The sequence below is a fragment of the Mediterranea massiliensis genome (assembly GCF_900128475.1).
Lineage (GTDB): Bacteria > Bacteroidota > Bacteroidia > Bacteroidales > Bacteroidaceae > Bacteroides > Bacteroides massiliensis_E.
The window spans coordinates 484,553-542,223 of the sequence record NZ_LT635836.1; the positions used below are offsets into that span (position 1 = coordinate 484,553).

Sequence of the window (57,671 nt, forward strand, 5' to 3'; positions counted from 1 at the left end):
GGGCATTTCGTCCATCGGAATGCCTCCCTGCTGGCCGTTGCAGCCAAGTTCATCCTTGGAATGATGGCTGCACGTACCGGAATTCTGGCAAGGAACGCCGGCCGCAACCACGGGTACAGGTTCGGCACCGATATCCTCGCAGAACTGGAAATACTCAAAGTATCCCAATCCGCGTGTCTGATGATATCCCCACAGATTGCGCAAAGGCTTGCGGGCCTCCAGCGGACCGATGGAGCCCTTCCAGTCGTAGATGTTGTCAATGCCGTCGCCATGGGCCACACAGCCGCCGGGGAAACGCACAAAACGCGGATGCAGGTCGGCCAACGTTTGGGCCAGGTCGGCACGAAGTCCGTTCTTACGTCCCTTGAACGTCTGCTGCGGGAAGAGTGAAACCATGTCGAAATGATAGGTTCCGGCCTCCTCGGGACGGAGAGCCAGTTTTGCGGCAGCCACATCGGCCTTGGCAACCAGTACCGCTTTCTGCGTTTTCCATTTCGGGGAAGTCACCTTGACGGAAGCCATCCCGACCGTCTTCCCGTTCTCATCCAACAGGCTGACTTCCACCTTGCCTCCCTTACTGCCCGCCGCAATCCGCGCAAAGCAGGAGAAGTCATACTTCTCCCCCTTCTTCAAGGTAATTCCGTCGAATCCGTCGTTCTGCAAAGCTGCTCCGGACTGCTTGATATCCAATACGGCATAATGCGGATTGTTTTCATGAATGGGAGCATCCGTAGCGACCGAGAGGCTTCCCTCTCCACCGGCTACGCCCCAGGCATAGTCACTGTTCCACTTCTGATGCGAACCGTCTTTCGGCGAATATTCAAAATCGCGGTTCTGTACCAGCTCGGCATACAGGCCACCGTCGGCCGCATAGTTGATATCCTCAAAGAAGATGCCTATCAGGTGGTCGCTGATAGCCTTCCCTTCCGAGGCATGTACCTCAATGGAGGCCGTCACCGGCTTCAATCCGGCAAAGCGTACAGGATCCTGTTCGGCCCGTTCGTCATACAACTGTTGCCGATACTTCTTGTGCTCGGCATAGCGGATCAACTGTTCCACAACCGCATAGGGCACCCGTTGCATCCAGCCGTCCGCCTGTTTACCGTCCACCGTTACCTGTACAGCCTTGGTCGGGAATGCCGAAGCCGGCTCATATTTCCGCCGGTCGGCCTCGGTAAAATAACTCTGCGCTCCCCACTTCAGCAAGTCGGGCGAAGCGGCATGTGCCAACACCTTTCCGCTGCGGGTAGCCGTCCATACACAATGCCACGACCCGTCGGACGCATTCTGCCACAGATGGGGGGCAAACATTTTCTTTTCACGTCCCCAAGGGCCAAAATCGCATTTCACGTAATCGTACCCGTCGGCCACGGAAAGCCATTGCTCCCCGTCGGGACTCCATGCAAACCGCAATCCGCTCTGTCCGTCAGCTCGGGCGTACGAGAAAAGCGATACGGAGTCGGGGACGTTCGTCACCTTGTCCGTCTCCGCCTGTAAGGGGAGCACCGCTCCCGTCATCAGGCCGAAGACGAATCCTAATCTTACAAGTCTATTCATGGTATTCTTATATATATAGAATGTTTGTGTTCGGGGCGCTCAGCCGCTCACTTCACCAACACCGCGCCACCCTGGGGCTGAAGTGTCAGCTGGAATTCTCCACCGGCCTTCACTTTCTGTTCCTTCAGCTGCGGCTGCATCTTCTTGTCGTCCGTATAGGCAGAAACCGTAGTTCCTCCCAGTTCGGGGAAAGTCAATTTCAGTTTCAGCACCTCCTTTGTGGCATTGACGGCTGCCAGGTACCAGCGGTCGCCATGCCGGCGGGCCAGCACGACATACTTGCCCGGATAGCCGTCGATGAAGCGGGTCTCGTCCCAGGTCGTAGGAACCTGCTTCATAAAGTCCAGACATACCTGCGAAGCATCGATCAAGTTATTGGGAGCCAGCGCGAAATTCTGAATCGGATTCTGGAAGAGCACAGCCGTTGCCAGCTCGAAGACATCCGACGTCACACGCTTGCTGCCGCCGTCGTTGCCGCGGTTCAGACGTTTGTTCAGGAAGGTACCTCCAAACTCCATGCATCCCACCGTGTTGCGGATGAACGGATGCAGACAGGCATTGAAGGCCTCGTTGTCACAGAAGTGCTGCTGGAAAATCAGATTTTCGGATGCCAGCACCGCTTCGCTGCCCACATAGTTGGGATACATCCGCTCCCAGCCGCGGGGCAGGGTGCAGCCGTGGAAGATGACCATCAGCCCATGGTCGTCGGCATCGCTCAGCACGTCTTCGTAGAGACGCATCGTCTCCTGCTTGTCACCACCCCAGAAATCTACCTTGATGCCCTTCACGCCCAGCTTCTGCATCCATCGCATTTCCTGCTTGCGGACGATGGCGTTATCCATCTTGTTGGTCGGGCTTTGGGTGATGTCGTTCCAATAGCCACTGGAGCTGTACCACAGGAACACGTCCACCTTCTTGCTCTGTGCATAGGCGATGAGCTGCTCCATGCGTTCGTAGCCGATATTCTTGTCCCACCATGCGTCAATCAAGACATATTCGTATCCCATCTCGGCAGCCAAGTCGATGAAACGCACCTGGTCGTCGTAGTTGATGCTGTTGTCCTGCCACAGAATCCAGCTCCAGGTGCTGCGGCCGAAGCGATAGTCGTGCTCCGTCTCGTAGCGCGGTGTCACCACGTCCCAAGGCACGGTAGTCTCCACAATGGGTTTCAGCGTAGCGCCCACCGTCAGCGTACGCCAGGGCGTGCTGCCCGGAAAGGAGAAGGCGGGCTCCACCGTCCCGTTGCCGTTGTTTTCCTCGGGCATGGGGAAGGCAATCCGATAGAGGCCGTTGTCCGCGTCGCTCAGGTGCGAACCGCAATAGCGGCTGTCCACCCCCGTCTCGCTGACCAGCACCCAGCCGTCATCGCCCACACGGAACAGGCAGGGGAACGTATATCCGTGTCCGTACTGCGAACGTTCGCTCATCGGGGCATCGGCCTTGTATTCTTCTTCGTAACTGGGCTTGGTCCGCTTCCAGCCGATCATGGCATCGCTCTGCGGACAAAGGAAGGTCGTAGTCTGCTGGGGGAAACGGAAGCCTGTAGCCTCCTCCATCACCCGCACACTGCCCGTCTCACCCTGGCGGGGCAGGGTGTAGCGGAAGGCCACGTCGTTGTTGCTCACGCGGAAGGTGACTGCCAGCCGCCCGCCGTCGGTATTGGACAGATAGCAAGTCAGTTCGTTGGCTTGATAATGGATTTGGGAAGTCTTGATACGGGTCTGCCGATAGACGGTGTCTATCCGGCAAGTGTCATATTTGACCAGAGCCAAACCCTTCGAGAAGTCACCGGCATTGGTCTGCATGCCGAGAGGAGAATTTTCGAGCATCTGCTTGCCGTCGTAGGTCACGGAGTAAGTCATTCCTGTCTCGCCGCCACCGGCAACCGACACTTGCAGCCGTCCGTCGGGACCGGCCACCTGTACTTGTTGAGCCATCGAAGCCACTGCCGCCATCAGCAGGGCCAGAGTCGTTTGAAGTTTCTTTTTCATGGTGTTTCTATTCTTAGCAGGTTATATATTTCAGGGCCTTGCGTTACAAGGCTGAGTTCCCGTCGATTTTCCTTGTAACGTTTTATTGAGTGTCAAAAATACACATTTAAATTTATACGCACAAATATATCTGCTAAAAAAAGAAAAAACAGGCCGAAATCAGGACAGCATCCTCCCTGATAACAACATTTTTAAGGAAATGTGGGAGGAAGAGCGGACAGTTTCTTACATTTGCATTATTTTAAGCAAGGAAACAGACATGGCAGGCATCTACATCCACATACCTTTCTGCAAGACGCGGTGCGTCTATTGCGACTTCTACTCCACCACGCGCAACGACCTCAGGCAACGCTACATCGGGGCCCTGTGCAAAGAGCTCACCCTGCGTCGCGACTACCTGCAGGGCGAGGCCGTCCGTACCGTCTACTTCGGAGGCGGCACGCCTTCGCAACTCGAGGAGCAAGATTTCCTTCAGGTCTTCAATACCCTGTCCGATGTCTACGGCCTCAGCTACTGCGAAGAGATTACCCTTGAGGCCAATCCCGACGACCTGACCGAGGAGTACGCAGCCATGCTCCGCCGCCTGCCCTTCAACCGCATCAGCATGGGCATCCAAACCTTCGACGACGCCACCCTCCGTCTGCTGAACCGACGCCACAACGCCCGGCAGGCCATCGAAGCCGTGGAGTGTTGCCGCCGTCACGGCTTCCACAACATCAGCATCGACCTCATCTACGGCCTGCCCGGCGAAACGGACGAACGCTGGGAGCGCGACCTCCGACAGGCCGTCGCCCTCGACGTGGAGCACATCTCGGCCTACCACCTGACCTACGAGGAAGGCACCCCACTCTATCGGATGCTGCAGGCCCATCGGGTGGACGAAGTGGACGAGGACAGCAGCGTGCGTTTCTTCACCACCTTGATGGACACCCTCTCGGCCGCCGGATACGAGCACTACGAAATTTCCAACTTCTGCAAGCCCGGCCTCCACTCACGCCACAACACGTCCTACTGGCAAGGAATTCCCTACCTGGGCTGCGGCCCGTCGGCCCATTCGTTCGACACGCGCAGCAGGGAATGGAACATCGCCTCCCTGGAGAAATATATTTCGGCAATTGGAGAAAAAAACAGGTGTTACGAGAAGGAGGAACTGAGCCCGACGACCCGCTACAACGAATGCGTCATGACCTCCCTGCGTACCCGCCAAGGCATCGACCTGCCGACACTCGAGGCCCGCTTCGGCCAATCGCTTTCCGACTATTGCAACACGATGGCCGCCCCCTATCTGCGGAGCGGCAAGCTGGAGCTGCAGAACGACTACCTGCGGCTCACCCGCGAAGGAATCTTTGTTTCCGACGGAATCATCAGCGACCTGATGTTCGTAGAAGAGTGAATGCCGGTTACAGAGAGAGCGGTTATCAGCTCCCAAAAGAAGCAATGTTTGAAGGCAAAACATTGCTTCTTTTCACGTAAAAGATTGCATGTTCTGCCCCCAAACATTGCCTGAAAGACAAAGGCCCGCGGCATGCCCTGGACAAAGCATTGCTTTGCCCAGCCTAAACCATCGCTTTACCCAGCTTAAAGCATCGCTTTGCCCAGCCTAAACCGTCACTTTACCCAGCCTGAACGGACGCTTCAAGCCGGACAAACGACCGGCTAAAGCCAACGGATCATAAAATGAAATTGAACAAATAGCCCGACAGGATGATAAAAAAGGCCACGGTACCGAAGAAGATGCCTATCAGCCGCCAGGTCATCACCTTCTTGAGCAGCGTTGCCTCCGGCAGGGAAAGCCCCACCACCGCCATCATGAAGGCAATGGCGGTACCCAAGGGAATGCCTTTGGCTACAAACACCTCGATGACTGGCACGATGCCGGCCGCATTGGCATACATCGGCACGGCAAGGATGACTGAAAGAGGCACGGCAAACCAGTTGCCCTTCGACATATATTGTTCAAAGAACCCCTCGGGCACAAAGCCGTGCATGAAGGCGCCGATGCCGATACCTATCAGAATATATACAAGCACGCCGCTGACAATCCGCCAGGCATCACGGACGATGGCCGGAAGCCGCCTGATGAAGGAAGTATGCTCCTTCTCCCATGCTTCCGCCTGAACGGACGAATGGGCCTGAATCTGTTTCACCCAGTCGCTCAGATAAGGCGCGAGGCGCATCCGGCCGAGTACAAAACCGCCGATTACTCCCAGCAGGATGCCACTGACCACGTAAATCAATGTCACCTTCAGGCCGAAGGAGCCGAGGAACATGGCAACGGCCACCTCGTTGACCAGCGGCGAAGTAATCAGAAAAGCAAAGGTCACTCCCAACGGAATGCCTCCCTTTACAAAGCCGATGAACAAGGGAATGGAAGAGCACGAGCAGAAGGGAGTGATGGCTCCGAAGACAGAGGCCAGCAGGTATTGCAAGCCATACATCTTATGAGTAGTCAGATAAGTACGCAGCCTCTCTATCGGGAAGTAGGCATTGACAATCCCCATCAGCACACTGATGAAGAACAACAGTATCAGAATCTTGATGGTATCGTAAAAGAAAAAGTTTACGGCCGCTCCCAGCGGCGTGTCGGCACTCAGGCCGAACAGACCGTAAACCAGCCAGTCTGCAAAATCTTGTATCATGTTTCTATCCTAATCAATTCGTTGAAATACGAACATTGTTTCCACAATAAAGGCGGCAGATGACATAAGGGCTGTATCTGCCGCCCCTGTATCCATCACGCTCCGTTTATCCGATGCCCAAAAGTTTCTTGACGTCACTTTCCGTAGGAACCTGTCCCTTCATCTTCACCACTTCGTCTACCACTACGGCAGGCGTAGTCATGATGTTGTAGTTCATCATTTCCATGATGTCGTCCACCTTGGTCAGCTTCACATCCAGATTGTTCTCCTTGATTACTTTCTCAATGACTTGGTAGGTTGTCTTACATTTGGCACAACCCGGGCCCAATACTTTAATTCCCATATTCGTAATATATTATTAATTATTAATGTGTTTACCAATACATCATCCAACTATAATAAATGCCTATGACGACAAACAGTACACCGACAAGCAAATTCATCCATCGCTGCACCGTGCGCATTCTGCCATAGAAGCGCCCCATCTGCTGCACGCTGAATGCCAGTATCCAGGCAACGGCAAGTACCGGCAGTGCTGTAGCCACGGCAAATACGACAGGCAACAGATAACCGGCCGGAGTGGTGGCCGACAAAGGAATCAGCATACCGAAATAGAACATGCCGCTCGTGGGGCAGAAAGCCAGCGCAAAGAGTATCCCTATCAGCAGGGCTCCCCAGCCTCCTTTCCTTGCAAGGCCCTCAGCATTCCCCTTGAATCCGAATTGGGGCAGATTCAGCCTGTCACCCCAAAGCATAAAAAGCCCAATGACAAGCAGCAACGGCCCCAACAGCCATTCGCCCCACGTACCGATGGCCTTCTGGATGCCGAACATACTGGAACCTTCCCTCAGCACCAGAATCAACACTACGCCGAGTAGGGTATACGACAGGATACGGCCCAAGGTGTAGAGCAGGCCGTTTCGGAACACGCGCTTTCTGTCCTCCATATCCTTGCCGATAAATCCGATAGCCGCAATGTTGGTAGCCAGTGGGCAAGGCGAAAGAGCCGTCAGCAGTCCGAGAAGGAAGGCTGTCAGTACGGGTGTGGAACTATTGTCCAGCAAAGTCTGCAATCCATCCATGACATTGTTTTTATTTCAACATTTCACGGACCACCTTCACCACTCCGGCCTTGAACGCATCCGGCGACTTGCGGGCGTTGGCAAAAGCAAACTCCGTCAAGTTTTCTGCCGTATCCGTTCCCCCTTTGTGCTTCACCACAAACAAGGACGACCACGTCACTTCATATTTCTCCGCTATGGCTTCATTCTCTTCGAGGCTGATGTCTACCACCCGAAACTTCACTTCACCCTTCCCGACGGCATCAGCCAATTCGTTTTCCATCACTTCCCGAGTTCCCTGTTCGATGGCCATACATGTGGCACAGCGCTGCTTGCCATGGAAATAGAGTACCTCCACTCCATCCTGTACAGCCACTTCCTTCCGGGTATCATCCGCAGAAACTGAATGCTTGGCGTTTCCTCCACAAGCGACCAACGCCAAACCCAACATACACAAAATCCCGAATTTCTTCATTGTTTTCATTATCTTATTTGTATTTCGTCAAACTACGAACATTAAACGCAAAAAAAAGAGCTTACCGACAGCAGCTCCCTTCCTTGCACACGGCCTGTCCGAAGAAGTCGGCAAACATTCTCCGGGCCAGTTCCCAGTTCTCCTTGTTGATGCAATATCTCACTTTCGGGGCTTCAATCTCCCCTTGAATCAGCCCGGCATCCTTCAGTTCCTTCAGATGCTGGGAGACCGTAGCCTTGGCTATAGGCAGCTCCTCGTGGATATCTCCAAAATAGCAAGACTCCTGGGCAAGCAGAAACTGAAGGATGGCCATACGGGCCGGATGTCCCATGGCCTTGGCAAAGCGGGCCATCTTTTCCTGTTCTTCTGAATACTTCTTGCTAACCATGATTTCTGTCCTTCTTATTTGTTGTTCGCAAAACTACAAACATTATACGAATAACCCGTTATCACACCACACATTTTTCATATCTATTAAACGATTCGGGCACGAATTGCCATGAATTTCACAGATGTTCACCGTTCCATTCACGCAATCCGTGCCCGAAAAGTCCATCAGACACCTTCTTTTCCAAAGTGACAATCAATCACAAACGATTCGGAAGCCTACCGCCGTCTTCAGGCCGGCAGCCTCCGGATAAACGATATGCAATCCTTCGGCATCCTGCTTCCAATCAACCTTCTGGTCGGTTCCCATCAGTTCTACCGACCGAATGGTTTTGTCCAGCAATCCCTTGGCTGTCCCCAACGATGCAATCGTCAACCGGTCGCCCGCCTCGGGCACCTTCATGCACCAGGCATAGAGTGCCCCGTCCTTGCCTGCCGTAAAGCGGAAATCGGTATTATAGAATACATGGTCGGCCTGCCATTGCCCGATGCGTCCTCCAGGCAGCGTATTCAGCTTGCCGCCTGCGCCCTCGCCCAGCACTTTCCAGGCCGAACTTCCGTAAATGCCTTCGCCATTGCTACGCATCCACTCGCCGATTTCCTTCAGCATCTTCCCACAGGCCTCGTCCAACGAACCATCGGGACGCAAAGGAATACTCAAGCCGAACGAACCGTCACGGGCCACAATCTCAAGGAGGTAACGGATGACGGCATCCGAACTGTACACAAAGTCCGGTCCGTAGAACCAGTCGCCGACAGGTGTTTCGGCAATCCAGGCCTGGTCGTTCTTGATTCCTTCAGGAATACCCGTCTCGCACGTATTGACCGTACCGTTGGTTGTCTTCCGGAACTTGACGATGCTAAACACATCCACCTTTCCTCTGTCGGCCAGCGTACGGTTGTAGAAATCGGCGATTACACGCTGCATGGCATCACACTTGTATCCGGTACCCGTCCCCGAACCGCTGAACGGTTGCTGGTCGGTACCGTCCGTGTAAATGAAGTCCGGCCGATACTTGTCTACCGCATCCATCATGCGCAAGGCCCACCACTTGGCGTACCATTTGGCAAACTCCAGATGGCCGCTGAAGATACCCGGTTTGGGGGGAGACCACAGGGAATTGGCAGCCTCGGCTACCGACTCATACTCCCTCAGATTGACGCCATACAGATAACGCGGATCCAGTCCTTCCCACCATTGGCCCTTTCCGTCCTCCAACGTCAGGTTGCCATCGTAGGGAACGCCGGCCTTATCACCCTTCGTATCGCTCTGAAAAGCTGTCTGCCACCACCACCAGGAATATTCATGATGGAAAGTGATGCCGAAACGGATGCCGGCTTCCCGGGATGCCTTCTCCCATTCGCCCATGAAATCGCGTTTGGGCCCCAACCGGGTCGAATTCCAAGGCTGATACTTGGAGTTCCACATGTCGAACTGATCGTGATGTACCCCCTGTATAATTAAGAACCGAGCTCCGGCATCCTTGTAGATATCTACCAAAGCCTTGGGACTGAACTTGGCGGGATTCCAGTCGCGCAACACTTCCTTATAACCCACTTCCGAGGGGTGCCCGTATTCCTTCAAGTGGTTCTCATAAGCGAGGGTACCCTCCACATACAGTTTCCGGGCATACCAGTCGCCACTCTCTCCGGCCGATTGCGGACCAAAATGTACCCATATACCGAACTTTGCATCGCGCAGCCAGTCCGGAGTCCCCGGATAGTTGGCTTCTATCGAATTCCAAGTCGGTTCGTATGGCCCCGCGGCAACGGGCAAATCCAACTTCACTTCTGCAAAAGTATCCACATCGCCCATCGGCACCGAGTTCTCGGGCAAAGGCTTGTGGACAGACGGCATCGGTTCCAGCTCATAATCGACCCCGGAGATGCCCTGAGGTTTCTGAGTGCAGGAGCAGATGCACGCTCCCAGCACAATACTGCTTACAATTATTGTTCTTTTCATATCCAATCCATTAATCTGTTATAGCAGAAACAGGCTTCACCCTTACTACAAATCCTCCACGCGCATTACACTGACAGGCAGTAGGAAGATGCCCGTTCTCGACTTCATCCACACTGATATTCCAAGGCTGCCCGGCAGAAACACCGTCTGCAAACGTTGTTACCTGATAGGTACCTTCCGGCAGGAAAGACCAATCCATCACCAAGGCATTGGAATGGTCGGTTCCATTCAGCCCTCCGACATACCACACATCGCCCTTCCGACGCGCCATGACCACCGATTCACCCGGATAGCCGGAAAGCAGACGGGTATCATCCCAGGCAGTCGGCAGTTCACCCATAAACTGACGAACGGCTTCGGGCTGGGCCAAATAACTTTCCGGACGGTCGGCCCAATGTTGCAATGCCGACTCGAACACCACCGACAAGGCCAGCTCATGGGCATGGGTCGTGATATGCGGATGCTGGGAGTCGGAGAAGGTACAGGGAGTATAATCCATCGGCCCTACCACATTGCGGGTAAAAGGCAACGTGGCATTGTGGGCGGCGGCTTTGTCGGTCAGCACAGGCTTGTTGTTATACCACTCGGCTCCATACACCCCTTCGGCCGACATGAAGTTGGGATATGTGCGCTGCCAGCCACGGGGGATGGTGGCTCCGTGGAAGTTGACCAGCAAATGATATTTGGCCGCATCTTCCAGCAAATCGATGCAATAGTTCATCGTCTCCTGCGTATCTCCGGCAAAGAAATCTATCTTGACACCGGCCACCCCTTTCTTGTTCAACATGGCATATTCCCTGTCGCGGTCTTCCGCCTTGTTCAGACGGAACAACGGCCCAGCCTCGGGCGAGGCCCAAGCCGTGGAAGAGTTGTACCACAACAGCACACGGACTCCCTTGCTCCCAGCATAGCGCAAAGCATCGTCTATCGTTCCGCCGTTCTCCATGACATCCCATTCCCAGTCAATCAGGACATAAGGCAAATGAAGCTCGGCTGCCATGTCGATATACTTCTTGACAATCTGATAATCCTTCGACCCATGGTTGTAGGCCCAGTAAATCCACGACACACTTCCCGGCCGAATCCAATCGGTATCCGTGAGGCGGCAAGGCTCGCTGACATCTGTCACCAGCGTCGACTCGACAATATCTGCCAGGCTCCCGACAATCAATACCCGCCACGGCGAATGCCAGTCACCGGAGACAGGCCGATGGTTTTCAGCCGGAACGACCTGATAGTCTGTCGACACTTTGCCATTCGCCAAGGAAGAAGCACTGTGATACCGCTCGATTCCCGCTTCGGTAATCAAGGTCCAGACTTCTTCATCGGCCTGCACAAGTGCAGGATAGGCCCAATGACGGTTTTCCTGTTGGCCGGTAGTCGACATCGGATAGAAGTCCTCGTAAGAAATGTCATACTTCTGCATCCAGCGCCTGGTCCCTTCGGGGATACGATACGTTGTCCGCTCGTTTTGGATAGAATCGCGTTCCAAGCCTGCCAGCTCATAGCGGAAAGCTACTCCGGCGTTGTACAAACGGAACCTGACTCCAAGCTCACGGCCCAACGAGTCGGTAAAGGTATAAAGATACTCGGAAGCCTCGTTGCTGCAATTCCGTTTTTTGCCCGTCAGCATCGTATAGGATTCGGAAATCCGCTGTGGACCGGCTACAGATTTCAGCCGCAGGCCGTTCCCCTTCAGGGCATTGCAGTCTACTCCCACCTGCGAAATGTCGATGACCCGATGTTCACGTCCGGCCGTATCCAGACAGGTGACCATAAAAGAGGGCTGGCCCGACGGAGATTCTGCATATTCCAAACCGATCTTGCCATTGGGAGAATGGCAAGAACTATTATCTGTACATGCCACCCAGCATACAGCCAGCAGGCATATCATAAAACATTTGTTCAATACCTTGAAATTCATAAGCCGCTATATGTTTCCCTTTTAAAATTTCACCAGAATGCGGAAGACCTTACCCGGTTCGGCAGCCCAACGCTCCATCGCCTCGGAAGCTTCTTCGGGCGGCACGACGGCCGATACGAATTTCTCTATCGGGCAGCGGCCCTCCTTCATGTAATGGATAACAGCCCGGAAGTCGGCAGGCAGTGCATTGCGCGAACCGCGGATATCCAGTTCCTTCTGCACGAAGAGTTTCGTCTGGAAGGCCACTTCGCTCTTGGCGTAGCCAATGCAAATGACACGACCCGTGAAGCCGACCACGTCGACAGCCATCACATAGGTAGCGGGACTGCCCACAGCCTCAATCACGACGTCGGCTCCCAGTCCGCCGGTAAGCTGGCAGATGCGCTCGGCAACCTTCTCCGTACACGAATTGATGACATACGAAGCACCGAAAGTCTTGGCCAAAGCCAGCTTCTCATCATCCAAGTCAATGGCTATAACCGTTGCCCCGCGCAAGGAAGCACGGATGACGGCACCCATGCCTACCATGCCGCAACCGATGACGACCACCCACTCGTTGTCCACCACCTGTGCCCTCGACACGGCATGGAAACCTACGCTCATCGGCTCTATCAGGGCACAGTCGCGCGGGGAGAGGCCCTCGGCCGGGATAATCTTGGTCCACGGCAAGACGGCATACTCACACATCACGCCGTTGCGCTGGACTCCCAGCGTTTCGTTGTGCTCGCAGGCGTTGAAGCGACCGTTGCGGCATGAGGCACACTTGCCACAGTTGGTATAAGGATTCAGCGTCACACTCATTCCCTTGACCAAACCGGCAGGCACCTCAGGACCGATGTCCTCAATCACCGCCCCGACTTCATGGCCGGGGATGACGGGCAACTTCACCATCGGATTACGTCCGAGATACGTGTTCAGGTCCGAACCACAAAAACCTACATATGCTATCTTTACCAGCACTTCACCGGCATGCAACACCGGCCGTTCCACCTCTACCACCTTCATGTCCGAAGGGGCTGCTATCTGAACTGCTTTCATCTTTTTCTCCATTCTTTTTTTATTCTGACATATTCTTGATATAGGGTAACTCGGGCAACGTGCCGAAGCCATAGAAGCGGCGGGCATTCTCCCCCAGGAAAAGGGCCTTCTCTTCTTCCGTCAGTTCGGACGACTTGAGCACGAAGTCATAAGACATGCGGTAGGTGATGGCCGTGATGGTGCGCGGATAGTCCGATCCCCACATCAGCTTGTCCATACCTACCCGGTCGGCCGCCTCGCGGATGGCCCGCACCGCCCCGCGGAACGGATAGAACTCGTCGTTGAAGAGCCACGTGATGCCGCCCGACTCGATGCGTACGTTCGGATGGCGGGCCAGCTTCACCTGCTCGGTCCAGCCGGGACGGGTCACCATGCCGAAATGGCCGATGGCCACCTTCAGCCGCGGACATTCCTGAATGACTTCTTCCATCTCACCCACCTGCGTATCGCCGTCGGCCAGGTCGATGGAGAGCAACACGCCGTTCTGCTCCATCAGCTTGAACATCTGCATCATCTCTTCACTGTTCAGCATCACGCGCCCTTCCTTCAGCAACAGGCGCTGGGCAGGAATCTTGATGCCGCGGAAGCCACGGGTCATCAATTGGCGTACCTGCTCCAAGTAGCCGGGCTTGCGGAACTCACACATGCCGCACACGAAGAAGCGGTCGGGATAGCGCGAAGCCACATCGGCCAGATAATCGTTCTGAAAGCCGTCGATGAACTCCTGCGTGACGACAGCCGCCGCCACTTGTACATAGTCCATATTAGACAGGAATACCTCGGCGCTGTTCACCCCGTCCACCATAAACGGCGGGAGCATCTGCCGCACTTCGCCCATGAAGAGCGAACGGCCGTTTTCCAACGTACGAATGGGCAGGCCGTCGACCACCGTGTCCTGCTTCAGCCACAGGTGGGAATGGGCATCAATAAGGGTATAGTTCATCATCGTTCCTCCTCTCCCTTATGAATTGGCCCAGCTCACGCGGAACTGGTCGCCGATGATTTCACGGACTTCACGCAGCAAGGTTTCGTCCATCGGTTCCTCGATAAAGGCCACGTTCTTGCGGACGTTCTGCGGATTGGCCGTGCTGAACAGGGTCGTGGCAATGCGCGGATTGCTCACGGCATACTGCATGGCCAGCTTCTCGATGGGATAGTTGCGGGCCTCGCAATGCTCCATGGCCTTGCGGCAGGCCTCGACCAGCGGACGGGGAGCCGGATGCCAGGCGGGAACACCGCGCTCGGTGAGCAGCCCCATGGACAAGGGAGAAGCACTGATGACCCCGATGCCACGGGATTCGAAATAATCCAGAAAATCCACCAGCTTGTCGTCGCACAGGCAGTAGTGGCAGAAGTTGAGCACAGACTCCACCGTACCGGCGGGCGAATGGTCGACGACCCACTTCAGGTTCTCCAGTTGCAGGTCGGTGATGCCCACATGGCCCACCACGCCTTTCCTGCGCAACTCGACCAAGGCAGGCAAGGTCTCGTCCACCACCTGATGAAGGTCGGCAAACTCGATGTCGTGCACATTGATGAGGTCGATGTAGTCGATGTTCAGCCGCTCCATACTCTCGTAGACGCTTTCAGTGGCACGCTTGGCAGAGTAGTCCCACGTGTTGACCCCGTCCTTGCCGTAACGGCCCACCTTGGTGGAGAGGTAATACTTGTCGCGCGGAATGTCCTTCAGCGCCTTACCCAGCACGGTTTCGGCCTTGTAATGGCCATAGTAGGGAGACACGTCGATGAAATTCATGCCCAGCTCAATAGCGGTGAACACGGCTTCAATGCCTTCTTTCTCCTTGATATCATGGAAAACGCCTCCCAGCGAGGAAGCTCCGAAACTGAGGGAAGAAACCTTCATCCCAGTCTTCCCGATTTCATGGTATTGCATAATCCTTCTGTTTAAAATGTTTACGCCAACAAAGGTAAAAGAAGAAGCGAAAGGTCTGTCCGAACGGAAAGCGGAAAAAGCACGTAAAGGTTTACGTAACAAATTTTACGTGCCCATCCATGCATGTTTGCCTGAAAAATGTTTTCTTTGCAGAAGAATCGCATGACGGACAAACCATGGAACACTCCAAACATACCTCCCTGAAAGACCTGGCCCGGGTGCTGGGCGTATCCATCCCCACCGTGTCGAGAGCGCTGAAGGACAGCCCCGACATCAGCCGCGACCTGTGCGAACGGGCCAAGCGGCTGGCGCAGGAAATGAACTACCGCCCCAATCCCTTCGCCATGAGCCTGCGGAAGAACACGCCGCGCATCATTGGCGTCATCGTGCCCGACATCGTGACCCACTTCTTCGCCTCCATCGTGAGCGGCATCGAGGACACGGCCGTGGCCAACGGCTACTTCGTCATCATCACCACCTCGCACGAATCCTACGAGCACGAGAAGCGTAACATCGAAAATCTGGTGAACATGCGCGTGGAGGGCATCATCGCCTGCCTCTCGCAGGAGACGACGGACTACAGCCACTGGGCCGCCCTGGCAGACATCAACATGCCCCTCATCCTCTTCGACCGCGTCTGCCTGACCGACCGTTTCTCCTCCGTCGTGGCCGACGGCGAGCAGTCGGCCCGTGCCGCCACCCAGCACCTGCTGGACACGGGCAGCCGCCGCGTGGCCTTCATCGGCGGGGCCAACCACCTGGACATCGTCAAGCGGCGCAAGCACGGCTACCTGGAAGCCCTGCGCGACAACCGCATCCCCATCGAAAAGGAGCTGGTGGTGTGCCGTAAGATAGATTACGAAGAAGGCAAGGCGGCCACCGAATCGCTCCTCGCCCTGCCCCAGCCGCCCGACGCCATCCTGGCCATGAACGACACGCTGGCCTTCGCCGCCATGGAGGTCATCAAGAGCCACGGCCTGCGCATTCCCCAAGACGTAGCCCTCATCGGATATACCGACGAACAGCATGCCAACTACGTGGAACCCAAGCTGTCGGCCGTATGCCACCAGACCTATCAGATGGGCCAAACCGCCTGCCGCCTGCTGATAGACCGGCTGAAGGGCGACAAGACGGTGCGGCAGGTCGTGGTACCCACCTCCCTGCAAATCAGGGAAAGCAGCGTTAAAGAAGGTTGAAAAAGACGGGGAAATTGTCCGTTTCGCCTCCAAAGTCTATCTTTGCAGCCGCATTTACATGAAAAGAAGCAGCATCCATGACCGAACAGGAAGTCCGAAAATACTTGCGACAGATGAAGGAAGAAAGCTCCGAAAGGGCTTTCAAGGGATTCTTTGACCTGACCTACGACCGCCTGTTCCGCATCGCCTACTACTACCTGAAGCACGAGGAGTGGGCGCAGGAAGTGGTGCTCGACGTGTTCCTCGCCCTGTGGAAGCAGCGCGACACTCTGGCCTCCGTGCAGAACATCGAGGACTATTGCTTCGTCCTCACCCGCAACGCCTCGCTCAACTACCTGGAAAAGGAAGTGCGCCGAAGCGATTCCCTCTCCGCCGAACTGACCGAAAACGACGCTTCCGACCCTTCGCCCGAGGAGTGCCTCATCAGCGAAGAGCTCTTTGCCCGCTACGTCAAGGCGCTGGACCGCCTGCCCGAACGCTGCCGCGAAGTCTTCATCCGCATCCGCGAAGAGAAGCAGAGCTATGCCCAGGTGGCCGAAGAGCTGGGCATCAGCGTCAAGACCGTAGACGCCCAGCTGCAGAAAGCCGTCTCCCGCCTGCGGGATATGCTGAAGTAAATCCTGTCTTCCGAGGTCAATCACCGTTCGTGAAATCTGTTCCCTTATAGGGAAACGCTCGTTCCCTCCGTAGGAAACGCCCGTTTCCATGCACGGGGAACGCCCGTTTCCTACACGGGGAACAGCCGTTTCCAACCGTGAGGAACAATCGTTTCCTGTACGGGGAACGGACCTCAACTGCTAGGACATGTCCTGCATCGTCCGTTTTTATGGGCAGGACAACAATTGGAACTTTATGCAAAAAGTGCCGCCCGCAGAAAAAAAGTCGTTTTCCGCGTAGGGAGTTTTCCACTTTCCGCTGTCTTTAAGGTAAAACAACTCCATAAAAAACGTACTGACATGAAAAAAGCTATCCTTATCACCACCGACCTCGTGCTGGCCCTGCTGGGCCTGGCAGGCCTGACGGCCTGTGACGGCCACAACGACAAGTACCCCAAAGATTATCTGGGATTTGAAAGATTTCTGGAAAATTACACCTTCGAACGAGGAGTGGAAAGTCGGGAAATAACATTGAAAGTGGTTGCGGCCGAAAAGGCCGACACCGAACGCAAAGCTACAATCAGCATCCGAAATCTGCCGGGGCGACAACCTGCCTACACGTTGCTGGACAAAGAAGTGACCATCGCTCCCAAGAAAAAGTCCGCCCACGTACGCATACGGATTTACCCCGCCAAAATAAAGAAAGCGGACGAAATCAGACTGACCTGCACACCCAAGGACAAAAAGGTGAAAGCTACGACCGTCACACTGAAAATCGCAATCAAATAAGAAAACGCTTATATGACAGAGAAAGACCCTTTTGAAACCCTGCTCGACCGCCTGGCGGCCTCGACACGCTCGCCCCGCGGACGGTTCAGCGCAGCCCGTTCCTGGCCCCTGCTCCAGACGCGCCTGAAGAGACGCACGCTGAAGCGCACCCTCTGGATGCGGGTGGCCGGAGCGGCAGCCGTCGTGCTGCTTTGCGTGGCCGGATGGCAGGCCTACGAACAGCTCCACCCCGTGGAAATGATGACGGTGACGGCACAGGCGGAGACGTGTACCGTCGTCCTGCCCGACCGCACGGAAGTCGTCCTGAACCGCCACTCCACGCTGACTTACCCGAAAGACTTCCGGCGGGAGGCGCGGCGTGAAGTGACCCTGCAGGGAGGCGCCTACTTCGAGGTGACCAAAGACCCGTCGCACCCCTTTGTGGTGGAAACGGGCGAGGTACAGGTGCAGGTACTGGGCACGCACTTCAACGTCGAAGCCTACCCGCGCGACCGCGAGGTACGCACCACGCTGCTCGAAGGCTCCGTAGCCGTCAGCCTTCCCGGCCGGTCGCAACGGCTGGTGCTGGCTCCCAACGAACGGGCCGTCTACGACAAGACCAGTGGCCGCCTGTCGCAAGAATCCCTGGCCGATGCTGCCAATGACATCAGCTGGAGCCACGGATGCCTGAACTTCCGGAGCCAGCCCCTGCGCGAAATCGTCCGCCAGCTGGCCAACACTTACCAGGCAGACATCCACATCACCGACCCGACGCTGGCCGGATACCGCCTCACGGCCACCTTCGACATCAGGGAAGGCCTGACGCATATCCTCGACCTACTGCAGGCGGCAGCCGGATTTACTTACCAGAAAGAAAACGATACCATTATTCTACAAACTAAACTTAACCATCCATGAACTGTTCCGAACCAAGCTGTTTCCACCGCCCCTTCAGGCTCCTGCTCCTGATGGGTGCGGTGCTGCTTGGAGTCTGCCTCCAAGCCCAGAATCCGCAGGCCCCCATCACGATGGACATCCGCAACGCCACCCTCCGCGTGCTGATCTCCCGGCTGGAGAACGCCACAGGCTATACTTTCGTCTATGGCGACGACGTCAAGCTCACCCGCCGCATCGACCTGAATGTGCAGAAGCTCACCATCGACCAGGTGCTGGAAGAGGCTTTCCGCGACCAGCCGGTGGAGTTCAAAATCTCGGGCAAACACATCGTGCTGCGCAAGCGCGAAATGCCCCGCAAGCGCGAACGCCGCCGCTTCACCGTGAGCGGCTACGTCACCGACGCCGCCTCGGCCGAAACACTGATAGGCGCCAATATCCTGGACAGCCGCTACGCCGTGGGGACAGCCTCGAACGCCTACGGCTTCTACACCCTGACCCTGCCCGAAGGCGAAGTGAGCCTCTCGTCCTCCTACCTGGGCTACACCACACGGACCGACCGCTTCCGCCTGAGGGCAGACACCACACTGAACATTGCCCTCAACACCCATAACGAGCTGCAGGAAGTGGTCGTCACGTCGGAAAAACGGGAAGCGGGCATCAACGCCACCAACATGGGTGCCCACGACATCCCTATGACACAGATACGCCACACGCCCTCCATCCTGGGCGAAGCCGACGTGCTGAAGACCATCCAACTGATGCCGGGCGTACAGGCCGGCATGGAGGGCTTTGCGGGCATGTATGTCCGCGGCGGAACGCCCGACCAGAACCTGGTGATGCTGGACGGCATCCCCGTCTACAACGCCGACCACCTGCTGGGCATCTTCTCGGTGTTCACACCCGAAGCGGTGAAGAATGTCACCCTCTTCAAGAGCAGCTTTCCCGCCCGCTACGGAGGCCGCCTGTCGTCTGTAGTCGATGTGCGCACCAACGACGGCGACATGCACCGTTACCACGGCGCCCTCAGCATCGGCATGCTCACCGACAAATTCCACATCGAAGGCCCCCTTCGGAAGGAGCGCACATCGTTCTCGCTCAGCATGCGCGTCACGCCCAGCATCCTGCTGCCCAAAGGCATCAAAACGACCGAAGAATGGGGAAACGGCCTGGAAACCGAACGCTACAACTATTACTTCTACGACATCAACGCCAAGGTGAACCACAAGTTCGGCGACCGCGACCGCCTGTTCCTGGGCTTCTACCGGGGCAAAGACCACTTCCGGTACGACGACGAATACGAACGCCAACCTGCCTCCGACATCACCACCTATTCCAAATACACCAGTCAGCTCCGTCTGAACTGGGGAAACCTCATCGGTTACGCCCGCTGGAATCATGTATTCAACAGCCGCCTGTTCGGCAACTTCACCGCCTCCTACAACCAGTACCGCATGAGCCTGAACGAAACGTCGGAAGACCGTACCGACTATCGGGAGCAGCTGCACGACTACCATCGCTACCGGTCGGAATTCCGTTCGGGCATCCGCGACTGGAGCCTGCGTGCCGACTTCGACTTCACCCCTTCCACCCGTCACCGTATCCGCTTCGGCAGCGAATTCATCCACCACCTGTTCACGCCGGGCGTATCGACCGCGCACATCGGCAATGTGGACGACGGTTCCGCCCGGCAGGACACCACCTATGCCAACAACAGCAACCTTCCGCAACGGGGCATGGAATTGTCGCTCTACGCCGAAGACAGCTGGGAAGCTACCGACCGACTCAGCCTGAACCTCGGGGCGCGCGCCTCACTGTTCCGCACGCAAGGCAAAAGCTATCTCTCCGCCCAACCACGCGTATCTGTCCGATACGACTGGAGCAAAGGTTTCGCAACCAAAGCCTCCTATTCGTGCATGGCCCAGTACGTCCACCTGCTTTCGTCCACCCCCTTCTCCATGCCCACCGACCTGTGGGTACCCATCACCCGGAACATACGCCCCATGTATGCCAACCAATACTCCGCCGGAGCCTACTACACCGGTCTGCCCGGCTGGGAATTCTCGCTGGAAGGTTACTACAAGCAGATGCGGCACATCCTGGAATATCAGGACGGAGTCTCCTTCTTCGGTACCTCCACCCATTGGGAAGAGAAGGTCGAGATGGGCCAGGGACGCAGCTACGGACTGGAACTGATGGCCCAACGTACTGTGGGGAATACGACAGGATGGATTTCGTACACACTGGCCAGGAGCGAACGACGCTTTCCGGACGGCAGCATCAACCACGGTCGGTGGTTTCCCCACAAATACGACCGGCGTCACAGCATCAACCTCTGCGTGAACCACCGCTTCAGCGACCGCATCGACGTAGGTGCCTCGTGGATTTTCTACACAGGAGGCTGCCTCACCATTCCCGAGCGGCGGACGGTCATCGTCAAGCCCGACGGCAGCACCGAAGAGACCGACTACATATCGGGGCGCAACAACTACCGCCTGCCCGCCACCCACCGCCTGAACATCGGCGTGAACTTCAACAAGAAGACCAAGCACGGCATGCGCACCTGGAACATCAGCCTCTACAACGCCTACAATGCCATGAACCCCAATCTGGTATACACCAAGAGAGTGGACGAGGTATCGGAAATCTCTGTAGACGAAAACGGACATATTACCCAAATAGTCCGCGAACCTTCCAAAACCGTCATCAAGAAGCGGACGATCCTGCCCTGCATTCCCTCTGTGACCTATACATACCGATTCTAAGAACTCTGTATCCTGCAACAAATATGAAACGCATCCACTTACACCTTATTATATATATAGCAATTCTCCTCGGACTGCCTTCGTGCGAACACGAGATACCCTACAACCCCGAAATGAAGCAACCCTGCCTCGTCATGAACGCTTTGCTCGAGGCGGGAGACGGCAAGAAGAACGAGGTGTCCCTCTACTTGAGTACCGGCGACAATCTGGGCAAACTGAACGATGACGCTACCCTGTCTCTCTACATCAACGGACACCTTGCCGCAGCACCCCAGGAAGCCGATCCGAAGAAACTTTCTCCTCCCTCCGGAGTATCTACAGGAAACTTCAGCTACAAGAAATACTATTTCGACACGCCCCTCCGTCCCGGCGACCTCGTCCGTCTGGAAGCAACGGCCCAAGGCGGTACTCTTCGGGCCACGGCAGAAGTACAGGTTCCCCAGCCTCCCCTGGATTTCCGCGTGGATACCTGTACCGTCCCGCTCAACATGGGCAGCGGCATCGTCACTCCCCACCGTCGCTACCTTGTGACAGTGAATGACATCGCCAACGAAAGTAACCACTACCGCCTGGATATCCGTAACCAGTTTCAGGTACGCTACCACATCTACGAATACGTCAAGGACGAACAGGGGCACTTCATCGAAGACGAAAGCCATAATCTGATATACACCGAACGCGACAGCCTGGCCTACCAACAATACAGCGACCTCGTCAATCGCGAAGATGTCATCCTGACCGACGGCAACGTGAGCCATTCGCAGGAAGACGAAGACAATCTGCTGTTCCCCCGCATCGAGAACAAGTACAACATCTTCAGCGACGACCGTTTCCACAACAGTTCGGCCACACTCAAAGTCTATACCCGCCTCTACGACGACTTTACAGCCAGTCCACTCTATGGCATTACCTACGGCAACACATATTGTACCCAGTCCATCCACATCCGCCTGCTCAACTTGACGGCCGACTATTATCGCTATCTGAAAGCCCTGAACTGTTTCGACGACGATGACTACGATGCTGTTCTGATGGAACCCGTTTCCCTACCCAGCAACATCAGCGGCGGCATTGGCTTCGTGGGCGTCGCCACGCCACGCGAAGTCGTCATCGCCTTTCCCGAACGACCGTGCAAAACTACAGGATATTGGAATCCCTGAAAATGACCCAACCTCTCTTCTCATACAGGAAGCTGACGGACTAAAAGCGAAAAAGAGGCTGTCTCAAAATAGAAATTCAAAAGTAATAATCTTACAGATTGAAACTTAGTAATAAAAAGCCTCCTGCTTTAGCCCTTATTTATTGCAATTATAGGACTAAAAGCAGGAGGTTTTTATGTTGTAGCTTATAAATTGTAAGTAAACTTATCTCTGTTTTTAATTTTGAGACAGCCTCTTTTACAATATTTATATTTCAAGAAAAATGGTTCAATGCTGCATGTCATCCCATGCTTTCCGATATTCGGCCAATAGTTCATCCATCACTTCTGATACCGTCTGAATGCCCTTGCCACGAAGCAAGGAAGCGACTTGGCCGATTTCGAGCTCGCCTTCCTCAAGATCGCCTTCAAAGATGCCCAATTTGGCACGACCACGGCCCAACAGGGCACGCAACTCATCGGTTGTAGCGCCGGCGGCTTCGGCCTCGGCAACGGCATCGCTGAAACGTCCACGCACCAACCTCGTCGGCGAAAGTTTCTTGAGCAACAGGCGGGTGTCGCCCTCCTGAAGGTCGAGACACAGGTTCTTGAAAGCCTCACTGGCCGAACTCTCGGCCGTCAGGGCAAAGCGGGTACCTATCTGCACTCCTTCGGCACCCAACGCACGAACGGCCAAAATGGCTTCGCCCGTCGCAATGCCTCCCGCGGCTATCAGAGGAAGAGAAGTTGCCTTTCGGATGGCTGGTATCAGACAAAGCGTGGTCGTTTCTTCACGGCCGTTATGTCCTCCGGCCTCAAATCCTTCCGCCACCACGGCATCGACACCTGCCTCCTCGGCCTTGCGGGCAAAAAGGGAAGAAGAGACCACATGCACCACCGTGATGCCACGCTCGTGCAACCAGTCCGTCCACTTTTTGGGACTGCCAGCCGAGGTAAATACAATCTTCACGCCCTCATCGGCCACCAGTTGCATGATTTCGTCTATCTGAGGATACATCAAGGGGATATTGACGCCAAAAGGCTTCGTAGTGGCCGCCTTGCACTTGACAATATGCTCGCGCAAGGTCTCTGGATGCATGGATCCTGCTCCGAGCAGACCTAGTCCGCCGGCATTGCTTACGGCCGACGCCAGGCGCCAACCGCTACACCACACCATTCCCCCTTGTACAATGGGGTATTCGATACCAAAAAGTCGGGTAATTCTGTTTTCCATCTTATCTGTATGTTTTCAAAGTGAATATGCAATGCTTTATCAAGAGAAACAGACTGGTAACCTAAAATGTTCGTACCTCTTTCCTTATTTCCTCATACTACTCACATTGGGCTATCGTTTTCCTCTGGATTTTCCTCTTTCAGTTTCCGTGCCTTCGGCTCGATGCGGGTAGAATCGGCATACGTGCGCAAGACCTCCAACGTGCGGGCGCGCCGTTTACGTGCCCTCACCCTCCAGGCCCCCTTTTCCGGCATCAGGCTATACCCTGACGGCCGTTTGACGGCCTGCCATCCCATGACAGACTGATTGGCAACCCTCCCCAAAACCTGATAGCGCAAGCCAGTTGCCTCAATCTGTTCGAGCGACTCACGTGGACCGGCATCAATGGGCGACTTGGCCCAGTTGCTATACACGGTCATGGTCTTCAGTTCGTAAAAAGGGTCGTTGCGCCACGTATTCTTGTCGACGTTTATCTTACATTGGCGCACGGGGTCCCAATTATAGGGTGTATTGGCCGTATAGGGAAAGAGGGTAAGCTTTACCTTCCGCGGATGGATGCCCTGCACGGCAGGCAAGGTTTCGTCTACCTCCAACCAGGGTTTGGACTCCATCGCCTTGGGAGTTCCCCAAGGAGATTCCGCCTCCTTCAGAAGGTCCAGGTTCAATTGAATTTCACCATCGGTCTGCAACAACTGCTCCAGCCGGAGAGAGTCGGCCTTCGTCCAGTTTTGCGCACAAAGAGGGAAGACTGCCATCAAAAGCAGCCCGCAAAGAGAGCCATATCGTTTCACGATCAAAATGCGATAAGGAATGCAACAATCATCATACAGCAACACGCCGACGGCCTACCACCACATGTAGCGGCTGCCACACAGAGGTTCGTCATAGCAGGGGTCGATGGTCCATACCGTCCGCGGATATTGGCGGCTTTCCCACCAGCGGCGATATCGGGCCACGGCATCGAGCACTTCTTCATCACTCAGGAAATAAACACCCTCGTAGTTGTCGGCATCCGTGTGCACCATCTTGCATCCCATGGAGGCATTGTGCCCCAGGCGGATGGTCTCCACCGTCCAAAGGATGCATTCACCCAGACGGAGTTTTCCGCCAGGTGAATAGGAAACGGTAGCCAGCGGGAAGGAAGGGATGAGCGTCAGGTCGTCGGCATACTCCAGCAACTTGCCGATGTCTTCGGTAGTAAACTTGGGCACAATGCCCAGACCTTCGGAGTTCAATGAAGCATATTTGCCACTACGCAGTTGCTCGACGAACAAATCGACATCGGGGTCGTTGCAATCGAACGTTTCATTGTGGCAGGAAACCATTGCCAGGGAGCTCAGCAAGAAGCAGCCGACAATCAAAAAGCTGTATAATATAGATTTCAAGGTAGTCATATCTGTCTAAGGATTTTTTCGATTAATAAGCCATGCGTACGCCGCACAGAAGATTCAAGTTGGTAGGCCGTTCCGAACGAAGTGAAGCCGAGGGCGAGTCGGTGGCAAAGTGATGGGAAACCATCGGCTCGGCAAAGAGGGCAAAGCGATTGTTGAGCTTGTAGCGCACCCCTACACCTGCCGCTACGGCCAGCTGTACAGGTTCGGCCTTGAAGCCGTTGTCGGCCGCGCCGCCCACACACTTCTCCACGCTTCCGCCGACGGTGGCATAGAAATCGACCTTGTCGTTTCCAGCCAGCTGCACATTCATCCTCACAGGTATGGCCAGTGTGTGATAGGTATGGTTTCCGCCAGGCAGAGCCGTGTCGTGCAGGCGGTTGTATTGCAATCCGGCCTCCAGCGAAAGGCGTTTGCCCAGGTTACGCTCCACGCTGACTCCCGCCGTGAGGGGCATCTTGAAATCGCCCTTGGGCAACGAACTGCCCACATAAGCCTTCAAGGCCCAGTTGCGCGACTTCAAGACCGACTTGGCGTCCGCCGCCTCTTCCACTTCCGCAGGAGTCGAATTCTCCTTTCCTTCGAAGTTACGGCCCTCGCCCGACGAGGCGGCATAATAGCCCGAACCTCCCCTGCCGGCACGATAACCGCCCGACGTCTGACGACCGCCGCCATACACCTGCTGGGTGACGCGGATGGACACATGTACCGACATCGTCTGCTCCCCGTCTTCTTCTTCCTGTTGGGATGTGAGCGATGCCTGCACAGGCTTCGCGGAGGGACTGGCAGGAGCCACTTCCTTCACACGAGGCAAAGCTTCCTCCAGGCGGTCGCCGTCCAGGCTGGCACCCGGCGCCAGCGCAGCCACCTGCGTAAAGGCTTCCTCCATCTCCTCCTTGGGCGAGAAGTACCAGAAGGCGGCCGATGCCATGCCCAGCACCAAGACGACCGATGCGGCCGCCGCTATCCGATAGAAGGAGGGGAACCCGATCCGACGCTTGCCTTCCGAGAGGCCTGAAGCGGGCAAATCGCGCTCCAATTCTTCCCAAAAGCCATCGTTGACGGGCAGTTCGGCCTTGTCCAGCTTCCGACGGAACAATCCGGCTATTTCTTCATTTTCTTTCATGGGCAGTATATTCTTTAATTCTTTTTGCTAACAGACACTTGGCTCTGAACAACTGCGAGGTGGAGGAGTGTTCCTTGATGTGAAGCAGGCGGGCTATCTCCTTGTGCGACTTCTCCTCGAACACATACAGGTTGAACACCGTACGGCATCCGTCGGGCAGTTCGGCCACAAACTTCATCAGCACCTCCTCGGACAAGCCGCTTCCGCTTTCAGCCACCGAAGCCTCGTCTATCACGTCGGGCAGCTGCTCCTCGCTGACCACCAGCTGGGTGAAGCGCTGCTTCCGCCTCAGGTAGTCGATGGCCTGGGTCATCATCACCCGTGTCATCCACGTGGCCAACGAACATTCGCCCCGAAAGGTGAAGTTGGAGAAAATCTTGACGAAGCCGTCATGCAACACGTCATGCGCTTCGTCCATATCGCCCGTATAGCGGTAGCACACGGCCAGCATCTGGCGCGAATAGAGGGTATACAGCTCTTTCCGAGCAGCATTGTCGCCTGCCCGACATCCTTCAACCAACTCTATTTCACAATCTTGTGTCAAAACCTGTCTACGGACGCTTCCTCGCGTCGTTTGTCTGTTAGACGCAGCACTCCACAAAATGCTGCAAGCTAAAAATTAAAAAGATGTTAAAGAGAAAGGAAGACACTTCCTGTCTGTCTCCACGAGCTGAAAAAGAAAAAAGCCTTCCATAAATTGACCTGCTCCCAGACAATCTATGAAAGGCAAATCCGTTTGTCTCCGATATCCTTACAAAGCAATCAGCATGCCTTGAAGCTCATGTCCAGTCCCTTGACCGAATGGGTCAGTGCACCGACCGAGATGAAGTCCACGCCACACTCGGCATAGTCGCGCAGGGTGTCGAAGGTAATGCCGCCCGACGACTCCGTCTCGTAGCGTCCGCCCACCATCTCGACGGCCTTGCGGGTCATCTCAGGCGTAAAGTTGTCGAACATGATGCGGTCTACGCCACCCAAGTCGAGCACCTGCTGGAGTTCGTCGAAGTTGCGCACTTCGATTTCTATCTTCAGGTCCTTGCCTTTAGCCTTGCAATATTCCTTGGCGCGCGTGATGGCCTTGTCGATGCCACCTGCAAAGTCCACGTGGTTGTCCTTGAGCAGAATCATGTCGAAGAGGCCGATGCGGTGGTTCACACCTCCACCTATCTTGACGGCCATCTTCTCGAGGATGCGCATGCCGGGAGTGGTCTTGCGGGTATCGAGCACGCGGGTGTGCGTACCCTTGAGGCGTTCCTGATACTTGTGGGTCATGGTGGCGATGCCGCTCATGCGCTGCATGATGTTCAGCATCAGGCGTTCCGTCTGGAGGAGCGACTGCACCTTGCCTTCCACAATCATGGCCACGTCGCCAGGCTTCACCTCGGCGCCGTCGTTGATGTAAACCGTCACTTTCATCGTAGGGTCGAAGCGGCGGAACACTTCCTTGGCCACCTCGATGCCGGCCAGGATGCCTGCTTCCTTGATCAAAAGCTTCGACTTGCCCATCGCCGTCTCGGGGATGCACGAGAGGGTGGTATGGTCGCCGTCGCCTATATCTTCTGCAAAAGCCAGGTCGATGAGCCTGTCTATCAGTTCTTGTTCCTTATTCATTGGTCTTGTCAATTCTTATTTGATGTATAAAATATCTGTTATGTTCTCTACGGAAGAAACAATTCACACGGAAGTTTCCGTTGGCCGTCTGCAGGGTACCGACGATGAAGCTCGACTCATCGCGCTTGCCCTGATGCTTGACGTCGAACCTGCTTACCTTGTTGTTGGTAAAGAAGTCCGAAATAGCTCCTTCGGCACCCACCTTATCCAGCTGGGCAGGCTTGCTCAGGATGACCAAGTCCACCTTCTCGCCCAGATAGCGGTTCAGTTCCTGCGAGCTGCCTTTCTTGAAGGCTACCACTACGCCTACAGGAACATCCTGCGCCAGCAGGGAGGCAAGGCCCACCCACAAACTGAGCAGTAAAAAGATTACCCGTTTTTTCATATTACAAGCATTTACCTATGCAAAGATACAGATTTATTGCAATATACCACAAAAATGTTGTAATTTTGTTCGCTAATCCAATCAAAAAACAGCATGAAAACCATTCTACTCGTCGTAGGGAAAACCGTTGAGCCCCATTTCATTACCGCCATCGGCGACTACGTGCAACGCACAAAACGCTACCTGTCGTTCGACCTGGAAGTGATTCCCGAACTGAAGAGCACCAAGAGCCTCTCCGAGGAGGTGCAGAAGGAGAAGGAAGGCGACCTCATCCTGAAAGCTCTCCAGCCGGGCGACGTCGTGGTGCTGCTCGACGAAGGGGGGAAAGAAATGCGCTCCCTGGAGTTTGCCGACTACATGAAGCGCAAGATGAATACGGTGAACAAGCGGCTGGTCTTCGTCATCGGAGGGCCTTATGGCTTCGCGCCGAAGGTCTATGCCGCGGCCCACGAGAAGATGTCGCTCTCGCGCATGACCTTCTCCCACCAGATGGTGAGGCTCATCTTCGTGGAGCAGCTCTATCGGGCCATGTCCATCCTGAACGGAAGCCCTTACCATCATGAATAATTGAAAATGGAGAATGGAAAATTGAAAATGACCCGATTGGGAAATAATTCTCCATTCTCAATTTTCCATTTTCAATTAAATTACGATCTCGACACCTGGAACCCCTTGTCCGACAGGGACATCCCGACGAAGCGGGCACGCGGATTGGGCGCCTCGCGGGTCAGCGTCTCGCGGATGCGCAGGGCGGCCTGTGGGTCTTTGGCCACCATGTAGAGGTAACCTCCCCCACCCGCACCAGGCAACTTGTAGCCCAGCGTATAATCCTTTATCTTATTGATAATCTCTTCCACGGCGGGCGGATTGGTACCGCTGTCCAGGGCCTTGTTCTGCGTCCACGTCTTGCCCACCAGCTTGCCGAATGCCTCGAAGTCATTGCGCTGGATGGCTTCGGCCATGTCGAGCGCATGGGCTTTCATCTCGCCCAGCAGAGAGAGGTGCGGCCCCGAATTGAGGAACATGGAGCGCACGATTTCCGCCAGAATGCCTTTGGCCGTGCGGGTGATGCCTGTGTAGTAGAGCAGGTGGCACGCGCGATATTCGGGCTGGACAAACAAGTGGTCGGGCAACCAACGCACGAGGGGCTGCTGGACGAAGCCTGGCTCCGTCTGCAAGAGCTTGATGCCTTGAAGCACGCCGCCGTATTGGTCTTGCCAGCCACCTCCCGTGGTGAGCAGCTGCTCGAGGGCAAGAGTACGGCGACACACCTCATTCTTGTCCCACGACAGGCCGCAGAAATCGCTCAGCGACCCCAAGACGGTGGACGCCAGGATGGAGCTGGTACCCAACCCTGACCCCGCAGGGATGGCCGAGAGCAGGGTGATTTCAATACCCGTCCCAAAAGCCTGAAGCTGTTCGGCCAGCGTGGCGTAAGCCACTTCGGAGAACTTGGGCGAGAAGCCTGCCAGCACCAACGCCGCCTTGGGAATGGAGAAGGGCGAACCTATCTTGCAATAGTCATGCAATTCCTCGTACGTGCGAATGACCTCCATGGCGCCCATGTCGATGGAGCGGAGGATGATGTGGAAGTCCTGGCAGGGCTTGACATACACCTGCAGGGGCGGCTGGCCATTGAGCTCGACGGCGATGTTCACCACATGCCCGCCCGCAAAGAGCGAATAGGGAGGCGTGTCGGTCCATCCGCCCGCCATGTCGATGCGCACAGGGCTTCGTCCCCACACAATCTGGTCGCTATAGACGTTGAGCATGGGGTGGCTCTTATGTTCGTAGAGGTCGGCCAGCAGGCCTTCGCGGAGCAGGCCGAAGGCAGCCTGTTCGTCGGCCTTGTAGTCGGCGCCCCCCAGCTTGTCCACCTGCGCACGAAGCATGCGGTTGTGGATGCGTTGCATCAGCGGGGCATCGTCGGGCAGCGGAGCTGGCTTCGGCAGGTCGAGGCGATGGTATTCGCGCGCGGCGTCGGCCAGGTCGAGCTGGTAGAAGACGCTTTTCTCATAGTTCAAGGCCAGCAGTTCCCAGTTCTTCTTGGCGAAGGCTTCGCGTTGGGCATAGAGGCGGCGCAGGTCGGCACGGGCGGAAATCTCGTCGGCCGAGAGGCGTTCAGACGCCAGCCACTTCTGACGAACCTCCCACGAGGTAGGGTTAGTGGTCATCCAGGCAACCATCTGCCCCATCGTCTCCACATCGTACACTACAGGGAAGAGGGCAGCGGCCTGAAGGTCGTCGCGACGGCCGGACAGGTCGTCCAAGGTCAAGCCGCGCTCGTTCAGCCAGCAGAAGAAAGGAGTATTCAGATAGCAGGTGTCCATGGCGTCCAATGCCCCCTTGAAGGCATCGTCGAAGCCATAGGGGCGGACGGCCCATCCCCCACCCTGCAGGGGCACGATGTCGATGCAGGTACCGTCCGTCAGGGCCAGCGTCCAGTCGTTGTGGGGCACACCCGTGATAATCTGTCGGGCGCCCAACACCCACGTGGAGGGCACGCAGCTGTTTTCTATCCACACATCGTCGTTGCCCTCGATAAACTTGACGCCCACCTCGGCGTTCTGGGTGAAGATGGAGGCGCTGGGCTTCACCTTGCGGTGCATGATGCGCCGCTGGTCGGCCACCTTGCCTTGCAGGGCGACGGTGCTCGAAAGCAGCTCGCGGCTGGTGCCGTAGTGGTAGAACTCGCCGCCCGGCAGGGGCAGGATGGCTACCGACAGGGCGTTCAGCTCGTCGTCGGCAATGCGGGGATTGGCACCCAGCGCCCGACCGAAGTCGGAGTAGAGGTCGTAGTAGCGCAGGTCGGACCAGAGAACGGCAGGATCTGTCGGCCCTTCGGCCTTGAGCGAACGCTTCTTGAGCAGCTCGACGGCACGGTCGCTCAGGAGCCAGATGCCGATGTCCATCAGGAAGAGATGGGTTTGCGACAGGTCTTCGAGCTGGGCCAGCGAGGGCTTCTGAAGCATGTAGTCGAGCACCTCGGGCGTCTGGCGGCTGGAGACGAACACGCCGTGATGGGTGGCCAGCACGGGGTCTACCCACAGGCCGTAGCACACGACGTCGGCCTCGGGGATGTCCTGCAAGGGCTTCTCGGCGCGGATGTAGACGTCGCCGCTGGCAATGAGGGTACGGAGCGACTCGGGGGCACGCTCCATGATCTTTTCATAAAGGGGGAGTTGCAGGGAGAGCAGGTTCTGTCCCAGCTGCTGGCCGCGTGCCCAGCGGAACACTGGCAGGGGCGTCAGTATCTTGCCCGAGGGGGCGTAGGAAGGCAGGCGTCGGCTCTGTCCGCCGGCATGGAAAAGGATGCGCTTCTCGGCACGTGCCTCGGCCGGGCGGTGCTGTTCCCACTGGCGCAGGAGCCAGGTGGTGCCGCCACCCGAGCCCAGCTTCATGCCGACGGGGTCGGACGTATAAAACCATTCATCCGTATTCACGTGCTCCAGTTCGGAGAAGGCCTCCACCAGGTTGGGGGGCAATGACAAGAGTTTCTGCATATCTTCGCTTTTTGTAGTTTCTATAATTGGCTACAAAAATAACGATTTTTGCCGTATCAAGATGAAAGTTTGTTGTCTAAAAAAACGACCCTCGTCTTGATGCCGCCTCAGCACCCCTCGCCCACGGCCTCGGCCAGCAACGGAGGCAGGTCGAAGTGCGCCGCCTTAATGCGCCCGATCAGCTCCTTGCCCGCAGGGGTCGGCACGAAGTACATCTGACGCTTGTCCTCGCGCCCCACCTGGCGCACAATCAGTTCCTTGCTCTCGACGGAGCGGATGACTTTCGACGCGTTGGAGGCCGAAAGCCCCAAAGCCTCGGCCACCTCGCTGGAGCTCAGCTTGCCCCGCGACAGGAGCGTACAGAGCAGCATGCCTTCGTTGAGCGACAGGCCATAGGCCTGCTCAAACTGGGCCTCGAACTCGGCGATGGCCCGATAGATGTCGCGTATTTTACACAAAACTTCCATAATTGAGAATTGAGAATTGAAAATTGAGAATGGAGAATGGCGTTTCCGTTTTTTCCATTTTCCATTCTCCATTTTCAATTATCCATTAAATAAACAGGTTCACATTCGCCTGGTCGGCACGATCCATGTAGGTGGCCACGCCGCCCACGGTCACTTCGTCCAGCAGCTCCTCGCGGGCGATGCCCATCATGTCCATCGACATCTGGCAGGCGATGAACTCCACGCCCTGTGCCAGCGCCTGCGCACGGAGGCTCTCCAGCGAATCCACGCTCTTGCGCTTCATCAAGTAGCGCATCATGCGGCTGCCCATGCCCAGCATGTTCATCTGCGAGAGCTTCAGCTTCAGCGAGCTGGAGGGCAACATCCAGCCGAACATGCGGCCGAAGATGTCTTTCTGCACGGCGGGCTTATTCACTTTTTTCAACACGTTCAATCCCCAGAAGGTAAAGAATATGGACACCTTCTGACCCGTGGCGGCTGCTCCGTTGGCCAGGACGAAGGTGGCAAGCGCCTTGTCCAGGTCGTCACTGAAGAGGATCAGCGTCTTTCCGCGACCGCCATTTCCGCCATTTTCGGCCTCACAAACGCCGTTTCCTTTCTCCAAAAGCACGGTATAGCGTCCTTTCGACTCCGATTTTTCAATCAGTCGGTTGCCCGTCGTGTGGCACCAGGCCGAGGCGTCGCGGGCAAAACCGGCATCGGTAGCCACCACTTCCACGCGCTGGCCGGGCACGGCGGCGTCCATCGCCTCCTTGACCTTCATGATGGGGCCGGGGCATTGCAGGCCGCAGGCGTTGATGCGCACCACGGGGCGGTCGCACACGCACGACGCATTTTCAGCCTCTCTGTGCGACGCAGACGGCTCGCGGGTACAGGAACATGCCTCGGTGGGCAAAACGGGCGCTACGGCCGCGGAATAGGTCTTGTAGCCGCCAATCAGGTTGCGCACGTTGGTGTAGCCGCGCCCCATCAGGATGCGTTGCGCCAGATAGCCGCGCAAACCCACGGCGCAGAACACCACGACGGGACGGTCCGTAGGCACTTCGGCCAGGCGCTGGCGCAGGTTGTCGAGGGGAATATTCACGGCGCCAGGAATGGTGCCGAAGGTAAATTCCTCGGGCGTGCGGGTGTCGATGAGCACAAGGTCGTCTTTCTGCGCTGCCAGCTCGCGCCAGGTGATGGCGGGCATGGCTCCGCTCAGCAGATTGGAGGCCACATAGCCGGCGATGGCGATGGGGTCCTTGGCCGACGAGAAGGGCGGCGCGTAGGCGTGTTCGGTCTCCACGAGGTCGTACACCGTTCCGCCGTGCTTGATGAGCTGGGCTATCTGGTCGATGCGCTTGTCCACGCCCTCGTAGCCCACGCACTGGGCGCCATAGAGGCGGCCCGTCTTGGGGTCGAAGGTCAGCTTCAGCGTCAGGGGCAGGGCGTCGGGATAGTAGCCGGCATGCGAGCCGGAGTGGGTCACGGAGCTCAGGTAGTCCATGCCCAGCTGTTTCAGGCGCTTGGCGGCCAGGCCGGTGGAGGCCACGGTGAGGTCGAACACCTTGGCGATGGAGGTGCCGATGGCGCCCTCGTAGGCGGTGACGTTGCCCAGGGCCATGTTGTCGGCCACAATGCGTCCCTGTCGGTTGGCAGGGCCGGCCAGGTAGTTCAGCCAGGGCTTGCCCGTCAACGGGTGCGGGAACTCGATGGCGTCGCCCACGGCATAGATGTCGGGGGCAGAGGTCTGCAGGTACTCGTCCACCCAGATGCCGCCCGTCTCGCCCAGCTTCAGGCCCGCCTCCTTGGCCAAGGCCGTGGCGGGACGCACGCCGATGGAGAGCAGCACAAGGTCGGCCTGCAGGGTCTTGCCGCTCTTCAGGAAGACGGTGAGGCCCTCGTCGGTGCGGCGGAAGCTGGTGACACCCTCCTCCAGGTAGAGGCCCACGCCCTTCTCCACGAGGTGCTGGTGCACGGGGGCGGCCATGGAGTAGTCGATGGGGGCCATCACCTGGTTGCCCATCTCGACCACCGAGACGGCCACGCCGGCGTGGTGCAGGTTTTCGGCCATCTCCAGCCCGATGAAGCCCGCGCCCACCACGACGGCACGACGCACGCGCTTCTCCGTGAGATAGGCTTTGATGCGGTCGGTGTCGTCCACATTGCGCAGGGTGAAGATGCCCTCCTCGCCGATGCCCTCGAGGGGCGGACGCACGGGCGTGGCGCCGGGCGAGAGGAGCAGCTTGTCGTAGGTCTCCTCGTAGGTGGTGCCGTCGGCACGGCGCACGGTTACGGCCTTGCGGGCGGGGTCGATGGCCACAGCCTCGTTCTCCACGCGCACGTCGATGCGGAAGCGCTGCCCGAACGACTGGGGCGTCTGCACCAGCAGCTTGGCACGGTCTTCGATGACGCCGCCGATGTAGTACGGCAGGCCGCAGTTGGCGTACGAGATGTATTTTCCCTTCTCCAGCAGGATGATGTCTGCCGCTTCGTCCACTCTTCTCAGTCGGGCGGCGGCGGTTGCTCCGCCTGCCACGCCCCCAATAATCAGGTATTTCATAACGTTGTCTTGTTGTTGGATTTTCGTTGTTGTTTTCAGTTTCACGTCGCAAAGTAACGCATAATTTCCGAGAAAAAATAATTTCCAATGGAAAATTTATCGCAAAAGATATTATTTTCTTGAGGAAAGCATCGTTTTGCGGGGAGGAAAGCACCGTTTTGCGGAGGAGAGAAACACCATTTTGCGGGGGAGGAAACGCCTCCCCTGTTCCAACAAACTTTTTTCTGCCCAAAAAACTCAGAAAACACGAAGCGTTATAAGGTTTTTAACATTCAACAGTCAACAGTCAACAGTTCAACAGTTAGTCAAAATGAACTTCGACCTGAAAAGAAGAAAGTGTTAAATATTTTAATACTATATATAATATATAATATATATTATATATAGTATTAATTTTTGTCGCACGTTTTCTGATTTCTGATTTTACTTACTGTTGAACTGTTGACTGTTGAATGTTGAATGTAAAAGCGTTTTGCAAATGTCAAGCAAGAAAAGAGCAAAATAAACAGAAATAATTTTACACAAAAGTACAACTATTGCACATAAATCATTACAAGAACAGTACACATCCGTTACCACCCCAGCTTCTCCAGCCCTGCATCCTGATACCACTTCAGGGAGCGGTAGGCCGCATCGCGCTGAGTGCTGCTGCCGGGGATGTAATGAGTGATGCCGTTGGCACCCTCCATGGAGAACATGCCGACAAACTGGGAATAGTTCTTGGGCGTGGTGCTCCAGTAGGCAATGGCGGCGTCGAAGGCCTGCGTCCACGTGGCATACGAGGCATCGTCGAGCAGCTGCTCCATGAGTTGCTTCAGGTCGAAGTAGCCCACGTAGTCGCGGCTCCAGCCGTCGTGGTCGTAGTCGAATACAGCGGCTTTGAGTGCAGCGATATTCACCACCTCGTCAGGCAGGAGCTGGGCGGTGAGCGCAGCCAGCTGCTCGAGGGCATCGGTGCGCATCACGCAGATAGAAACACCACCTGTCCAATTCGTATTAGTAGGGGAAGTACCATCATAGATTTCCTCGTAGGCGGCAAAATAGGCCTTGGACATCTCGACCTCCGCCTGGTCGGCGGCCATCAGGGGCACCAGGCGTTCGTAGGGGGCGCCGGGGCCGGGGTTCTCGGTAGGCGAACCGATGTAGTAGTCGGTAAAGCTGCGCAGCTCGTAGGCCACCTCGACGGACGACATGAAGCAGGCGTCGAACATCAGGAAATCGAGATGCGGGGCCGACTGGAGGACGGTCACCAGCTCGGAGAGGTTCATGCGATGGTCGCCGTCGGTCTTGTCCTGCCCCACCCAGCGGGTCGAGACCTCTCCGTAGGGCACCCATCCGTCGGCGTGCGACCAGTAGATCAGGCCGTAGCTCTCGGCCAAGAAGTCGGGGTTGGCGAAGACGGCGTCGAACACTTCAAGCGTCTCGTCCACACCCACGGAGTTACGGTCGGCGTAGGTGCGCACCACGTCCTCCACCACCTGCCCGTTCTGCTTCTTCAGCTCCACGAGGCGGGGCGAGCTGCCTGTATCGATGTAGACAAGCAGGTGCAGGGTGCCGTCGGGCACCTGCGCCATGCCTTCCTCCATTTCGGCCAGGTCTTGCAGGGCAAAGGAAGAGAGGTTGTTGTCGGCCGCCAGATAGACCAGCACTGTCCGCTTGAAGGGCGAAGGTTCGGGAGCCTCCTCCTTGTCGCACGAGGCCAAAGCCAGCAGCGACAACAGCATCACCACGAGAACGTTGCGTCTGAACATAGGGCCACCGGTTTAGTCTTGCGGTTTCTCGAACTTGAACTCGTCGGGCTCGATAGCCTGAAGCGTCTGCTTGCTTTTCTGATAGCCGGACTTCACCTTGGCAGCTTCCTTCTCGAGCTTGCCCTTGTTTTCCGAGAAGTAGATGACGCACGTATAGTTGGGCTTGTTCATCTGATACTCCAGGTGGTTCTTCAGCTGGTAGGAATACATGTCGCGCTGGGGCAGGAAGCCGTTCTTGTCCAGCACCACGCTGTCCAGCAGCTGGACGGGGGTGTAATAGACCACCGTATCGCTGAACGAAGCCGCCACCCCGAACACATACACGGGTTTCTCCTTTTCCTTATCCTTGTCTTTCTTCATCGTAAAGGCCGAGCAGAGCACAAAGGCCAGGGCCAGGGCCATAATCACACGCAGGTATTTCATATCCGTTCTTGTTCTTCAAAAATCCGACAATACATTTATAGCGGCAAAGGTAACAAAAAAAACCGGCAGGACTGCATGTCGCTGCCGGTTTTTGAAATCTTTCGTTTGTCGGAAACCGATATTCCTACTTATCCCAAATAAGATTTGAGCAATTTGCTACGATTACTTTGTCTCAGTCTTCTGATTGCTTTTTCCTTGATCTGGCGCACACGCTCACGGGTCAGCCCGAATTTGTCGCCGATTTCCTCCAGGGTCATTTCCTGTTGTCCGATGCCAAAGAACATCTGTATGATTTCCTTTTCGCGCTCGGTCAGCGTAGAAAGTGCTCTATCAATTTCCCTCGCAAGAGACTCGTTCACCAACGAGCGGTCAGCCATAGGCGAATCGTCGTTCACCAGAACATCCAGCAGGCTGTTGTCTTCTCCTTCGACGAAAGGCGCGTCGACCGATATGTGGCGGCCGGACACCTTCAGTGTGTCGGAGATTTTGTCGACAGGGATTTCCAGCTCATCGGCCAGCTCTTCGGGCGACGGACGGCGTTCGTTCTCCTGCTCGAACTTGGAGAAGGCTTTGCTGATCTTGTTCAGCGAGCCCACCTGGTTGAGCGGCAGACGCACGATACGCGACTGTTCGGCCAGGGCTTGCAGAATGGACTGGCGTATCCACCACACCGCGTAGCTGATGAACTTGAAACCACGTGTCTCATCGAACTTTTCGGCTGCTTTGATCAGACCCAGGTTGCCTTCATTGATCAAGTCGGGCAAACTCAAGCCTTGGTTCTGATACTGTTTTGCGACAGATACGACGAAACGCAGATTGGCACGTGTCAGTTTCTCCAGTGCGACACGGTCACCCTTACGGATGCGCTGAGCGAGCTCCACTTCTTCTTCGACGGTAATGAGGTCCTCACGCCCGATTTCCTGCAAATACTTGTCCAGAGAAGCGCTCTCTCGGTTAGTGATACTTTTGGTAATTTTTAGTTGTCTCATTCTTCTATACACATATTGGGTTGACAAAGTTACGACAAAAAATCGGAATACTGCCAATCTTTTGCCTTCTTTTTTCAATCCGGTTCAACAAAAAGTTCGGAAAGCCCTTTCCTCGCTCCCCCATCCTACTACAAAAAGAGTGCCGACAAGCAACTTGCCGGCACTTTCTACAAGATAAATTAAACAAACTTCAACCTTCTTACCTTATCAAAAGAGTCTAACTTATCTTATGATTAATGTAAACCAAATATATGCTGTCTGGCGCTTATTCCTGGCTCAGGTCGACCGCATAGCTGGCGCGCTTGCCCGAGGGGAACATACCGGTGATGAAGAGCACCTGCTCGGGGGTCTGCGTGGCAGCCTTGAGCACGTCTTCCAGGTCTTCGACCGTCTTCATCGGCTGGCCGTTGGCCTTCAGGATGATGAAGCCCTTGCGGATGCCCGCGTCGGCCATCTTGCCGTCGCTGACGCCTGTCACTTCGAGTCCGTAGCCCAGGTTGAGCTGGCGGCGCAGGTCGGCGTCAACCGGCTTGAAGGCAGCACCCAGGATTTCCATACCGGCATTCTTGACAACCTTTGTGTTGCCCTGGGCGTTCTTCAGCGTGATGGTCACTTCCTTTTCCTTCTTGTCGCGGACAATGGTGAGCTGCACCTTGTCGCCCGGACGATGCTTGGAGAGGGCTTCCTGCAGGTCGGTGAACTTGTGGAGCTTCTTGCCGTCCAGCTTCGTGATGACGTCGTTTTCCTTCAGGATACCTGCAGCTGAACCACCTTCTATGACTTGAGCCACCAGGATACCATCCTTTACGCCCAGCTCTTCCATGCGCTTCTCCATCTCCTTCACCACTTCGTCGTCCATCTGCAGGTCGGTCGTGAAGTCACCGCCCTTGATGCCCAGCAGGGCACGCTGTACGGTACCATATACCTTGAGGTCGGAAACGACCTTCGTCATCAGGTTGGTAGGGATGGCAAAGCCATAGCCCGAATAGGCGCCCGTAGGCGAGTAAAGCATGGCGTTGATGCCCACCAGTTCGCCGGCGGCGTTCACCAGGGCACCACCACTGTTACCCGAGTTGATGGCGGCATCCGTCTGGATGAACGACTGGATGCTGGCAGCCTGTCCGTTGGCGGCCGTCGTGCCGATGGAACGTGCCTTGGCACTCACGATACCTGCCGTGACGGTAGAGTTCAGGTTGAAGGGGTTGCCCACGGCCAATACCCACTCGCCCACCTTCAGGGCATCGGAGTCGCCCACAGGGATGGTGGGGAAGTCGTCGCCCTCAATCTTCAGCAGGGCCAGGTCGGTGTCGGGGTCGGTACCGATGACACGTCCCTTCAGTTCACGTTCGTCGTTGAGCTTGACGGTGATTTCGTCAGCACCCTCGACCACGTGGTTGTTCGTCACGATGTATCCGTCCTTCGAGATGATGACGCCCGAGCCGAAGCCCACACGCGGCTGCGTCTGAATCTGGCGTTGCTGGCCGCGGCCGTCGCCGAAGAACCAGTCGAAGAAGTCGGGTTGCGTCTGGATGGTGCGCGTCTTGCTCAGCTCCGTAGCGCGGATGTGAACCACGGCGTGTACCGAACTTTCGGCGGCCTTCGTCAGGTCGACCGGCTGGGCATTGGCGGCACCCAGACCTGCCAATCTTATATTATTGGGGTTCTGCTGGAAAAGCTCGCTGAAAGCGGCATTCTCCATCTGTTGTCTGGCCATCAGCTTGTAGGCCGTAAACCCACCTATCGCGGAACTCAGGAGTACGCCTGCTGCCACTCCCATTACCATTTTCGTTGTCCGTTTCATAATCTTATCTCTTTAAAGTGTTAATATTCGAGTTCGTTTTAACTTTATGACGTTAAAATAACGACAAAAACCGTTCAGTTATTCACCCTGTCATACTTTTTTGTTCTCTTTTAACAGAGCCTATTTTGAGCTTAACAGCGATTAACGGCCCAAGCTGCCAAATTAGCATTTCTGCACGTTTCCTGCCACGTTAACACTTTGAGCGTTAGAGGCTAAAAAAAATGTTTCCACCTCTAAAGAGATGCTTCACGCCCTGCGGAGAGGAGTCAATAGTTCAGGTACTCGATGTCCATGTGATAGCTCCAGCGGTCGAAGTACAGGTTGCCGCCGGCCCACTCCACCTCGCCGCGCTGGAAGTCCACCGTCTCGCTTCGCGGATATTTCTTTTCGGGCACCAGCGGCATGCCATAGTCCTGGTTCACCACCATGCGCCACGAGTCGATGCCGCCCAGGTAGAAATGGGGCTTGCCCACTTCCTCGGCATAGGTTGCCAGGCCGAACGACTGGTCGACAGGCACCCATCCGATGCCTTCGAAGTAAACCTCGCCCCAGTCGTGCAGGTTCCACGCGCCGGGTTGCATCATGAAGCCGCTCTGGAAGTGGGCAGGGATGCCCGACAGACGGCACAGGGTGACAAAGAGCAGGGTCACCTGCCCGCAATCGCCATGACCGTTCTCCAGCACATAGAGGGGGATGTTGTCGATGGTCGAGTACTCGCGCGCCGAAGCCCAGGGGAAGTGGTAGTGCACCCAGCGGAAGATGCGGCAGGCCTTCAGATAGGGATTGTCCTCGCCTTCTGTCAATTTGTCAGCCAACTGACGCAGGCGGGTCGTGAAGACGATGTGGCGGTCGCGTTCGGACGTATAGTATTTGTAGAGTTCCGACGAGGTGTCGTAGGGTTGCACGTCGGAGGGACGGATGTCGTGCCACTCGCCGTAGGAGGTGTATTCGAACGTTTCCGAGAAGACCGTGGGCTGTCCGCTCACCGCCCGCTTCTCCATGTAGAGGGTGCTGTGGGCCGTGCCTTCCGTGGTGAGCGTGTACGAAGGTTCGCTGGCCGCGATGAGCTTCACGTCCTGCTGGCGGGGTATGTCCGTGCGGGGAAAGGGAAGCCAGCAGCGCACCACCTCGCCCGCAGGTACGGCGTTGGTGTCGACGGTCAGCGTATAGGTGACGCGCATGCGCTTGGGAGCCGCCAGGCAGGAGTCGCCACGTCCGTCGGTGGCGGCCAGAATTTCGGGCAGGTTCTCGGCATTCACACGGTCGCTGGTACTCGCCTGCTCACCCTCCATCGCCAGCTTCCGTTCGCGGCACAGGGAGTCGATGCGGAAAAGGTTGGGACCCGCATTGCGGAAGTAGCGCTTCTCGCCATCGAGCATCATGCACTCCAACGCGCCCGACTCTTCCCATTGGCGCATCTGCTCGTCGGTCACGTCGGGCAGGTAGCGGCGGATGTAATCTTTCACTTGCGCCTCCGTCAGGCAGAAATCAGTCAGGAGGCGTTGGTGCAGGTCGGCCTCCCACGAGTAGGAAGCGTCGGACGCCTTGCGATTGCAAGCCGAAAAGGCCAGCAGAAACAGGACAAGATAAAGCAGATTCTTCATACATTTAATGGAAAATGGAGAATTGAAAATGGAAAATGAACACACGCACACGGCTATTCTTCATTTTCAATTCTCAATTATCAATTATCAATTATTAATTATTAATCACTACCCCAATGCCAGGCAGGTCGGGCAAGGTAATCTTTCCCTTGACCACCTCCATGCCTCGGAAGCGGTCGTTGGCTATGAGCAGGTTGCCGTCGAGGTCGGCAAAATCGACCGCGGGCGAGAGTTGGGCAGCTGCCGAACAAGCACACGAAGTCTCCGTCATGCAACCTACCATCACCTTCATGTCCAACGCACGCGCCAGGTTGAGCATCTTCCACGCCTCGCGCATGCCTGTACACTTCATCAGTTTGATGTTGATGCCCGTATAGGCTCCCTTCAGCGCAGGTACATCCTTCAGGCGCTGGACGCCCTCGTCGGCAAAGATGGGCAGAGGACTCTGCTGGGTAATCCAGGCGATGTCGTCTATCTGCGCCTTGGGCATGGGCTGCTCCACCATGACGATGCCCTGCTCCTTGAGCCAGTGTATCTCGTCGAGGGCATGCTGGCGGTCGGTCCACCCCTGGTTGGCGTCGACGGCAATGGGCAGGGACGTGACCGAACGGATGGTCTCGATCATCTCCTTGTCGTTGTTGCCTCCGAGCTTCACCTTGAGGATGTTGAAACGGTCGGCACACTCCTTTGTCTTTTCGCGCACCACGTCGGGCGTATCGATGCCGATGGTGAAGGTGGTCGACGGGGCCTTATCCTTGTCCAGCCCCCATATTTTGTACCAGGGTGCCTGCAAGAGTTTGCCCACAAGGTCGTGCAGGGCGATGTCTACGGCCGCCTTGGCCGCCGCGTCGCCCTCCGACAGGCCGTCGACGTAGGTCAGGATGTCTTCTATCTGGAAGGGGTCCGTAAACTGGCCGAGGCCGTCCTGCACTTTCTTCAGGAAAGCCATCACGCTGTCCACCGAGCCCAATTCCTTTTGCAGATAAGGTGGCATGGAGGCTTCGCCATAGCCGATGATGCCGTCATACTCCAGCTCCACCTGCACGTCGGGCGTGGTGCTGCGCGAGTAGGTAGCTACCGTGAAGACGTGGCGTAACTTCAGTTCGTATGGGAAGAAACGCAGCTTCATGGTAGCGGTCGTGCTGCTCTTGTTGATATTGAACCAAGGGGTATGCTTCCGCTCGCCTGCCAGCGCTTCGTTGATGACCATACCCGAACCCAATGCGGCAAAGGCCGCCGTCTTCAAAAAATCTCTTCTGTTCTGCATCGTTTTATTTCGTTTTAAGAGTTAGACTTTCCTTCTGTATGCTACCATTGATAATAGGGATTGCGGTCCGTAGTGTTCAGGCCCTTCTCCTGATTGATGGAGGGCAGGACGCGCACGGCAAAGAGCAGACGCCCCAGGTTGTAGGCATCGAACAGCTCGTCCTGCGGGTCGAAGCTGCTGACGTGTACGTCGCCCTGCGAATGGATGAACCGCTTGCCGCCCACGTACAGGGCCACGTGCACCACCCGCTCCTTGCGCTCGGCCGTAGCCTTGCGTCCGAAGAAGATCAGGTCGCCGGGCTCGAGGTTCGAGAAGTCGGGCGCGATGTCGATGTGCTGCCCCACGTAGGCCTGTTGCGAGGCATCGCGGGGGATGATGATGTCGTGCAGGTAGAGCACCGTGCGCACAAAGCCGCTACAATCCACTCCCTTCGACGAGGTGCCCGCCCACAGGTAGGGCACACCCATCAGCGTGTAGGCCGTGCGGATGATGCTGGCGGCATCCTGCTTCAGGTCCTTGCGCCACTCACGCTCGGGCAGGGCGGCCGACTGCTCCACATAGCCCCGACGGCCGTCGGGATAGGACACCCGATAGAAGTCGCCCTTCGTGCCTTCCAGCTTCAGGCGGTCGCCAGCCACGATGTCCGACACCGTCTGCGAGCGGCGGTCGGGCTCCGAGTAGACAAAGCCGTAGTGCGCGGTGATGACCAGCTTCTTCGCGCGGTTCCATGCCGTCAGTTCTTCGCGGGTGACGGGCAGGACGCTGACGCGATGCGTCCAGGCGATGTAGTCGTCGGGGGTCTGGACGCGATACCAACCGTCGCGTTCGAGCAGGCGCACGGGCATGCCCAGCAGGGCTTGCGTCATCATCTCCGACGAGTAGTCGGGCTGGATGCGCAGGCTGGCTACGGACAGGTTGATGATGCCGTAGGTCTTACCGTCCAGCGCCTTCTCGTCGGGCAACAGGCGCAGGCTGTCCACCACTTCATATCCACGTTCCTTCAGGGAAGAGAGCAATTCGTCTTTGGCTTCGTCCGAGGTCGTCACGCCGCGGAGCAACAATTTCTTTTCTCCCGCCAGGGAGTAGTCCACATCGAAGAGGGCCACCCGCTTGTCGGGGGCAAAGCGTGCCTTCAGGTCCTGTCCGATACCAAGCACTTCGGCGGGCACAGTCTCTTCCTGCGCCAGTGTCGGAGTCATAAAATAAGAGGAAAACGTCAAAAATGCCGCAACGGCAATGAGCTTGTTCATGTCAATGTTTTGTTTGGAAGTTCTATTTTGATAGCAAATCTACGAAATATTTCGGTAAATCCTATATTTTTGCCACGAAAATCGTACCTTTGTCCCCCATAAAGCAGTTGGCCGGTCTGTCGCTTGCACCCTGCGTGCATGAGGAAAGTCCGGGCAACACAGAGCATCCTACTTCCTAACAGAAAGCTGTCCGCGAGGGTAGAGTAACGCAGAAGAAAACAACCGCCCCCTTCCTTCGGGGAGTCGGGCAAGGGTGAGAAGGCGGGGTAAGAGCCCACCAGCCTCGTGGCGACACGAGGGCTGTGCGTCTTAGGAGTTGTAAGGTCATGTAAACCGACGCCAAGAGAGTTGCTCGCTCCATGTCGGAGGGTAGACCGCTAAAGCCGCTATGGTGACATACGGCGCAGATAAATGACAGGCACCTGGTCCGCTTGCGGACGAGGCACAGAACCCGGCTTACAGGCCAACTGCTTTTCTTTATATATATAATGTATAGACCTGCCTCCGCCATGAACCAACGAATCGCAAGACTTTGGAAATTCCTCACCGATGACATCTGGCGCATCACCGAAGACGAGGTGAACAAAACCACCTTCTCCGTCTACACCGTCATCAAGACCATCTACCTCTGCATCAACCGCTTCACCAAGGACCGACTGGCCAACAAGGCCGCCGCCCTGACCTACAGCACCCTGTTTGCCCTCATCCCCATCCTGGCCGTGGTTTTTGCCATCGCCCGCGGGTTCGGCTTCGACAACGTGATAGAACACGAGATAGCCACCGGCTTCGGTGGCCTGAACGAGACGAGCAGCGCCATCGTGAACATCGTCAACACCTACCTGTCGCAGACGAAGAACGGCATCTTCATCGGCGTGGGCCTCATCATGTTGCTCTGGTCGGTGCTCAACCTGATCAACAACATGGAGGTGACCTTCAACCGCATCTGGCAGGTGAAGAAGGCGCGGAGCGTCTACCGGCGCATCACCGACTACTTCTCCATGCTGCTGCTCATCCCCATCCTGCTGGTGCTCTCGGGCGGTCTTTCCATCTTCATGAGCACCATGCTGAAGAATGTGGAAGACTTTACCCTGCTCGCCCCGCTGGGCAAGTTCCTGGTGCGGCTCATCCCCTTCGTGCTCACGTGGTGCATGTTCACGGGCCTCTACATCTTCATGCCCAACACCAAGGTACACTTCAGGCACGCCCTCATCTCGGGCATCCTGGCGGGTACCGCCTATCAGGCCTTCCAATTCCTCTACATCAGCGGCCAGTTGTGGGTGTCGCGCTACAACGCCATCTACGGTAGTTTTGCCGCCCTCCCCCTGCTGTTGCTCTGGCTGCAGATATCGTGGACCATCTGCCTCTTCGGCGCCGAGCTGACCTATGCGGGGCAGAACATCAACAACTTCAGCTTCGACAAGGACACGCGCAACATCAGCCGCCGCTACCACGACTTCGTGGCCGTGCTGATGATGTCGCTCATAGCCAAGCGCTTCGACCGCGGCGAGGAGCCCTATACGGCCGAAGAGATTTCGGAGGAATGCCAGATACCCATCCGCCTCACCCGACGCCTCTTCGAGGAGCTGCAGGAAGTGAAGCTGGTGCACGAGGTGGCCACCGACGCGAAGAGCGAGTCCATCGCCTACCAGCCGTCGGTCGACGTCGGCCGGCTGAACGTGGCCCTGCTGCTCGAACGCCTGGACTCACACGGCTCCGAGGACTTCAAGATAGACAAGGAACATGCCTACAACGAACAATGGACAGCGCTGATGAAGGCGCGCGAAGAATATTACCGGCATGCGCAACAGGTATTGCTGAAAGACTTGTAGCCATCCCCCTCCGCCGAGAGGTACGGACATAAAAAAAGGGCTCCGCTGAGCCCAACCTTTGTTAACCTTAAATCTAATACTATGAAAAACACATTGCAAAGATACGGCCTTTCGGCCAACTTGCAAACTTTCCAACTAAAAAAGCGTGTTATATAACATGTTTTAGCAGATTTAGATATTTATTAGTGAAAATACGCTGAGCTTACCAACAGGAAAAGCCATTTTCTGCCACAATTCTGATTAATTCCGTATCTTTGCCCTGAAATTTGCGACTGGCACTAAACATATGAAACGGTTTTGTTTATCTTTTATTCTATTTCTCGGAGTCACTATAAGTTGGGCAGACAATAGTGACAATCGTCAGAAGATAATCCTGGACACCGACATGGTGGAACTTTTCGACGACGGCATAGCCATGATGATGCTGGCCAAAGCGCCCAATATAGACTTGTTAGGCGTTACCGTAGTGGCAGGCAACACGTGGGTTTCAGAGGGAACCGCTTATGCCATCCGCCAACTGGAAGCGATTGGCATCACAGACATACCAGTATTGCAAGGCGTTCGTTTGTCATTTGCCCCCAATCGGGTTGAAAACATGAGAGAAGAAATCCAGCTGTTTGGTTTCGGCGAAGGGTATTCAGGCTCATTTGCTTATGAAGAACCTACCTTCTGGAAGGATGTTTACACCTCCCGTTACAAGCAAGAGCCCACCTTCGGGCCAACCGACATGCATGCTGTCAATTTTATTATCGAACAAGTAAAACGATATCCTCACGAAGTAACAATCCTGGCCATTGGCCCTTGCTGTAATTTGGCAATGGCCGTCAGAATGGCCCCCGAAATCATTCCGCTTATCAAACGGGTGGTTTATATGGGTGGGGCTTTTACAGTGCCGGGCAACACAACGCCTGCCGCCGAATTTAATTGGTGGTATGACCCAGAAGCTGCGCGAATAGCCCTACGGTCTCCTTTTAAAGAACAGATTGTAGTGGGATTGGATGTCTGCAATCAGATAGAGTTACGAAAAGACCGCTATGAGCGAATTGTCGGACTATTGACCAAAGAAAAATTCCAAGCCATGTTGCATGACAATTTTCTGCAAACGACCTTTGAGGAACGTCCAGAAACGGTATGGCACATTTGGGATATTGTAGCTGCCGCTTTATGCGTGGAACCTTCCATCCTGAAACGTGAGATGACGCGTCACATAGACATCAATACCCAGCAAGGACTTTCCTATGGGCAGTCGTTGGCTTTTGCACATAATTCGCCCACTGGCACACAACCTGTACGGATCGTGATAGCAGTGGACGAAAAAAGATTGTGGCAATTGATCGAAGAATCTTGCCGTTCGTTCTGATTGGATGCCCGACGGCATTCAGCCTTCTTCGCCTGCGCAAGTCAATAGTGATTATACGATACCACCTTATCCAGGTCCTTGCGCGACTTCTTGCGCTTGGGCTTGGCCGCATAGCCCACGACGACATCGAGCAACAGGCGTTTCCCCGCAGGAATGCCCACCAGCCGCTTCATCTCTTTCTCGTCGAACCACCCCACGATGCACGAGCCGAGGCCCTCACTCTCGGCAGCAAGCGTGATGTGGGCGGCGGCGATACCAATATCTATCAGGGGAAAATACTTGTCCTTGATCTTCGCGCCGAGGAAAGAAGTGAGGTTCATCGACTCCTCAACAATGAGAATATGTACGGGCGCCTCCTTAGCAAATTGGTTCATACCCAACCCCGCGGCGGCCTTCCCCACCCTTCGTGCGAGTTCAGGGTCGTCCACCACCACAAACTTCCAAGGCTGGGCATTGCAAGCCGAAGGAGCCAGACAAGCTGCCTGAAGGATGCGATCCAACTTTTCGCGCTCCACAGGTCGGTGCTCGTAGGCACGATCACTCTGGCGGCTGGCCGCCAATTGCAGAAAATCCATCGTTATCTCTCCATCTGTAATTTATGACTGGTACTGGATCATACGGCTGATGTACTTGCCGATGATGTCAAACTCTAAGTTCACTACCGAACCCACCTGAATGGCGTGGAAGTTGGTATGTTCAAAGGTATAGGGAATGATGGCCACCTGGAAGGTGTCGTCCGTCGGATTACACACCGTCAAACTGACGCCGTTGACCGTCACCGAACCTTTGTCCACCGTGATGTAGCCCCTTCGGGCCATCTCCTTGTCGAACGCATAGCGGAAGGTGTAGTAATAACTTCCCTCGGCGTCTTGCACACCAATACATGTAGCGGTCTGGTCCACATGCCCCTGCACGATATGCCCGTCCAAACGGCCGTTCATCAGCATGCTTCGCTCTACATTCACCTCGTCGCCCACCTGTAGCATCCCCAGGTTGGAACGATCGAGCGTCTCTTTCATGGCGGTGACGGTGTACGTATCATTCGTCAAGGCCACCACGGTAAGACACACGCCGTTATGGGAGACACTTTGGTCAATCTTCAATTCGTCCACAAACGAACACTTAAATGTAAAATGAACATTTTCCTGCTCTTTTACCATTGCCACCAGCGTGGCGCATTCTTCGACTATTCCAGAAAACATAAACTATCTAAATTTAGAATATTACGATATCCATTCTTGTGTGGACAAAGATACAATAACATTTCGGTATGGACATAAAAAAAACGGAGCTTTTCACAAAGTCCCGTTTCCAGTTTTCAATAGGTATTAGTTTTTTTTAAGGTAAAAAGATTGTTTTCAGGATAACGCTGCAAAGATAGACCCTTTTCACATCACTGGCCAAATAAAAAAGCATGTCCTATAACATGTTTTCTCATATTTTTTTGGTTTTATTAGGATTTTACCCCTCCCGGCCGTATCCTTCTTCCGCCGTATCGTGATGTTTCAGCACTTTGGCGTCGATAAAGAAAACAATCTCTTCGGCAATGTTCGTAATATGGTCGCCCGCACGCTCCAGTTTGCGGAAAACGCTGGCTAGGTCGATGCAGGACAAAGCTGCCTCGGGATGTTTCTGGATGTATTCAGCCAACAGAACAGAAGCGTTGGCATTGATTTCGTCCAGCAAATGGTCTTTCGCAAAAACGGATGTAGCCAGCTCCTGGTTCTCCTCCTGAAGGGCGCGTTTGGCCAGTTCAAGCATGGAGAGCACCTGGCTGATCATCTCCTGCAGGCGCACTTGCCTGATGAGGTCGGCATCGAGCGTCAATTCCTTTTCACTCAACGCAAAACGGGCCACGCCTTCGGCAAAGTCGCCCAGACGCTCCAGGTTCGTATTGATTTTCAGCATGGCCAGCACAAAACGCAGGTCGATAGCCACAGGCGTATAAAGGGCGATGATATCCTCCACATCGCTGTCTATCTTCAGCTCAAAGGCATTGACCCGACGTTCATGCACAAGCACCTGCTGAGCCAACTCCTTGTCCAGCGTAAGTACCGATTCGCCGGCACGATCCAGTTGGTTGTAAACCAACGTCCACATTTCGTCTATCTCTTTCTTCAACAAAACCAGTTCACTTTCGATGAATTTTACCATAATACTATTCTGTTTTAGTTACTAATTCGTTTTTAAAATTGCCTCAAAGTTAAGCAAAATCCCCATTAACCGAAACGTCCTGTGATATAATTCTGCGTCTGCTCTTTTTTCGGGTTGATAAAGATGGTCTTCGTGTCGCCATACTCCACCATCTGCCCCATGTAGAAGAAAGCCGTCTTATCGCTTACACGGGCGGCCTGCTGCATGTTATGAGTCACGATAACAATGGTGTAGTCGTGCTTCAGCTCGTGTATCAACTCCTCTACCTTGGTTGTCGAGATGGGGTCGAGCGCCGAAGCCGGTTCGTCCATAAGAAGCACCGAGGGGGATACTGCCATGGCCCGAGCTATGCACAAACGCTGCTGCTGACCACCCGAAAGAGCATACGCCGACTCTTTCAACTTGTCTTTCACCTCATCCCACAAGGCGGCACCACGCAAGCTTTCCTCCACACGCTGACGAATGAATTGGGTATCGGTCACCCCATTCACGCGCAGGCCATAGGCTACATTCTCGAATATACTCTTGGGAAACGGGTTGGGACGCTGAAAAACCATGCCAACGTCCTTACGCAACTCATCCACATTCACCCCTTTGCCGTAGATGTCTTGCCCGTTGATTTGAACGCTTCCGGTCAGACGCGTATCGGGTATCAGGTCATTCATCCGGTTCAACAGACGAAGGAAGGTAGACTTGCCACATCCCGACGGGCCGATGAAAGCCACCACGGATTTTTCCTCTATATCCATGCTGATATTTTTCAACGCATGAAAATCGCCATACCAGAAGTTCACGTCACGGGTTTCAATGATATTCTTCATATATTTGGATATTTGATTATCGATAAATTTCCATTTTCTAATTTGATTTTACTTTCTTCTCAAAATACTTGCGCAGAGCATTGGCCAACAGGTTGACAAACAAGATGATGACAATGAGCACCAAGGCCGTGCCATAGGCAATGGGCAGCTGGGCATCGATGTCCGTACCACTGGTCGAAATCACATACAGGTGATAGGGCAATGCCATACACTGGTCAAAAATGCTTTGTGGCAACCGAGGCAGGAAGTAAGCGGCACAAGTAAACAGAATAGGCGCCGTCTCGCCCGACACACGCCCCAAAGCCAGAATAAGGCCGGTAATGATGTTAGGCATACCCATCGGCAAGATGACATGCCAGATGGTCTGCAACTTCGTGGCGCCCAAGGCCCGGCTTCCCTCACGCATGCTGTCGGGTATCGCCTTCAAAGCTTCCTCAGTAGTACGGATAACCAACGGTAAGCTGAGCAGGCCCAACGTGAGCGAACCGGCCAGGATGCTGTCACCAAAATCGAGCCAGTTGACAAACAAGGCCATACCGAACAAGCCAAACACAATGGACGGGATGCCGCTCAGGTTATTGGTCATCATCCGGATGAAGCGAACCACCCACCCCCGTTTGGGAGCATACTCATTCATATAAATGCCGCTCATCACTCCTACAGGGAAAGCGAACAGCGCACTACCCACCATGAGATAAAACGTACCTACAATGGCCGGCCAGATACCGCCTGCCGTCATACCGTCGGCCGGAGCCGTCGTCAAGAAGTCCCAACTAATGACCCCTATACCTTTATATATAATAAAGAACAGAATAGCAAAGAGCACCAACACGACACTCAGACTCAGCAAACGGAACAAACCGAAAGCTATACCTTGCGAAACACGTTTTCGATTGACTGACATAATCTTATTTCTATATTTAAATCCTTACTTTCTCTTCGACACCGCCTCCACCGTAAAGTTAATCAGCAGACTAATGAAAAACAGCACCACGCCCAAGAGGAACAACGACGCGTAATGTGCCCCCCCCGCGGGAGCCTCACCCAGTTCGGCAGCAATCGTAGCGGGAATGGTGCGAAGCGGTTCAAGGATGGAAGACGGTATCACGGCCGCATTGCCTGTCACCATCAACACGGCCATCGTCTCGCCCACAGCGCGTCCGATGCCCAACACGACACCCGACGTAATACCCGATATGGAGTAAGGTATCACCACTCTATAAATAGTCTGCCATTGCGATGCGCCCAGCGCCAGACTGGCCTCGCGCATAGCCCGGGGACAGTTACGCATGGCATCTTCCGTCACGGTGATTATCGTAGGCAAGGCCATGATGGCCAGCACGATACTTCCCGCCAAGCCACTTTCACCCACAGGTAGGTTGAACACTTGTTGAAGCAAAGGCACGATGACTATCAGGCCGAAGAAGCCATAAACTACAGATGGAATACCGCTCAACAGCTCGATGACCGGCTTCAAGACGTTACGGATTTTAGGATGGGCCACTTCAGACATATAGATGGCCACGGACAGTCCGAAGGGTAAAGCTATCAGAATGGCAAATAGGCTGACCCAAAGCGTACCCGTTATCAAGGGCAAGAAACCGAACAAGGGTGCGGGCGTAGCAGTCGGAAACCATTCCGCACCGGCAAACACGTCCTTCGCCGAGATGGTGTTATCTTTCATCAAATACACTGAGTCATTGTGCTCCACAAACTGTTCGGGAACAAAAGCCACCATACCAGGCGTACGGGCTACCAACCCTGTGATACATGCGCCCGCATTCTCGTAAGACGCTCCCAACTGCTCTTCCGTGAAATACCGCTCAGCGTCCTCCAGACGAAACAGGCGGATGGGGACATCCTCTCCCCCTACATCCTTCCAATTGGTAATCTCGCCGTCAAACACATCCTTAATCTCCTCGGGAGTCAGCTCGTCCACTCCGGTACCTTGATGAACCGCCAGCACGTAACCTTCTTCTATGACCTTGTCACCAAACAGCCCCGCCGCTTCCGAAAAGAGGAAGAGCACAATCAAAACAATTGTGATGCTTGTCACAAAACCGCTACAGGCCAGCAGTCCTTCTACAATTTTTTCAAATATCCGCTTCATTGCATAATAAATTTCTGTACCTATAATTTTCCGCCGCAAAGAAACAGCGGAAATGCTAAGAAAACGTGTCTTTCTCTTGAAAAAACTGTTTCATATGTATTACATTTTCGTTACAAATCCCGAGGACACCCGTTTTGTAACGTCCATGAAACATCTGTTTCCGTTATTTGTGCCCATAAAAACAATAATTAAAATGAAGACTATACAGATTTTTCTTGTTCTGGCCGCATGGTTTCTTTCCTTCGGCAACCTCTACGCCCAACGCATCAAGGGCAGCGACACAGTATTGCCCATCGCCCAACAGACAGCCGAAGAATTCATGAAAATCCACCCCGAAGCCCGCGTCACCGTCACCGGCGGAGGTAGCGGCGTAGGAATTTCCGCATTGCTGGACGGCACGGCCGATTTGGCCATGGCTTCGCGCTCCATCAAGTTCAGCGAAAAGATGAGAGCTAAGGCGGCAGGCAAAGACATCCGCGAAACCATCATCGCTGGAGACGCCCTTGCCGTGGTGGTCCATCCTGACAATCCGGTCGACCGGCTGACCCGCCAGCAACTGGAAGATATTTTCCGCGGAAAGATTACCAACTGGAAAGAAGTGGGAGGAGAAGACCGCAAGATTGTCGTTTATTCGCGCGAGACGTCCTCCGGCACGTATGAATTCTTCAAAGAGAGCGTGCTGAAAAATAAGAACTACATGGCTGGCAGCCTTTCCATGCCCGCCACGGGCGCCGTCATCCAGTCGGTCAGCCAGACCCGTGGTGCCATCGGCTACGTGGGACTGGCCTACGTCTCCCACCGAGTGAAGCCGCTTGCCGTGGCCTACGAAGGAGGCGAGTATGCACAACCCACCCCGCAAAACGCCACCAACGGCACTTACCCCATCGTCCGCCCACTCTACTACTATTACGAACAGAAGAATGCCGACCGCGTTGCCCCGCTACTGGATTATATTCTTTCGTCCAACGGGCAGGCCATCATCAAAGGCGGCGAATATATTCCCGTCAAGCCATAAACGCTATCCGGTTTCTGTCATCCCGCACTCGATGCGGGATCCATATCATCATCGCCTGTGTGTTCCTGGATCCCGGCTCAAGGCCGGGATGACGGTTAAAATGATACATGAACATAAAGAGCATTTTGAAACTTGCAGGAGTAAACAGTACATTTTCAATAAATTGGGTAAATGCAGCAAGAGGCTGTATAAACATTCTAAGATAGGCAACCTTTAAGGCAGGGCATTTATTTATTTTTTCACGCATAATGTTTACCAAACGCTTGTCACACATCTACCTTCATGGGCCATTATCAGGCATTTAAGTAGATGAGTAGGTTTCCGGGCCACCGGAAAGAGGCTCAGACAACGTCTATAAGACCCGAATACTTCAAACATAAGAGCTTCAATGTTCCGGCTATTTTAGCAAGACAAACGTGCGGACGGACTTCTCCTAAAAAATAAAAGAATATGTTTCCCCACGTCATGTAAAAGTCGTACTTTTGCCACATGTTTTATCATATCCCTACGGGAAATTACACCATATTATATATTATAACACTATGGCAGAACTGAAAAACGAAGAAACAGGCGAAAAGAAAAGCCTGAACTTCATTGAACAAATAGTAGAAAATGACTTGAGCAACGGTAAGAATGGAGGCAAAGTGCAAACACGCTTTCCGCCGGAGCCTAATGGATACCTGCACATCGGACATGCCAAGGCCATCTGCCTTGACTTCGGCATCGCTGCCGCCCACGGAGGCGTCTGCAACCTGCGTTTCGACGATACTAACCCCACCAAAGAAGACGTGGAATATGTAGAAGCCATCAAGGAGGACATCCAGTGGCTGGGCTACCAGTGGGGACACGAATACTATGCTTCGGACTACTTCCAGCAGCTGTGGGACTTCGCCATCCGCCTCATCAAGGAAGGCAAGGCCTACATCGACGAACAGACTTCCGAACAGATAGCCGAACAGAAAGGTACCCCCACCCAGCCGGGTGTGGAGAGCCCCTACCGCAACCGCCCCATCGAAGAAAACCTGGAGCTGTTCCAGAAGATGAACAACGGCGAAATAGAGGAAGGAGCCATGGTGCTCCGTGCCAAGATAGACATGGCCAACCCCAACATGCACTTCCGCGACCCCATCATCTACCGCGTGGTGAAGCATCCGCACCACCGCACGGGCACGAAGTGGAAAGCCTACCCCATGTATGACTTCGCCCACGGCCAGAGCGACTTCTTCGAAGGCGTCACACACTCGCTCTGCACGCTGGAGTTCGTGGTACACCGCCCGCTCTACGACCTCTTCGTCGACTGGCTGAAGGAAGGCAAGGACCTGGACGACAACCGCCCGCGCCAGTACGAATTCAACAAGCTGAACCTGAGCTACACCCTGATGAGCAAGCGCAACCTGCTCATCCTGGTCAAGGAGAAGCTGGTGAACGGATGGGACGATCCCCGCATGCCGACCCTCTGCGGCTTCCGCCGCCGCGGCTATTCGCCCGAGTCCATCCACAAGTTCATCGACAAGATAGGCTACACCACCTACGACGCCCTCAACGAGTTTGCCCTGCTGGAAAGCGCCGTCCGTGAAGACCTGAACGAACGTGCCACCCGCATCTCGGCCGTGCTGAACCCCGTGAAGCTGGTCATCACCAACTATCCCGAAGGACAGGTGGAAGAGCTGGAAGCCGTCAACAACCCCGAACGCCCCGAAGAAGGCAGCCACACCATCGAATTCAGCCGCGAGCTGTGGATGGAACGCGAAGACTTCATGGAAGACGCGCCGAAGAAATATTTCCGCATGACCCCCGGACAGGAGGTACGCCTGAAGAACGCCTACATCGTGAAGTGCACGGGCTGCAAGAAGAACGAAGCCGGCGAAGTGGTGGAGGTGTACTGCGAATACGACCCCGAATCGAAGAGCGGAATGCCCGGCGCCAACCGCAAGGTGAAGGGAACCCTCCACTGGGTGAGCTGCGCCCACTGCCTCGAGGCCGAAGTACGCCTGTACGACCGCCTGTGGAAGGTGGAGAATCCGCGCGACGAGATGGCCGCCATCCGCGAAGCCAAGAATTGCGACGCCCTGACGGCCATGAAGGAAATCATCAACCCCGACTCGCTGAAGGTATTGCCCTGCTGCTACATCGAGAAGTTTGCCGCCGGCATGAAGCCGCTCACCTACCTGCAGTTCCAGCGCATCGGCTACTTCAACGTAGACCCCGACTCGACAGCCGAGAAGATGGTCTTCAACCGCACAGTCGGCCTGAAGGACACTTGGGGCAAGATAAACAAATAAATTTATAACAAGGGAACTCAAACAATGATAAACAAGAACCTGCTGCCGGAGAAGGACCGCGAACTGATAGAACTGGCCAAGCGCTTCGAGGCGGCCCGGTCCGAGCAGAGATCCATCTACATGGATTCCGAAGACCTGGCCGACCTGGCCGAATGGTACAACCGCCGGAACCGTTTCAAGCATGCCGCAGACGTCATCGAGTGCGGACTGAAGCTGCACCCCGACAATACGTCGCTGCTGGTCGAGAAAGTATACCTCTACTTGGACCAGTTCAAGCTGGCCGAAGCCAAGAAGACCGCCCGGCTGATTACCGAGGAGCGGCCCGACGTCACCATCCTGCGGGCCAGGCTGCTGGCTGAGGACGGCCGTCTGGACGAAGCCGAACTGATGCTGGACACGCTGGAAGACAAATACTGCAAGGAAAACATCATCGACGTAGCCTACATGTACCTCGAAACGGGGCAACGCCAACGTGCCCTCGACTGGCTGAAACATTGGCGGTGGGATACGGACAACCAGGAATATTGCGCCATCATGGCCGACAACCTGCTGGACCAGCAGGAGTATCGGGAGGCTCTGACCTACTACAACAAGCTGGTTGACCAGAACCCCTACCATCCGCCCTATTGGATCGGCGTGGCCCGTTGCCATCTGGGCCTGGGCGAATACGCAAAGGCCATCGATGCCTGCGACTATGCCCTGCTGGCCGACGAAGACCTGGGAGACGCCTACCTCATCAAGGGCTACTCCTTCATCGAGTTGCGAAACGGCGAAAAGGCCCTCGAAGCCTACGAAGGAGCCATCCGCTGCCACGTCATCACCCAAGCCTACGTCCACTTGCTGATGGGACAGCTCTACGTCGACACGAAGAAGTGGCCGGAAGCCTTCAAGCTGCTCCAACAGGCCAAGCGGGAAGAGAAAGAGCTCAAGGAACCCATCTCGCGCTCCACCCTCTATTCTGCCCTGGCCCTCTGCCTGAAGCATGCCGACAAGGAGGGAAACAAGCAGCTCATCATGAAGTATTGCCTCAAGGCCATCGACCTCGACTACTACAACGTGACCGCCCAGCTGTTAGCGGGACTGATATTCATTGAAGAAGGCGAAATGCAGACAGGGCTGAGCATGTGGAAAGAAATATCCGAACTGGTACCTGAAGCCAGCACCTGGTGGGAACTATCGAGCTACAGCCTCGAGGCGTCCCTCTTCGACCAAGCCATCGAGGCGTTGAAGAAGGTGGAAGCCTTGGAACCCGACTATCCCAACCTGTACAAACGGCTCGCCATCACATGCATCCTGGCCGGAAAGCCCGAAGAAGGTTACCGATACAACCGTAAGGACCCCTCGCCCATCGACCAGAGAGACCTGGAGGACATCAACCAACTGGTGGCTCGCACCCAAAAAGACAAACTCAACGCGATGCTGAACGACTATCTGAAGAATACAGACTCGCAAAAGGATCAATAAACAAGCAAGAAAGCATATATGGAAAGAAAACTGAAAGACTACGCATTCATCGCCCTGAAAGGCATGGGCATGGGTGCGGCCGACGTGGTGCCGGGCGTTTCGGGCGGAACCATCGCCTTCATCGTAGGCATCTACGACGAACTGATAGAAACCATCAAGAGCATCAACGCCGAAAGCATCCGCCTCTTCTTCACCGGCCATTGGGCGCGTTTCTGGGAGAAAATCAACGGAAACTTCCTGTTCTCGCTCCTGCTGGGCATCGGCATCAGCGTATTCTCGCTGGCCAAGGTCATCACCTGGCTGCTCCTCAACCATCCCATCCTGGTGTGGTCGTTCTTCTTCGGCCTGGTACTGGCCTCGACGTGGTTCGTGGGCAAGGACATCAAGGGCTGGAACTGGAAGACCGTCACCGGCTTCATCGTCGGAGCGATTGTGGCCTACTACATCACCGTTGCCACGCCGGCCGAAACTTCCACCCATCCGCTGTTCATCTTCCTGTGCGGTGCCATCGCCATCTGCGCCATGATTCTGCCGGGCATTTCGGGCAGCTTCATCCTGGTGCTGCTGGGCAAATACTTCTACATCATGGAGGCGGTGAAGACACTGGACATCAAGACGCTGGTCATCTTCGGCGTCGGTGCCTTCCTGGGCATCACGACCTTCTCCCGCCTGCTCTCGTTTGCCTTGAAGCATTTCCGCAACATCACGCTGGCCGTACTGACGGGCTTCATGCTGGGTTCCCTCAACAAGGTATGGCCGTGGAAGGAAATCGTGGACAACACGCACGGCATGCCCATCGAAGCCAACATTCTGCCCAACGCCTACATCGGCGAAGCGGTGGTCTTGATGCTGGTAGGCTTCCTGCTGGTCTATTTCCTGGAGAAGCTGTCGGCCAAGACGGCCCGTTAAGGCAAATACCTTATTATATAGGAAAAGGGTGCGTTCCCTGCAAGAAAACATTGGTTTCTTGATGGGAATACACCCTTTTTCTTTCGGCAACGGCCCA

The 57,671-nt window shown here is 55.3% G+C and carries 50 protein-coding genes and 1 other RNA gene (1 of these 51 cut by a window edge); 15 read left to right on the forward strand and 36 right to left on the reverse strand.

What is annotated here, in order from left to right; translation table 11 throughout:
- Window positions 1-1,518 carry the 5' portion of an alpha-L-arabinofuranosidase C-terminal domain-containing protein gene (locus BQ7483_RS06720; RefSeq protein WP_235847322.1) on the reverse strand. Its footprint begins 963 nt before the window's first position, so only the first 1,518 of its 2,481 coding nucleotides appear in the window; it begins with the start codon at window positions 1,516-1,518; its stop codon lies beyond the left edge, outside the window.
- An 86-nt stretch (window positions 1,519-1,604) separates the two neighbouring features.
- Window positions 1,605-3,548, reverse strand: a complete 1,944-nt coding sequence (locus BQ7483_RS06725; RefSeq protein WP_022020402.1) for a glycoside hydrolase family 97 protein — start codon at window positions 3,546-3,548, stop codon at window positions 1,605-1,607.
- A 259-nt stretch (window positions 3,549-3,807) separates the two neighbouring features.
- Between BQ7483_RS06725 and hemW the strand changes: the two genes are divergently transcribed.
- Entirely contained in the window at window positions 3,808-4,941 is a 1,134-nt protein-coding gene (gene hemW, locus BQ7483_RS06730) for a radical SAM family heme chaperone HemW (protein ID WP_072545315.1), read from the forward strand.
- A 277-nt stretch (window positions 4,942-5,218) separates the two neighbouring features.
- On the opposite strand, the gene BQ7483_RS06735 is transcribed toward hemW, so the two are convergent.
- From BQ7483_RS06735 to BQ7483_RS06780, 10 genes are all read right to left on the reverse strand, one after another.
- A complete protein-coding gene (locus BQ7483_RS06735) occupies window positions 5,219-6,187 on the reverse strand; it encodes a permease (protein ID WP_022020400.1) in 969 nt (322 codons plus the stop codon).
- A 106-nt stretch (window positions 6,188-6,293) separates the two neighbouring features.
- Window positions 6,294-6,530, reverse strand: coding sequence for a thioredoxin family protein (locus tag BQ7483_RS06740; RefSeq protein ID WP_022020399.1), 237 nt, complete (start codon window positions 6,528-6,530; stop codon window positions 6,294-6,296).
- Between the two features lie 31 nt (window positions 6,531-6,561).
- Complete coding sequence (locus BQ7483_RS06745) at window positions 6,562-7,269, reverse strand: aromatic aminobenezylarsenical efflux permease ArsG family transporter (protein WP_022020398.1); 708 nt, start codon at window positions 7,267-7,269, stop codon at window positions 6,562-6,564.
- Window positions 7,270-7,279: 10 nt separating this feature from the next.
- Window positions 7,280-7,723, reverse strand: a complete 444-nt coding sequence (locus BQ7483_RS06750; RefSeq protein ID WP_072545316.1) for a nitrophenyl compound nitroreductase subunit ArsF family protein — start codon at window positions 7,721-7,723, stop codon at window positions 7,280-7,282.
- A gap of 61 nt (window positions 7,724-7,784) precedes the next feature.
- Window positions 7,785-8,111, reverse strand: a complete 327-nt coding sequence (locus BQ7483_RS06755) for an ArsR/SmtB family transcription factor (protein ID WP_072545317.1) — start codon at window positions 8,109-8,111, stop codon at window positions 7,785-7,787.
- A gap of 195 nt (window positions 8,112-8,306) precedes the next feature.
- Window positions 8,307-10,073 (reverse strand): alpha-L-fucosidase, encoded by a 1,767-nt coding sequence (locus tag BQ7483_RS06760; RefSeq protein ID WP_072545318.1) that lies wholly within the window; start codon window positions 10,071-10,073, stop codon window positions 8,307-8,309.
- 10 nt (window positions 10,074-10,083) lie between these two features.
- On the reverse strand, window positions 10,084-11,967 hold the full coding sequence (locus BQ7483_RS06765; protein WP_139247556.1) for a glycoside hydrolase family 97 protein: 1,884 nt from the start codon (window positions 11,965-11,967) through the stop codon (window positions 10,084-10,086).
- A 51-nt stretch (window positions 11,968-12,018) separates the two neighbouring features.
- Window positions 12,019-13,035: a zinc-binding alcohol dehydrogenase family protein gene (locus BQ7483_RS06770; RefSeq protein ID WP_072545465.1), complete on the reverse strand. Its 1,017-nt coding sequence runs from the start codon at window positions 13,033-13,035 to the stop codon at window positions 12,019-12,021.
- Window positions 13,036-13,054: 19 nt separating this feature from the next.
- Entirely contained in the window at window positions 13,055-13,978 is a 924-nt protein-coding gene (locus BQ7483_RS06775) for an amidohydrolase family protein (RefSeq protein ID WP_072545320.1), read from the reverse strand.
- Window positions 13,979-13,996: 18 nt separating this feature from the next.
- Entirely contained in the window at window positions 13,997-14,929 is a 933-nt protein-coding gene (locus BQ7483_RS06780; RefSeq protein WP_072545321.1) for an aldo/keto reductase, read from the reverse strand.
- Window positions 14,930-15,105: 176 nt separating this feature from the next.
- Here BQ7483_RS06780 and BQ7483_RS06785 point away from each other — a divergent pair, with 176 nt between their 5' ends.
- The 6 genes from BQ7483_RS06785 to BQ7483_RS06810 all read left to right on the forward strand — a co-directional run bounded on the left by BQ7483_RS06785 (window position 15,106) and on the right by BQ7483_RS06810 (window position 22,308).
- Window positions 15,106-16,125, forward strand: coding sequence for a LacI family DNA-binding transcriptional regulator (locus tag BQ7483_RS06785; protein WP_072545466.1), 1,020 nt, complete (start codon window positions 15,106-15,108; stop codon window positions 16,123-16,125).
- A gap of 77 nt (window positions 16,126-16,202) precedes the next feature.
- Window positions 16,203-16,742, forward strand: coding sequence for an RNA polymerase sigma-70 factor (locus tag BQ7483_RS06790; RefSeq protein WP_072545322.1), 540 nt, complete (start codon window positions 16,203-16,205; stop codon window positions 16,740-16,742).
- Between the two features lie 339 nt (window positions 16,743-17,081).
- Window positions 17,082-17,510 (forward strand): hypothetical protein, encoded by a 429-nt coding sequence (locus tag BQ7483_RS06795; RefSeq protein WP_072545323.1) that lies wholly within the window; start codon window positions 17,082-17,084, stop codon window positions 17,508-17,510.
- A 12-nt stretch (window positions 17,511-17,522) separates the two neighbouring features.
- Window positions 17,523-18,407, forward strand: a complete 885-nt coding sequence (locus tag BQ7483_RS06800; RefSeq protein WP_022020387.1) for a FecR family protein — start codon at window positions 17,523-17,525, stop codon at window positions 18,405-18,407.
- Complete coding sequence (locus BQ7483_RS06805; RefSeq protein ID WP_407657205.1) at window positions 18,404-21,148, forward strand: TonB-dependent receptor domain-containing protein; 2,745 nt, start codon at window positions 18,404-18,406, stop codon at window positions 21,146-21,148. The genes BQ7483_RS06800 and BQ7483_RS06805 overlap by 4 nt, the downstream gene beginning before the upstream one ends.
- Before the next feature lie 23 nt (window positions 21,149-21,171).
- Window positions 21,172-22,308 carry a DUF4249 domain-containing protein gene (locus BQ7483_RS06810; protein WP_072545324.1) on the forward strand — a complete coding sequence of 379 codons (1,137 nt, stop codon included), beginning with the start codon at window positions 21,172-21,174 and terminating at the stop codon, window positions 22,306-22,308.
- 267 nt (window positions 22,309-22,575) lie between these two features.
- Here BQ7483_RS06810 and BQ7483_RS06815 read toward each other — a convergent pair whose 3' ends face one another.
- From BQ7483_RS06815 to BQ7483_RS06845, 7 genes are all read right to left on the reverse strand, one after another.
- Window positions 22,576-23,520 (reverse strand): NAD(P)H-dependent flavin oxidoreductase, encoded by a 945-nt coding sequence (locus tag BQ7483_RS06815; RefSeq protein ID WP_072545325.1) that lies wholly within the window; start codon window positions 23,518-23,520, stop codon window positions 22,576-22,578.
- Between the two features lie 101 nt (window positions 23,521-23,621).
- Window positions 23,622-24,275 (reverse strand): DUF4858 domain-containing protein, encoded by a 654-nt coding sequence (locus BQ7483_RS06820; RefSeq protein WP_083535669.1) that lies wholly within the window; start codon window positions 24,273-24,275, stop codon window positions 23,622-23,624.
- Between the two features lie 90 nt (window positions 24,276-24,365).
- Window positions 24,366-24,845 carry a DUF4943 family protein gene (locus BQ7483_RS06825; protein ID WP_407657209.1) on the reverse strand — a complete coding sequence of 160 codons (480 nt, stop codon included), beginning with the start codon at window positions 24,843-24,845 and terminating at the stop codon, window positions 24,366-24,368.
- Window positions 24,846-24,936: 91 nt separating this feature from the next.
- Window positions 24,937-26,037: an outer membrane beta-barrel protein gene (locus tag BQ7483_RS06830; protein WP_072545326.1), complete on the reverse strand. Its 1,101-nt coding sequence runs from the start codon at window positions 26,035-26,037 to the stop codon at window positions 24,937-24,939.
- Window positions 26,024-26,581 carry an RNA polymerase sigma factor gene (locus BQ7483_RS06835; protein WP_072545327.1) on the reverse strand — a complete coding sequence of 186 codons (558 nt, stop codon included), beginning with the start codon at window positions 26,579-26,581 and terminating at the stop codon, window positions 26,024-26,026. The genes BQ7483_RS06830 and BQ7483_RS06835 overlap by 14 nt, the downstream gene beginning before the upstream one ends.
- Window positions 26,582-26,799: 218 nt before the next feature.
- Complete coding sequence (gene nadC / locus BQ7483_RS06840) at window positions 26,800-27,648, reverse strand: carboxylating nicotinate-nucleotide diphosphorylase (protein WP_021847917.1); 849 nt, start codon at window positions 27,646-27,648, stop codon at window positions 26,800-26,802.
- Window positions 27,641-28,033 carry a DUF4783 domain-containing protein gene (locus tag BQ7483_RS06845; RefSeq protein ID WP_072545328.1) on the reverse strand — a complete coding sequence of 131 codons (393 nt, stop codon included), beginning with the start codon at window positions 28,031-28,033 and terminating at the stop codon, window positions 27,641-27,643. The genes nadC and BQ7483_RS06845 overlap by 8 nt, the downstream gene beginning before the upstream one ends.
- A 93-nt stretch (window positions 28,034-28,126) precedes the next feature.
- Here BQ7483_RS06845 and rlmH point away from each other — a divergent pair, with 93 nt between their 5' ends.
- Window positions 28,127-28,600: a 23S rRNA (pseudouridine(1915)-N(3))-methyltransferase RlmH gene (gene rlmH / locus BQ7483_RS06850; protein ID WP_072545329.1), complete on the forward strand. Its 474-nt coding sequence runs from the start codon at window positions 28,127-28,129 to the stop codon at window positions 28,598-28,600.
- A gap of 80 nt (window positions 28,601-28,680) precedes the next feature.
- Here rlmH and BQ7483_RS06855 read toward each other — a convergent pair whose 3' ends face one another.
- From BQ7483_RS06855 to BQ7483_RS06900, 10 genes are all read right to left on the reverse strand, one after another.
- On the reverse strand, window positions 28,681-31,536 hold the full coding sequence (locus tag BQ7483_RS06855) for a bifunctional fucokinase/fucose-1-phosphate guanylyltransferase (RefSeq protein WP_072545330.1): 2,856 nt from the start codon (window positions 31,534-31,536) through the stop codon (window positions 28,681-28,683).
- A gap of 107 nt (window positions 31,537-31,643) precedes the next feature.
- A complete protein-coding gene (locus BQ7483_RS06860) occupies window positions 31,644-32,003 on the reverse strand; it encodes a MarR family winged helix-turn-helix transcriptional regulator (protein WP_072545331.1) in 360 nt (119 codons plus the stop codon).
- Between the two features lie 85 nt (window positions 32,004-32,088).
- Window positions 32,089-34,545 (reverse strand): FAD-dependent oxidoreductase, encoded by a 2,457-nt coding sequence (locus BQ7483_RS06865; protein WP_072545332.1) that lies wholly within the window; start codon window positions 34,543-34,545, stop codon window positions 32,089-32,091.
- A 572-nt stretch (window positions 34,546-35,117) separates the two neighbouring features.
- Window positions 35,118-36,296: a clostripain-related cysteine peptidase gene (locus BQ7483_RS06870; protein ID WP_072545333.1), complete on the reverse strand. Its 1,179-nt coding sequence runs from the start codon at window positions 36,294-36,296 to the stop codon at window positions 35,118-35,120.
- A gap of 12 nt (window positions 36,297-36,308) precedes the next feature.
- Window positions 36,309-36,719: a hypothetical protein gene (locus tag BQ7483_RS06875; protein ID WP_072545334.1), complete on the reverse strand. Its 411-nt coding sequence runs from the start codon at window positions 36,717-36,719 to the stop codon at window positions 36,309-36,311.
- Window positions 36,720-36,847: 128 nt separating this feature from the next.
- Window positions 36,848-37,708, reverse strand: coding sequence for a sigma-70 family RNA polymerase sigma factor (locus tag BQ7483_RS06880; RefSeq protein WP_008766632.1), 861 nt, complete (start codon window positions 37,706-37,708; stop codon window positions 36,848-36,850).
- A gap of 265 nt (window positions 37,709-37,973) precedes the next feature.
- Window positions 37,974-39,509 (reverse strand): Do family serine endopeptidase, encoded by a 1,536-nt coding sequence (locus tag BQ7483_RS06885; RefSeq protein ID WP_022019974.1) that lies wholly within the window; start codon window positions 39,507-39,509, stop codon window positions 37,974-37,976.
- 266 nt (window positions 39,510-39,775) lie between these two features.
- Entirely contained in the window at window positions 39,776-41,113 is a 1,338-nt protein-coding gene (locus BQ7483_RS06890; RefSeq protein ID WP_022019973.1) for a transglutaminase-like domain-containing protein, read from the reverse strand.
- A 94-nt stretch (window positions 41,114-41,207) separates the two neighbouring features.
- Window positions 41,208-42,380: a dipeptide epimerase gene (locus tag BQ7483_RS06895; RefSeq protein ID WP_072545335.1), complete on the reverse strand. Its 1,173-nt coding sequence runs from the start codon at window positions 42,378-42,380 to the stop codon at window positions 41,208-41,210.
- A 41-nt stretch (window positions 42,381-42,421) separates the two neighbouring features.
- A complete protein-coding gene (locus BQ7483_RS06900; RefSeq protein ID WP_072545336.1) occupies window positions 42,422-43,630 on the reverse strand; it encodes a C40 family peptidase in 1,209 nt (402 codons plus the stop codon).
- Window positions 43,631-43,733: 103 nt separating this feature from the next.
- Here BQ7483_RS06900 and rnpB point away from each other — a divergent pair.
- From rnpB to BQ7483_RS06915, 3 genes are all read left to right on the forward strand, one after another.
- Window positions 43,734-44,105, forward strand: an RNA gene (gene rnpB, locus BQ7483_RS06905) — RNase P RNA component class A.
- A 34-nt stretch (window positions 44,106-44,139) separates the two neighbouring features.
- Entirely contained in the window at window positions 44,140-45,459 is a 1,320-nt protein-coding gene (locus BQ7483_RS06910) for a YihY/virulence factor BrkB family protein (protein WP_072545337.1), read from the forward strand.
- Window positions 45,460-45,745: 286 nt separating this feature from the next.
- The gene (locus tag BQ7483_RS06915) at window positions 45,746-46,819 is read left to right on the forward strand and encodes a nucleoside hydrolase (RefSeq protein ID WP_072545338.1); all 1,074 of its coding nucleotides are present in this window, start codon (window positions 45,746-45,748) and stop codon (window positions 46,817-46,819) included.
- A gap of 41 nt (window positions 46,820-46,860) precedes the next feature.
- On the opposite strand, the gene BQ7483_RS06920 is transcribed toward BQ7483_RS06915, so the two are convergent.
- The 6 genes from BQ7483_RS06920 to pstC all read right to left on the reverse strand — a co-directional run bounded on the left by BQ7483_RS06920 (window position 46,861) and on the right by pstC (window position 51,904).
- Window positions 46,861-47,394, reverse strand: coding sequence for a nitroreductase family protein (locus BQ7483_RS06920; RefSeq protein ID WP_072545339.1), 534 nt, complete (start codon window positions 47,392-47,394; stop codon window positions 46,861-46,863).
- 21 nt (window positions 47,395-47,415) lie between these two features.
- Window positions 47,416-48,021 carry a riboflavin synthase gene (locus tag BQ7483_RS06925; protein ID WP_022019967.1) on the reverse strand — a complete coding sequence of 202 codons (606 nt, stop codon included), beginning with the start codon at window positions 48,019-48,021 and terminating at the stop codon, window positions 47,416-47,418.
- A 259-nt stretch (window positions 48,022-48,280) separates the two neighbouring features.
- Window positions 48,281-48,973 carry a phosphate signaling complex protein PhoU gene (phoU, locus tag BQ7483_RS06930; protein ID WP_022019966.1) on the reverse strand — a complete coding sequence of 231 codons (693 nt, stop codon included), beginning with the start codon at window positions 48,971-48,973 and terminating at the stop codon, window positions 48,281-48,283.
- 65 nt (window positions 48,974-49,038) lie between these two features.
- Window positions 49,039-49,794, reverse strand: a complete 756-nt coding sequence (gene pstB, locus BQ7483_RS06935) for a phosphate ABC transporter ATP-binding protein PstB (RefSeq protein WP_022019965.1) — start codon at window positions 49,792-49,794, stop codon at window positions 49,039-49,041.
- A 37-nt stretch (window positions 49,795-49,831) separates the two neighbouring features.
- Window positions 49,832-50,698 (reverse strand): phosphate ABC transporter permease PstA, encoded by an 867-nt coding sequence (gene pstA / locus BQ7483_RS06940; RefSeq protein WP_021846520.1) that lies wholly within the window; start codon window positions 50,696-50,698, stop codon window positions 49,832-49,834.
- A gap of 24 nt (window positions 50,699-50,722) precedes the next feature.
- On the reverse strand, window positions 50,723-51,904 hold the full coding sequence (gene pstC, locus BQ7483_RS06945) for a phosphate ABC transporter permease subunit PstC (protein ID WP_021846519.1): 1,182 nt from the start codon (window positions 51,902-51,904) through the stop codon (window positions 50,723-50,725).
- Between the two features lie 193 nt (window positions 51,905-52,097).
- Here pstC and BQ7483_RS06950 point away from each other — a divergent pair, with 193 nt between their 5' ends.
- Window positions 52,098-52,919 carry a PstS family phosphate ABC transporter substrate-binding protein gene (locus tag BQ7483_RS06950; RefSeq protein WP_246593188.1) on the forward strand — a complete coding sequence of 274 codons (822 nt, stop codon included), beginning with the start codon at window positions 52,098-52,100 and terminating at the stop codon, window positions 52,917-52,919.
- Here the strand turns inward: BQ7483_RS06950 and BQ7483_RS06955 are convergent.
- Window positions 52,909-53,166 carry a hypothetical protein gene (locus BQ7483_RS06955; protein WP_072545340.1) on the reverse strand — a complete coding sequence of 86 codons (258 nt, stop codon included), beginning with the start codon at window positions 53,164-53,166 and terminating at the stop codon, window positions 52,909-52,911. The genes BQ7483_RS06950 and BQ7483_RS06955 overlap by 11 nt on opposite strands.
- A 295-nt stretch (window positions 53,167-53,461) precedes the next feature.
- Between BQ7483_RS06955 and BQ7483_RS06960 the strand changes: the two genes are divergently transcribed.
- The 3 genes from BQ7483_RS06960 to BQ7483_RS06970 are packed head-to-tail and all read left to right on the forward strand — an operon-like array spanning window position 53,462 to window position 57,574.
- The gene (locus tag BQ7483_RS06960; protein WP_072545341.1) at window positions 53,462-55,201 is read left to right on the forward strand and encodes a glutamine--tRNA ligase/YqeY domain fusion protein; all 1,740 of its coding nucleotides are present in this window, start codon (window positions 53,462-53,464) and stop codon (window positions 55,199-55,201) included.
- Between the two features lie 24 nt (window positions 55,202-55,225).
- On the forward strand, window positions 55,226-56,665 hold the full coding sequence (locus BQ7483_RS06965) for a tetratricopeptide repeat protein (protein ID WP_072545342.1): 1,440 nt from the start codon (window positions 55,226-55,228) through the stop codon (window positions 56,663-56,665).
- Between the two features lie 18 nt (window positions 56,666-56,683).
- Complete coding sequence (locus BQ7483_RS06970; RefSeq protein WP_022019962.1) at window positions 56,684-57,574, forward strand: DUF368 domain-containing protein; 891 nt, start codon at window positions 56,684-56,686, stop codon at window positions 57,572-57,574.
- Window positions 57,575-57,671 lie beyond the last annotated feature (97 nt).

Bases quoted from the DNA above. Each gene is read 5' to 3' on its own strand.
- BQ7483_RS06765 (WP_139247556.1), bottom strand. From the start codon at position 11,967: ATGATATGCCTGCTGGCTGTATGCTGGGTGGCATGTACAGATAATAGT.
- BQ7483_RS06900 (WP_072545336.1), bottom strand. From the start codon at position 43,630: ATGAACAAGCTCATTGCCGTTGCGGCATTTTTGACGTTTTCCTCTTAT.
- BQ7483_RS06790 (WP_072545322.1), top strand. From the start codon at position 16,203: ATGACCGAACAGGAAGTCCGAAAATACTTGCGACAGATGAAGGAAGAA.
- BQ7483_RS06825 (WP_407657209.1), bottom strand. From the start codon at position 24,845: ATGGTTTCCTGCCACAATGAAACGTTCGATTGCAACGACCCCGATGTC.
- BQ7483_RS06800 (WP_022020387.1), top strand. From the start codon at position 17,523: ATGACAGAGAAAGACCCTTTTGAAACCCTGCTCGACCGCCTGGCGGCC.
- BQ7483_RS06740 (WP_022020399.1), bottom strand. From the start codon at position 6,530: ATGGGAATTAAAGTATTGGGCCCGGGTTGTGCCAAATGTAAGACAACC.
- pstA (WP_021846520.1), bottom strand. From the start codon at position 50,698: ATGTCAGTCAATCGAAAACGTGTTTCGCAAGGTATAGCTTTCGGTTTG.
- BQ7483_RS06810 (WP_072545324.1), top strand. From the start codon at position 21,172: ATGAAACGCATCCACTTACACCTTATTATATATATAGCAATTCTCCTC.
- BQ7483_RS06820 (WP_083535669.1), bottom strand. From the start codon at position 24,275: ATGGCAGTCTTCCCTCTTTGTGCGCAAAACTGGACGAAGGCCGACTCT.
- BQ7483_RS06870 (WP_072545333.1), bottom strand. From the start codon at position 36,296: ATGTTCAGACGCAACGTTCTCGTGGTGATGCTGTTGTCGCTGCTGGCT.
- BQ7483_RS06910 (WP_072545337.1), top strand. From the start codon at position 44,140: ATGAACCAACGAATCGCAAGACTTTGGAAATTCCTCACCGATGACATC.
- BQ7483_RS06830 (WP_072545326.1), bottom strand. From the start codon at position 26,037: ATGAAAGAAAATGAAGAAATAGCCGGATTGTTCCGTCGGAAGCTGGAC.
- BQ7483_RS06915 (WP_072545338.1), top strand. From the start codon at position 45,746: ATGAAACGGTTTTGTTTATCTTTTATTCTATTTCTCGGAGTCACTATA.
- BQ7483_RS06960 (WP_072545341.1), top strand. From the start codon at position 53,462: ATGGCAGAACTGAAAAACGAAGAAACAGGCGAAAAGAAAAGCCTGAAC.
- BQ7483_RS06760 (WP_072545318.1), bottom strand. From the start codon at position 10,073: ATGAAAAGAACAATAATTGTAAGCAGTATTGTGCTGGGAGCGTGCATC.
- BQ7483_RS06745 (WP_022020398.1), bottom strand. From the start codon at position 7,269: ATGGATGGATTGCAGACTTTGCTGGACAATAGTTCCACACCCGTACTG.
- nadC (WP_021847917.1), bottom strand. From the start codon at position 27,648: ATGAATAAGGAACAAGAACTGATAGACAGGCTCATCGACCTGGCTTTT.
- BQ7483_RS06795 (WP_072545323.1), top strand. From the start codon at position 17,082: ATGAAAAAAGCTATCCTTATCACCACCGACCTCGTGCTGGCCCTGCTG.
- BQ7483_RS06965 (WP_072545342.1), top strand. From the start codon at position 55,226: ATGATAAACAAGAACCTGCTGCCGGAGAAGGACCGCGAACTGATAGAA.
- BQ7483_RS06735 (WP_022020400.1), bottom strand. From the start codon at position 6,187: ATGATACAAGATTTTGCAGACTGGCTGGTTTACGGTCTGTTCGGCCTG.
- BQ7483_RS06860 (WP_072545331.1), bottom strand. From the start codon at position 32,003: ATGGAAGTTTTGTGTAAAATACGCGACATCTATCGGGCCATCGCCGAG.
- BQ7483_RS06955 (WP_072545340.1), bottom strand. From the start codon at position 53,166: ATGCGTGAAAAAATAAATAAATGCCCTGCCTTAAAGGTTGCCTATCTT.
- BQ7483_RS06885 (WP_022019974.1), bottom strand. From the start codon at position 39,509: ATGAAACGGACAACGAAAATGGTAATGGGAGTGGCAGCAGGCGTACTC.
- BQ7483_RS06755 (WP_072545317.1), bottom strand. From the start codon at position 8,111: ATGGTTAGCAAGAAGTATTCAGAAGAACAGGAAAAGATGGCCCGCTTT.
- BQ7483_RS06950 (WP_246593188.1), top strand. From the start codon at position 52,098: ATGAAGACTATACAGATTTTTCTTGTTCTGGCCGCATGGTTTCTTTCC.
- BQ7483_RS06890 (WP_022019973.1), bottom strand. From the start codon at position 41,113: ATGAAGAATCTGCTTTATCTTGTCCTGTTTCTGCTGGCCTTTTCGGCT.
- BQ7483_RS06725 (WP_022020402.1), bottom strand. From the start codon at position 3,548: ATGAAAAAGAAACTTCAAACGACTCTGGCCCTGCTGATGGCGGCAGTG.
- BQ7483_RS06775 (WP_072545320.1), bottom strand. From the start codon at position 13,978: ATGAACTATACCCTTATTGATGCCCATTCCCACCTGTGGCTGAAGCAG.
- pstC (WP_021846519.1), bottom strand. From the start codon at position 51,904: ATGAAGCGGATATTTGAAAAAATTGTAGAAGGACTGCTGGCCTGTAGC.
- BQ7483_RS06925 (WP_022019967.1), bottom strand. From the start codon at position 48,021: ATGTTTTCTGGAATAGTCGAAGAATGCGCCACGCTGGTGGCAATGGTA.
- BQ7483_RS06865 (WP_072545332.1), bottom strand. From the start codon at position 34,545: ATGAAATACCTGATTATTGGGGGCGTGGCAGGCGGAGCAACCGCCGCC.
- BQ7483_RS06770 (WP_072545465.1), bottom strand. From the start codon at position 13,035: ATGAAAGCAGTTCAGATAGCAGCCCCTTCGGACATGAAGGTGGTAGAG.
- BQ7483_RS06805 (WP_407657205.1), top strand. From the start codon at position 18,404: ATGAACTGTTCCGAACCAAGCTGTTTCCACCGCCCCTTCAGGCTCCTG.
- BQ7483_RS06845 (WP_072545328.1), bottom strand. From the start codon at position 28,033: ATGAAAAAACGGGTAATCTTTTTACTGCTCAGTTTGTGGGTGGGCCTT.
- BQ7483_RS06750 (WP_072545316.1), bottom strand. From the start codon at position 7,723: ATGAAGAAATTCGGGATTTTGTGTATGTTGGGTTTGGCGTTGGTCGCT.
- BQ7483_RS06875 (WP_072545334.1), bottom strand. From the start codon at position 36,719: ATGAAATACCTGCGTGTGATTATGGCCCTGGCCCTGGCCTTTGTGCTC.
- phoU (WP_022019966.1), bottom strand. From the start codon at position 48,973: ATGGTAAAATTCATCGAAAGTGAACTGGTTTTGTTGAAGAAAGAGATA.
- BQ7483_RS06785 (WP_072545466.1), top strand. From the start codon at position 15,106: ATGGAACACTCCAAACATACCTCCCTGAAAGACCTGGCCCGGGTGCTG.
- BQ7483_RS06880 (WP_008766632.1), bottom strand. From the start codon at position 37,708: ATGAGACAACTAAAAATTACCAAAAGTATCACTAACCGAGAGAGCGCT.
- BQ7483_RS06780 (WP_072545321.1), bottom strand. From the start codon at position 14,929: ATGCAATACCATGAAATCGGGAAGACTGGGATGAAGGTTTCTTCCCTC.
- pstB (WP_022019965.1), bottom strand. From the start codon at position 49,794: ATGAAGAATATCATTGAAACCCGTGACGTGAACTTCTGGTATGGCGAT.
- BQ7483_RS06815 (WP_072545325.1), bottom strand. From the start codon at position 23,520: ATGGAAAACAGAATTACCCGACTTTTTGGTATCGAATACCCCATTGTA.
- BQ7483_RS06895 (WP_072545335.1), bottom strand. From the start codon at position 42,380: ATGCAGAACAGAAGAGATTTTTTGAAGACGGCGGCCTTTGCCGCATTG.
- BQ7483_RS06855 (WP_072545330.1), bottom strand. From the start codon at position 31,536: ATGCAGAAACTCTTGTCATTGCCCCCCAACCTGGTGGAGGCCTTCTCC.
- BQ7483_RS06920 (WP_072545339.1), bottom strand. From the start codon at position 47,394: ATGGATTTTCTGCAATTGGCGGCCAGCCGCCAGAGTGATCGTGCCTAC.
- hemW (WP_072545315.1), top strand. From the start codon at position 3,808: ATGGCAGGCATCTACATCCACATACCTTTCTGCAAGACGCGGTGCGTC.
- BQ7483_RS06970 (WP_022019962.1), top strand. From the start codon at position 56,684: ATGGAAAGAAAACTGAAAGACTACGCATTCATCGCCCTGAAAGGCATG.
- rlmH (WP_072545329.1), top strand. From the start codon at position 28,127: ATGAAAACCATTCTACTCGTCGTAGGGAAAACCGTTGAGCCCCATTTC.